The organism is Microcoleus sp. PH2017_08_TRC_O_A (assembly GCF_020738665.1).
Taxonomy (GTDB): Bacteria; Cyanobacteriota; Cyanobacteriia; order Cyanobacteriales; family Microcoleaceae; genus Microcoleus.
In genome coordinates this window covers 1-57,671 of record NZ_JAEQCE010000002.1, presented here as the reverse complement: position 1 = coordinate 57,671, position 57,671 = coordinate 1, and the positions used below count along the sequence as shown (strand labels likewise).

The following is a 57,671-nucleotide window of genomic DNA, read 5'->3' as shown; positions in this document are numbered from 1 at the left end:
TACGAAACTGTGAGGACGAGAAATATCTTGAAATCGACAAGAACCAAAGTCCCAAAAATAGCAAGGTATTTTAAATTCTAATGAAGCTTCTTCAAGTAATTGAAATGCAGAGGGTCGCTCTATCAAAGGAGCCACAAATTCTACTGCCCAACCGGCAGAAGCCATAATACCTGATAGCGCGTTTGCATGAGCCATAAATCATCCTCGTTATTTTACATTGCCCTAATTAGCGGGGGATTTATTCACCACAAAATCCTGATAGTTAAAGTTCTAATTGTGGCTTTTTTGACTGTTTAGAATTAGATTCGTAAGGTCGAGACTGAATCGGCTTCATTTTCATCAATTCAGGAAGAGCTTTTTCAAAACGCTCCAAATCTGCTTCGGTCATGCGGCTGCGGAAGTTTCCGCAACCATCGTCTATCAGCAAACAGCGGCGATTTGGATCGTCGATGCGGCACCGACCGTCTGGAGTGGCTTTCCAAATATAGTGTGTCCCTTTCACTTCAACAGGCGTACCGACTGAGGCTGAAAATTCAACTAAATGCTCCACTACATAACGCAATCTAGAATCGCTACCCCATGATTGAGGTTGAGATGATTGAGATGATTGAGGTGATTCAGATTGAGATGATTCAGATTGAAATGGTTGAAATTGAGATAATTTTGACTGAAATGGTTGAGATTGAGATTGAGACTGAGATGACTGAGATTGAGATTGAGACTGAGATGATTGCGATGGTTGAGACTGAAATGATTGAGATGCTTCCAGTATTGGTGCGAATGACGGCGAAGGTACTGACTTCTCTGGAGTAGCTACCGCACGACTTCTCCGTTTTACTGCGGATTGCTTCTCTTCGACAGAACCCCCGACAGCTTCCTTTACAGGTTCTACAACTACTTGCTTACCTCGATTCAGTTCTTCAATAATGCGCCTGGGTTCTTCGCTTAATGACGAATTGTCGCGAACTTTAAAAAAAGACGCAAAATAATTTGACTCAAAACCAGCACCTATAAACTTATTAACTAAAACAGTACCTTCGGCATCGGTTTGAAGTACAGGTTTGCCCGCAAAATCAATTCGCAAATCGGCGGCATGGGGCAATGCTGAGCCTTCAGAAACATTCTTAAGAGCATCTAAAGTTTTTGGCAAGCCTGGATTGTAAAATTTACCAGCCATACCGGAAAGAGTGTCTATTTTTGAACCGCCTGCATACCCAAAAAGTAGGGTATCTCCCATACTTATTTGCATCCCACTTTCTAAATTTCTTTTTCTTTCATCTGCTTCTAACTTTCGCCGCTGATCTTCCTCTTGTTGAGTCAATTCCCGCAACCGTCGCGCTGCTTGTTCTTCGGCTTCCTTGAAAGCTATTTCAGCACTGACAACAGCGGCAACTACGGCTCTCAAAAAAGATTCTTGAAATGAAACTATTTCTCCTGTACTCACAGATTGCATTTAACGTTACCTCACTTTCAAATACTTTATTAGGGTAAACAGAAAAAATCAGCACGACTGGTTAGGACAAAATCGGAACCTGGAACAAAATCAGCATCACTGATTAGAATAAAACTTGAACCTACAAAAAATCAGCATCACTAATTAGAATAAAACCGAAGGTTCCTTAGCACCCGACTCTGCTGGCTCTGGAAATAGCTCTTCAGCAAGATTTCTGCGCTCTTCAAATTGCTGCCGCCGTTCTTCATCGGAAATAGTGCGACTGTTTTGCTCCAACAAAGTGTTGCGTATTGCATCCCATTTTGACTCGGCCCAACTCATCTCTTTGATGTCGGCTTGCGGAACTTTTATGCTTTGAATGCTGGGAACGTAAGCCTCTTTAGAAGGCCCGCCCTCGGTATACCCCGGATTAATTACTACTGCCCTACCCACTCCTAACTTGAGAAATTGAGCGGGTTCTAGCAAGTATTTTTTATTGGTTTGTTCGCCGTAACTGGTAGAATTGCCGCTCTTACCCGTGCTGGTAGATTTAGAACGAAAGCTAATTTCTTCTTCTCCCAAATAGTCGGCAAATACCTTGGCGCTTTCCGGGTCTTGCGGGTTAAAGATAATCTTATGAGCCGTACCGCCAATTATAGCTCTCGCCAAGTCTTTGCCGTAAAACTTCTCTAGTTGCGCCATATTTTGGTAGCCCAAAATGCCCACAAAACCGTCTTCTCTATTTTCGTTCAACCAATTAACCAAAGCTGGCAAATAAAGCGTAGGTAGTTCGTCTAGGGCTACCACCAAACAATCCTTTCTGGGAACAGTGCGCGAAACGTTGCGGGTGACAACCATGTGCAGGATAGCTGCTAACAGTGGCCCGACAATATCTCGATTGTTCCTGTCCAAGCCGAATATAATCATCTGCTTGCCTTCTAAATCTAAAGGTAATGAAGTTTCACCGCAAAAAGCACCAATAAAATCTTTTTTCAGAAACCGCATAAACATCCGCTGAGCCGTACCGACAATACCGGAAACAGTTTTTTCGGAATCCTTGACGCTAATTAACTGAGAAAGCGGGCGTGTTGTCCAAACTTTTAATTTAGTTTTGGAAGCTTCATCCATTCTCCCGGCTAAATTAGAAAGGCTCAAAATCGCTTGTGCCATCATCAAATCACAGTATTCTTTTTTACCAGTTAAAGTCGCGACAGCCTTTGTTACTAACAACAAACCCTCAACTAAACTGTCTCCTGCTTCTTCAAAAAACTTATCTCCTGAGCCGCCTCCTGAGTTAAAATTTTTACCGATTACTTGTGCCAACTGACCCGCAGCAACGGCATCTTCTTCATCTCTAATTAAATCCAGGGGATTGCACGTTTCTGATTCAGGACGACCGGGAGCAAAAACTCTAACTGTATAGCCTCGCTTTATGGCGTAAGCTACGGCTATTTTGCACTGTGCGGGATACTTGAAATCGTACAAAAGTAGGGGAAATCCCTGATCCAAAGTCGATCTAATTAACGGGTCAATAACTGTAAAAGTTTTGCCGCAACCAGCAGCTCCAATTACGGAAACACCTCGCTGCACGTCTGGTAAATAAAACGATCGCTCTGTACTGCCAATTTTGCCGATCCATGCTGCTGTCCTGTGTATTTTGTTGGGTGGTTTATCGTGCAGCAAACCTGCATCCCTCCACATTGCTTTAAGTTTTTCATCCATAAACTCAGGCTGTCCTACGTACAAAGCAACGCTGTTTCGAGTAGGTTTAGCTATTTGCTTTTTGGCTTTGCGACCGGCCGACGATATTTCTGATTTGCCAGCCCACCGAGATGTGGCAATCTTGCCTTTTTTTCCCCCACCAAACATCTGCAAAATCAAAACAGCGGCCAAGCATCCCAATAAAGTCATGCCGTTTTGAGATTTGGCAAAGGTCATCGCATTGCTCAAAGCGGCCTGGAACCCGTCGCTGGAACTTGCGGCGGATGAGGAACCTACCAATGATGAGGAAGTTGCTGATGACAATAAACCTAATGATGAAGAAGTTGCTGATGACAAGGAACCTACTGATGACAAGGAACCTACTGGGAGCATCCCGATTTTGCAAGTTGTCTCAAAATACAACGGCAGTATAGGGCTTTCAAGGGATATCAGCGATGATTTTGCAAAATCGGGATACTCCCAACCTACTGATGAGGAACCTACCAATGATGAGGAACCTACTAATGATGAGGAACCTACCAATGATGGGTAATTTACTGTTACAATCAAGTCGTTATCTCGATTCATTATTCTACCCTCAAAAAACTCGAACCAAACCAACAGTATTGACTTTCTACTTCACCGCTGTTATCAATACTCTTTTGTGCGATCGCTAAACACGGAATCCCTTTGTTGACCACCGACAAAAACTTAAATTTTGGCTCGGCCGATCGCAAAAGCGTGCTTAACACTTTTTGTCGATCGATGTAAATAGAATACAAGCAGCCTCCGACGCCGCATAAATTTTGAGAATTGAATCGAAAGACCTGAGCAGAGTCACGACCTGAGCTGGAAACAAAAGGCAACCGCAAAACTTCCATTTTTGATTTATCAAAAGTTTCGACACCAGCCGAATTAATGTAATTTTCTTGAACTACATTACTTAATAAGCTGGGTTCTATTTGTGATGCGTTACTCCAAGTAGATAAACCGGAATTCGTAACAGATAAATTCCGAAACACGGAAAAACCCAACAGCAACAGTACCGCCAGCGCTGCTATTGCCAAATACAACCGAAGCCTCAAATTCAACTTAAACCCACTTATCGCCTTCGCTAAATTGTTCATACAACCTCCTAGATGGAACATCAATTGTTATTTACGATTGCCCGCAGCATTCGTAATGATAAACATTCGTTCTTGAGACACAATTTTTAATCAATGAGACACAAGTTTTAATCAAGTCGTTTCTCCTTCCAACGTGCAAAAAAATACATATTTGACAGAAAGCAAAGTTGAAAATAGGGATACGGTATTATTTTCAAAGTTAAGATGGTTGAACTTTTCAATTCTTCAATCACAAATCACCAATCTCCAAATCGGTCAATTTTTCAATTGTTCAATTCTTCAATTGTTTGACTTCAACGCACTTTGCTGAAACTTTGATAAGATTCGGCTACCTTTTTGCCGTAACCAAACACCGAGTAATAACCGCGAATATCTGATGCCGGAGAATCCACTGGAATAGCTGGGCCTCCATATTGCATTTGCCCGATTCTTTCGATCGCCCGCTGACCAGAAAATGGTTGACTGGTCTGAGGATCTGTCTGAGATAGGGCAGAATCGATCGACCTTTTGGCGATCGCTTCAAACACTTCTTTCTGAGCTTCTGAAGGAAAAACTTCACTCAAGCGATCCGGAGTCACAGCTTCTCCTTTATCCAATTTCGATAACACCTCAGAACCCCCAGGGCGAGACGATATGGCGAACCGAACATCAGGCCTATAACTCATGAGTCCGTAAGCGCCCAAACCAGAGCCACAGTTGCCCGTTCCGTCGCAGGTGTGGGTTCCCACTGAATTGAAATTCCCCTCAATTCCCTGCATGGAACTGCCCAAAGCATCGAGAGAAATGCCTTGATACGGAGCTCCTACACCGCTGGAATTTGCGGGAGTATCTGAGTTGGATGCTCTGGATGTATCTGAATTGGATGCTCTGGATGTATCTGAATTGGATGCTCTGGATGTATCTGAATTGGATGTGCCGACTCTGGACGTATCTGATTTGGACGTGCCTGCGACCGACGTGTCCGATTTGGATGCACCTGCGACCGACGTGTCCGATTTGGATGCACCTGCGACCGACGTATCCGAGTTGCCAGAATCTGTACCGGTGCTGCTGCCATCCCGTTTTTGCGTCGAAGGAGACGCGGCATGAGTGGGAGTTGAGGCTCCTCCAGCACTGGGAGAAACTGCATCTACAGACCCCAAAAACACGTCGCTGAACTTCTCTTCGTAAGCCAGCCAAGGAATCGGGCCGAGGTAGTAGGGCGTACAGCCCAAATCCACAAATGCCGATCGCGAACAAAACCTCAAAAATAACGCCGTTGTGAATCGGCCCTGAGTCTCGGAAACATCCCACACCGCTACTTTGAACGCAGGCCCGAATGGCAACCTACCGGTCGGCTCTTTGCCGCCGTTGACTTTGCCAAGAATTCCGCGCCCTCCTTTAACAGTCTGGTATTTGCCGGAAACCCACTGCCGGCCGCGCACCAATTCCGAGCCGGAAAATTCAACGTGAGCGCATTCTTTCTGACAGGGAACTCCAAAACCCTCGACATCTGAACCGGACATGGTTCGAGCTCTGTTTTGTTCTTTGGTACCAAACACGATATCTACTGTGCCGACTGATGTACCGACGGGAGAAATACCGCCGGGAAGCTTGGATAGGGGTACATCCTTAAGACCCGGAACATCGCTAATCTTGGCTGCTTGCCATTTATCGAGAGTTCCCAAAGGCGTTTTTTCTAAATTGGGAATTGATTTGAGAGGGTAATTTTGCAGGGGCAAACTCGACATCGACAGGCTCCCCAAATGAGGAGATTCTTTGAGAAAAGAGCCTAAAGTTTGTTGGGGGTTAAACTGCTGCAATTGCTGAAAATTCAGGCTCGTCTTCAGCAAATCCAAGACTGGTTTTACTTGAGCGATCGGGAAATTAGCTAAATTGGGAACTGCTTTGACCAAAGAAGTCAAATTTTGCAAGCGAGACAAGCCAAAATCTGAGAGTTTTAAATTGAGCCAACTGACCCGATTTTTCTGATTTTATTGGCTACTGGCCGATTGGAGGTGCTGATTCAAGAGCGTCCTAAACCAGAGGATTTTGAGTTAGCGTTTGATCAGTGGGTGGGGCGGATTAACAAGACTTTGGCGAGTTACGAGCGAGTGGCGGTTGAGAAGCAAGAGTAGCAAATTGCTGAGGCTGTTAATTCTCTGGTGCGTCAGACGGAATTGACTCGGTAGAGAACATCGGCTCTTGCGTTGATACCGGCTGCGGGTATCCTGTAGGTGGCATTAAGTGCTGGTGCTGTGATGGGGTGGATGGATTTACTTTGGTCGCAAGGAGGGTTTGCGCCGGGGGAACCAGTTCATTTGACTCAAGAGCAGGCGGATGCTTTGCGGTGGGCGACTAGCGCTGAGGGGAAATTTGCTCGGAATTTGATAAGGTGGAATTCGGATAGCCTTTCTAGTTTAGAATGTAAAAACGATGTTCGGCGTTTGGGGGTGACTCTGGAGGTGAGAGGATGTCCGGCTAATTCGGGGTTCTGCACGATTTGGGTGGAACCTGTGGAGAAGCGTAGGTTTAAGGATTAAATGCTTGGAGTAATAAATTAGGACACAAGGAGTTAGAGAAATGAATAATATATCAAGTCGCCAGATTAGAGAAACATTCCTGAGTTTTTTTGAGAAAAAAGATCATCTCCTCATACGTAGTGCATCGTTGCTTCCACAGAATGATCCAACCCTTCTCTATATCAATTCGGGGATGGCACCCCTGAAAAAATATTTTCTAGGGTTAAGCCAGCCTCCTCATCCTAGGCTTTGTAATGTCCAGCTTTGTATCAGAACGGGTGATATCGAAGATGCAGGAGATCGGCATCATTTTACATCTTTTGAAATGTTAGGAAGTTGGTCGATCAATGATTACTATAGAGAAACTGCTATTGAATTGGCTTATGAGTTGCTCGTAGGAGAGTTTGGCTTTCCAGTTGATAAGCTGTATGCCACTGTATACAGTGGCGATCCTGCTCTGGGTCTCCCACCGGATGAAGAATCTATCAAGGCTTGGGAAAAAGTTGGGCTACCTAGAGATCACATTGTCATTTTAGGCGAAGATAATTTTTGGGGGCCTGCTGGAGATACAGGTCCTTGTGGTCCTTGTACAGAGGTTTTCTTTGATACAGGTGACGAGTTTGGTGAATCATACGAAACCAGTGGGATTTTTGATACCACCAATCGGTACATTGAGATATGGAACGCTGGTGTCTTTATGGAGCTAGATAAGAAGGTAGATGGGAGTTTTGAGCGGCTCCCCTTAAAGAGCGTAGACACAGGTTCTGGATTAGAACGCATGACGATGGTCATGAATAATTGCAATAGTCTCTATGAAACAGACTTGATTAAACCAATTATGACCTGTGTAGCACAGCAGCTTTCAGGGAAGAGTAGCTCTAATCTGGATTATAAGATTATTTCAGATCACTTGAAGACAGCGACATTTATTCTTGCCGAAGGGGTTTTGCCATCCAACGAAGGGCAGGGGTATATTCCTCGGAGACTAATTCGGAAATGCACTGCTCTTGTCACCCGTTCTGGCGCGCTCAATTTTGACTATGGTTCAGTAGTCAATCAAGTTGTTGACATTTACAAGGATTACTATCCAAATCTACGCATCAATCAATCTCAAACAATTGAAAATATTCAGCGAGAAGTTAAAGATTTTGAGCAAACTATCAAGAAAGGTCTTGAACGGCTTGATAGTTTATTGCCTAGTAACGAAGGTTCTGTTCTTTCAGGAAAAAACACCTTTGAATTAGTTACAACCTATGGTGTTCCATTCGAGTTGGTTCAATTATTTACCCAACAGCGAGGTGTAAGACTTGATAAAGATGACTACATGAATCATTTTCGTCGCCATCAAGAAATCTCTCGTCAAGGAGTTGGAGCAAAGGCTGGTTCAGATGGGAAAATCCTGTCTCAGGAAGAGTTGAAAGCCTTGGTAGAGGGAGTTACTCCAACACTATTTGAGGGCTACGAGACGCTAGAAACCCAGGGAGAGGTTCTTTTGCTTCTGAAAGATGGGATGAGAGTTTCAACCGTAGATGCTGGTGCTGATGTTCAGATCGTAACGCGCAATACCAGTTTTTATGCAGAAAGTGGTGGTCAAGTTGCAGATACAGGTGTCATTGTTTCTTCGCATGGTGAAGCCAATGTTCTAGACACCACAAAGATCAATGGGGTATTTATTCATTACGCTAACGTTACCGAGGGTAAGTTAAGTGTTAGCGATCAGGTTCAATTGAAAGTTGATGAACTCAGAAGAAAACAACTGAGAGCCAATCACTCTGCAACCCATCTGCTACATAGTGCGCTTCGCAGCATACTGGGTGAATCAGTTAATCAAAAGGGTTCACTAGTTGATCCAGATCGCCTACGATTCGATTTCCAATATTCTAGTGCTTTGACAGAGGAAGAAGTCGTTGAAGTCGAAAAGCTGGTCAACTCTTGGATCTGGCAGAACTTGAAAGCGAATATACAAACAATGGATTACAAAGACGCTATAGCACAAGGTAGTTTGGCTTTGTTCTCTGAGAAGTATAGCGATCGGGTTCGTGTCCTTGAACTAGGAGACGTATCAAAAGAACTTTGTGGTGGGACTCATGTCAGTGCAACTGGAGAGATTGGGGTCTTTCTAATTGTTTCTGAAGGAAGCATTGCTAAAGGAATTCGACGCATTGAAGCAGTGACAGGAGATACTGCTCTACAGTTAGTACAAAATAGAACTCGAATTTTGAAGGAAGCTTCCAAGCTATTAAAAACTAGTCAAAATAATTTTTTGGAGCGGCTTGAGAATCTGATTAATTCTGGGGCATCGGATAAGAAAAAGGACAAAAGTGTTGCAGTTCAACCCTTTGAAGTTAAAGGAGAGGTTGTCTCTCTTAAATCTGGAGTCACTGTTTTTACAGGAAGATTGGGTGATGCAACACCTGAAGTCTTGAAGGAAGAAGCTTCGGCTAAGATCAATCAAAAAAATGCTGATGTTGTCTGTTTAGCTGGAGAAGAGAATAACACTGTTCGGGTCGTTATTATGGTGGCTCCAAATTTATTGGATCGCTTAAATGCCAACCATTTACTAAAAGAGTTGTTGCATTTTATTGATGGTCAAGGAGGTGGTAAAGCCCAGTTTGCTCAGGGAGGGGGAAAGAACCCACAGGGCATAAATGCTTTATTTAAAGCTTTGGCAGATTTGGTTGAAAAACAACTATAGCTTTTGGGTTCTTCGCAAATTTTACCACTGGATATTTAAGGTCTACATAATTCATGAAAAAACAATTGCCTTCTAGAAGTTGGATGAACCTCCAAGAGCATTACATTAGTGCTATCAAGAATCCTTGGTATAACGCAGTATTCGAGATCCAAGATGTCATAAGTGTTTCAACAATGACATTCTTTCGAGAAAGGCAAATTAAAGCTGTGCATTTCCCAATCACAACTTCTTCTGTATCTAGCCCGATGGGACGTGGAAGCGATTCAAAACCTGTCAAAATAGAACTTTTCGGTGTTGAGACTTATTTAGCTGACTCAATGCAGTTCTTGCTCGAATATGGTTGTCGTTTTGTTAAGGATGGCTGTTATTACATTATGCCGTCATTTAGAGGTGAGCAAGAAGACGAAACACATCTCTCACAGTTCTATCACAGCGAGGCAGAAATTATTGGGTCTATTAACGACGTAATAAGATTGGTTGAAGATTATTTGAGGTATTTATGTCTAAGTATTTTAGCTAATTGCAGAAGCACTATAGAGGCGATGGCTGGTGATGTCAGCCATATTGAAAAGCTGACAAAAATGAATACTCCCCTCCCTCAAATCACTTTTGACGAAGCGATTAAATTACTTGATTGTGATAAACAGTACATTGACATTATAGAACCAGGACTAAAAGTTTTGAACCGTAGAGGTGAACAAGCGCTAATTGATCACTTCGGTGGTTTTGTTTGGATAACTGAATTTGATCATGAGGCTGTACCTTTTTATCAAGCATTTACAGATGGTGAACGTAAGTCCAAATCGGCTGATCTTTTGTTTGGATTAGGTGAGGTTATTGGGGCTGGAGAACGCCACAAGACAAGTGATGAAGTATTAAGAGCATTGGAGCTTCACCAAGTAGATCGTCAGCCATACGAATGGTACTGTCGCATGAAAGAGGAATTCCCTATACAAACTTCTGGATTTGGTCTTGGTACTGAGAGGTTTATCTGTTGGCTAATGAATCATAATGATGTTCGAGATTGTCAGATTATTCCACGCTTCAACGGTACATTGACGCTCCCATAGTGAGTATAAGAAAAGTAGGCTATCAAAATTTATGGCAATTATGGCTCAGAAACAATCCAAAGACCCCGACACTTTCAATACCGATATAGAAAGAATTAAGCAGTTTGAATATGCTAAGTGGCACGCCTATTTTGAAGAAGCAATTCTAGGGAAAGGGCAGGAACACGAGACAACATTGTGGTGGCAAGCTTCCGATCAAGACTCGATAGAAATTGTCAAATCTCTTTTTTCTTCGGAACAGTCGATTGATTTGTTAGAAGCAGCTTGTGGTTCTGGAGGAACCTCCTTTAAATTAGCTGAATATATGACACTTTCAAGCTTAACACTACTTGATTTAAGTACCAACGCGCTTAATTTTGCAAAAATCCTTGAGCCTGTTCACTTAAATGGGAAAGTAACCTATACCGAAGGCGATATCACACAACTCCCTTTCCCAGACAGAATTTTCCACTTAACTTGGAACGTTGGAGTTATTGAACATTATCCAAAACCAATATTGTTGCAAATTGTCAAAGAGATGCTGCGAGTAACAAAACGAGAAGGTTATGTACTTCTAGGAATACCAAACAGACGCTCTGTCGCGGTACTCAAAGCGTGGTTCTTGGGAACAGATTTCGGCAGAAAGTATTTACCTTTCGCTAAAGGTTATCGCTTTGATACTGAAATTCTATATGGTAATCATGAACTCAAGAATTTTCTTGAAGAAAATCTCAACCTCTCTGTAGATGTTGCTTATGCAGGAAACTGTTTATGGGTGGGTGCGCCTGATATGTTAGTGCGATTAACGCAAAAGTACTTTAAACAGTCTTCTTGTTCGTTCTTGACCTTCTTTGTACTCAAACTAAAATGAATATTCTTCAATTAAAGACACATTTTTTAAATTTCTCACAAGATCGAGGCTTTCGTAGTCTTCCGAGTTTTCCACTAGTCACAGATGATCCTAGCATACTTTTCATTAATGCTGGGATTACGCCATTTAAACCAATTATGTTACAGGGAAAGTTGTTACCTGATACTGCCATTGTGCAGCGATGTTTGAGAACAAGATGGAACGCTTCGGGACTTTTTAGATTTGAAATGTTGGCTATCTTAGGAATGGCTTCTCGCCTTCCTGATGCTGTAACACATTTTTTTGATTTCTTAACAAAAGAAATCGATCTGCCAATTTCTAATCTTCATTGTGTTGTTAACGAGCAAGATACTGACTTACTAAACTTGATATCTTTATATTTACCAGATCAAAAAATTCATCATTTAAATGCGAATAATCATAAGTATTGGGTTCGATGGGAGTTTGGCTATGGTGAAATTCTAACTGGACGTGGATTGACCTTGGTATGGGAATTTACGAATCGTAGTCCTTGCTGTACAACTTGTTGTATTCACTGTGAATGCAACAGGTTTTTACCATTGGGAAACATAGTTGATGTGTTACATACACCAACGGAATATCGTTATTTTGATATCGGTTTTGGAGTTGAAAGGCTTACTTCCTTATTCTATGATGGTGAACTATATGCTATTGATACTCTTCAAGCATCTATAGATAAGTTTTGTAAATTGGGTATGGATGTGGGAATAGCTCAGTCACTCACTAATTTATATTCGTCGATCACACTTCTGATTGAGGAAGGTATTTTGCCTAGCAACAAAAAGTCTGGATATGTTCTACGAAAAATGATTCGTTGTATTGTCGAATTACTTTATATCGAACCTTATGAACTAGTTGTTGAATCTGTGACAGCAGCAACCAACTGTTATTTGAGTTTGACAGATAATTGCCCAGATTCTAATATAAAGACATTCCTATCTGTTATTACAGATGAATGTGTCCTCTATATTAAAAGTATTGATCGCGGAAAGCAAATGGCGAAAAAGTTCTTAATGGAAAAGGAAGAGATTTCAGTAGAGAACTTATATAGCGAGATCAGAAATACTTTTGGTCTGCCGCGAATCGTTATCAATAATCTCTTGCACATTTCGGATTAAATGACCTTGCTTTAATCATGAATACTTACAAATCACATACAAAAACATCAGCCATGAATGAAGACGAAATAGAAGATCTAAGTGCTTATCTATATGATTATGTTTTTGAGTCTAGAAATGATATATTCTTCTATTTAGATATGGCAAATCGTTTCGGAGGACCAATCTTAGAAGCTGGATGTGGAACGGGGCGAATTTTGTTACCTTTAGCGCGTGCTGGTTTTGAGATCGTCGGCTTTGACATCAATACTTCACGATTGGCAATCTGTGAAACCATTTTGGCTGAAGAATCTGATGAGATTAGGGCAAGAGCATCAGTGGTATTTGGTGATATGCGTAATTTTACACTTAATAGAGAATTTGCCTTACTCCTAACACCATTCCGCAGTTTTCAGCATCTTCTTACACCAGAAGACCAGCGCACGGCTCTCTTGACTATGAAACGACACTTGCAACCTAATGGAAGCCTTGTCCTAGACATTTTTAACCCGTCTATCCCATTCCTTGCGGATTCTCGATATTTAAAAGAGTTTGGTGATAGTCCACCTATCATCTTGCCTGACGGGCGACAAATCCTACAACGGGATCGTGTCATTTCTCGGAATTATTTCAATCAGACTCAAGAAGCAGAAGAAATATATTATGTTCGCCACCCAAATGGAGTAGAGGATCGCATAGTCAAATCTTACAGTTCAAGATATACCTTTCCTTACGAGCTAGAACATTTACTTACTAGCGTTGGTTTCTCAATTACAACTATCTTTGGGGATTACGATAAATCCACTTTTGGTGATAAGTACCCAGGTGAGTTAATCGTTGTTGCCCGTAAAGCCGAATGATTATGTTATTTATGACAAACTGAATTTTACGATCAGCAGATGAATCAGGTAAATATACATGAAAGATCATAATTCTAAGAATGTAACGCTAGACAATATCACTTCAAGTCAGGTGGAGAAAATGGCGTATGTCGATTTTATCAGCTTAATTAGAGAGACTAATCGTTGCCCTGGAGGAAAAAAAACAATCCGAAAAATATTGCAAAATACATTTGTCAATTCAGAATCAAAGGTTTTAGAAGTTGGGTCTAATACAGGTTTTACTTCTTTAGAAATTGCTCGTACAGCCAAATGCCATGTTGTTGGAATTGATGTCGTTGAGAGTGCTGTCATTGAATCTTGTCGTGAGCTTTCCAATGATGTGCCAGATATTCAAAAGTTAGTCAAATTTGAAACTGGTTCAGCTTTAAGTATTCCCTATCCAGATAACACATTTGATTTAGTAGTAGTTGGAGGAGCTACTTCTTTTATAGAGAATAAGCAAAAGGCATTAAAAGAATACTATCGAGTTGTAGTACCTTGGGGATTCCTTTCAGTGACTAACCTTTGTTACCATGAGATACCTCCTGAGAAAGTTGTTCAAGATGTATCAGCTATTATCGGGGTAAAAATTGAGCCTTGGACTGCCGAACAATGGCTTGATCTATTTAATAGAAACACCTTGTTTGAAACTTATTTATTTGAGAAGCATGAACTTAACCCGCAATCTCCAGAACGAATTTCAGAGTATGTTGAGTATTTCCTCAAAAAAGATCATTTATGTAACTTACCTACTGATGTGAAAGATGCCATCAGAAGGCGATGGAGACAAACGCTTGATGTATTTAACGAGAACCATAAGTATCTTGGATTTATACTAACTCTCTTTAGAAAACGAACTTTACCAGAAGAACCTGAACTTTTTTGAAAGAAAACAAATATATGAGCATCCTTCTACGTCCACCCTCTTTGAAAATAGGTAGTAATCTTGCAGTATTCTCCCCTTCATCACCTGGAACTGCGCTGTTTCCCCATAGATTAAAACGTGGAGTGACAGCTCTCGAAAATTTGGGATTTCAGGTGCAAGTACCAGAATCTGCATTTAAACAATATGGTTATACTGCTGGCACTGCGGAAGATCGGGCTAGTGAATTAATACGTCTTTTTGAGGATGATACTGTTGATGCAATTATTTGTAGCATAGGGGGGTTCAATTCTAGCGATATACTTCCTCTGCTCGACTACTCGATTATCTCAAACCATCCAAAAATATTCGCTGGCTACAGCGATGTTACTGCCTTATTGCTGGGTATATATGCGCGAACAAATCTTGTTACCTTCCATGCACCTGCTATCTTGTCAGAGTGGGGAGATTATCCAGAACCGTTTGCCTACACAGTTCAATCTTTTCGTGATTTAACTGAAACTAGATCAAGTTTGGTTAACTATCAACCATCCAATGAATGGACTAGCGAATTTCTAGATTGGGGCAAGGGAGAAGACAATCGCTCCAAGAATATGTATCAAAATCAAGCTTGGAAGGTTCTTAAAGAAGGTATAACGATAGGCTGTTTAATTGGGGGAAATATTGAAACGCTCAACCTTCTTATTGGTACTCCATATTGTCCTGATTTTTCTGGAGCCGTCCTTTTTCTAGAAGCGACTGATGCTGAAGCTTACCTCCCACGTTTACACAGGGCATTAACTCATCTTTATCTCTGCGGAGTTTTCGGGCAGATCAAAGGATTACTCGTGGGAAAGTGTCCCGATACTCATCCTGTCTCAGGTGTCGATCTAGAAACTGTTATCTTGATGGTGACAAAGCATTTTAATATTCCTGTTGCGTTAGGTGTTGATCTAGGGCATACCGATCCGATGCTAACTTTACCCATTGGAGTTCAAGTGAAGTTGAGTTGTATCGGTACAAATGTCAGCTTTGAGTTGCTTGAGTCTGCTGTCAGCTAATATCATTAAACTGATTGACAAAGCAGCCCAAAACTTTTTTATGTACCTAGAATAAAAAATATGTCTAACTTTCCAAAGCTTCTCTTAATTGAACATGGAGATCAAACAAAAGAATTTATATTTCAAAAAATTAGAGACAAACCTATTGAACTTTATATTGCCTGTTCTCAGGTTCCAATTTGGCTGCAAAAGTATATTTCTCCTGACAAAATTATTAAGACCGATACTTACAACTCAGTCATACTTATCTCTGATGTCTCTGCCTTTATGGTTTCTCAGGACATATCATTTACGGCAGTTGGAACATTTTGGGAACACACCGTCACCCAAACTGCGGATTTAGTCGCTGCTTTAGATTTAGTAGGGATTGCTCCCGGTGCAGCGCGACGCAGTTCAGCCAATAAAGTACTAATGCGGGAATATTGCAAAAAAGCAGGAATCCGCACTCCAAAGATTAGTGTCTTGAAAGATATTAAAGAACTACCCAATGCGCTTGAACAAGTCGGATTACCTGCTGTCCTCAAGCCTATTTTCGGTAATAATAGTTACGGTGTTATCAAAATTGATCGTACTGTTGATATTGAAAGTCTAGTTCAGCTATCTCAGAAAACATGGTCATTAGCACAAGAGGAAGCGTTTAAGAATTTCAGTGGAATATATTTACTTGAAAAATATGCTGCGGGATCTGTAGTAACTGTTGATGGGATTATACAAAATAAACAAATCTGTATTGCAGGTATGGTAGAAGTGGAGATGGGGCCAGAACCCTGGTTCACTCAACAAGCTAACTATTTGCCCCCTAAGTTGGATTCTGAGATTGTTGAATTGTGTTATGAAATGACAAAAACTGTAATTCGGACATTGGGCTTCAACAATTGTGGATTTCACTGTGAACTACGAATTACACGAGAGGGTCCAGTGATGATAGAGATTGCTGCCCGTTTACCTGGAGGATGGATATTACCTGCCTACGAGAGAGCTTATGGTATTGATTTAGTCTCGAAGATGCTAGATGTTTGGCAGGGTATAGACATCGAGATCAACGTTGCATTCACGCGACATATTTTGCAGAAAGGCATCTTTCCAACAAAGCCCGGACAACTCAAGGCAGTACGAGGTTATGAAGACGTTAGAAACATGAAAGGCTTATGGCATTTTGTTGAAGTGACAAAAGTTGGACAGGACGTAGTGACCTACCCAGAAGTACCACAGCCTATATATTTTTATGCGATCGAGGCAGAATGTCGCCAGGAACTTGAGTACTTATCCAAGGAACTTGAGGCAAAGATTGAAATTGAGATTGACTAAATAAGTAGGTAGGCACGAAAAAATCAAACTATATCTGGAATCGCTGAAAACTAGCGAACAAAAATTCAAAACTGCGGAAACTGCGGGAAAATTGGCGGAAATGTCGATTGTTCTCCCAAGCATGGGCGAAGCGCGAAATATCTCAACTGCAAAGCGAGCCTACTAAAAAACAACTGAAAGCCATCAAATCTCAACAAGATGCTTGGCATAATTTACTGTTACAATCCCTGCCTTTAGACACGTACAGCAAGCTCGCAGGAGAAGACTATGACGGAGACTCTAAATGCTTCGCGAAGGCTTCAGATTGGCCTTATACGGCTCTAAATCTTATAGAATCTCAAACTCCGCAAAACGCTCACCCACCTACTCCCAAATTACCAAAAGTTTCCTTTGACGTACCGGGTAAACCCAATAAAACACTGCCTGAAATTGCCCTATTTATGGCAAATAAATGGACAGAGATTGCCAATTCTGCTGTCAAATGTACTGCATCTGTTGAATCAGAAGTAGTAGCAGTGCAGAGTACATTCAGCGCCCAGCAGAAAGAAGATTACATTCGCGATGTTTCTAATCAATTTAAACAAAAGCTAAACAATAATTACACGGCTAAACCCGAAAAAAACATACCGGACACGCTTATATCAACTGTCAGAGAGCTAGCCAACATACACAGTTCCTCAACCCATCCGACAATGGCTTCTTTAATCTCAGCCGACGCTAGTCAAATCGAGCGGGATGTCCTAGACTGCAAGCTATGCTGCGAAGATAAACTTCTGTTTCGCATTCCGCCGGAACAAGTTAAAACTGGCCTTGAAACCTATAGAAAATTTCTGCGGTTTCAGATAACGCCACAACTGTTACTGCAAAATCAAATAGCTGTAGATTCTAAAAAAAGTGCTACTCCAGCCGACGAAATTACGATCGGCCAGTACAGAAATCTGTGCCACCGAAATCCCAATTACTTGCAAGATAAAAAATTGCCCGACATATACTTAGAAGGAAAAGTCATAGAACCCAATGGCTACAGCTTAAAAGAATCGATAATACAATCTCTCAACCCTTTATTACAAGCATCGGAACTCGAAGCGCGACCATTTTACCAATTTCGCAACCTATTTCCAGAAGCAGAACCAGGAGAGAAATACTATTACACACCAGAACAGTATAATACTTGCAGGGAAACAAAAGCTGCTTTTGACTCTCTTTTCAACTCTGCCGTTGCAGCTAAACTACGGTTGCAGACTGAAAAGGGCCCTTATTTAACTGCACAAACAGAAACTGGGATTAGTGTAGAAATTACCAATGTTGCCTTAAGCAAATACCCGGAACGTTTCAAAAACCGATCGTCGTTGGAAATCCTGCTAGTTACCAATGAAAACTACGGTGGATCTACTTCAAACAGCCACAAAACTTGTGTTTTAGGAAAAACAAAAGACTCAGAAGGCTCTGATAAATGGGTTAAACTCGGCACGCTCAGCGAAAGCAGCAGAAAGCTACTCGATATCCCCGGAAAAATTGAAGGAACGAAGTATTTTCGACTGCAAAATGTCAAAGTAGTACAAGCTTTAACTGAAACTGACTGTAATTTAATTTTCAAACAAGCAGCGGAAATACCAGATAGTTTTCAAAGTGAGTGCAGTTTGAAAGGTGAAACTAATGCTATGGCTGCTGCTACTTGGCACTTGTGTTGTGCACCAGAACTCAACCATGATAGCAGAAAAAAAACGCAAAATTTTGTTTTTGCTACTTGGACTTCTCAAATTGTCGATCGACTCAACGAACTTCAATTTAAGGAACTAACTATCGGCGAGTTAAATAGTGCAGACATCAAAATAAATAACTGCATCGAAAATGCTGAAATCAGAATTGATGCTGCCCAAACCGAAAATGGCGAAAACTCCCAAATTCACAATCGTAAAAATGCTGAAATTAGAACGGACGCGACAACAACCGACGAGCGCGAAAACTACCCAACTCACAATCTTAAAAATGCTGAAATTAAAACGGACGCGACAACAATCAACGAGGGTAATAACTCCCCAACTCACAATCGTAAAAATGCTGAAATTAGAACGGACGCGACAACAATCAACGAGCGCAACAATTCCCAAACTCACCATCGTAAAAATACTGAAATTAAAACGGACGCGACAGCAGCCGACGAGCGTGAAAACTACACAACTCAGGGTAAAAAAACCTTGCAAATAATGAAAGACGGTAGGTACATCACAGCGGGTACTGTCTCTGAAAATTCGGCGCAGTTACCAGTTGGAACTACTGCCCGCGCTAAGCTAATTCCTGCGATCGCAAAAACGGCTGAACTGCACGTAACTGGTTTGGACGATCGAATTAAAGTCGGTAAGGTTGCAGAATGCGAATTTGGCGGACAAAGTTCTCTATTAGACCGAGAATACACTATTACAATCCAAGCGCTCAATAAACCTAAATATTTACTTGAAACATCTGGTAAAGTTATCGGCGAACTCGACGAAACCTCAATAGAATCGCTCAGTAAAAATAATTGCCTGCACAACAATTTTTCTTTCACCGCCGAACTGACTACTTACGGAATAAGTAACGGCACGTATACAGTGGCAAAAAGCAGAACAGGTAATATTCTATGTGCTAGAAAACAAAATCTTATTGGCTATTATAAAGATTTGCGCTTTCAAGGAACAATGGCGGAAGTTTCAGTAAATATTCAACAAAAGCCTGAAATTTGTGCCGCAGTTACTACTGAATGCGGATTAAAAGTCTTGGGGGTGTTTACACCCAACCAGAAAGAATCTAAAATAGCCCTAATGAAAGCCTTCTACAACCAACAGCAAGGGAAAAGCGACGAAATGTTGAAAAAAGAATTCGACGCAGGGAAACTAACAGGACTTTCTTTTAAGGCATACATAAAATTTAATTCTACTACTCTTATAGCTTCTATAGATCCAAATTCTATACAGTATCCTATTAGATGGTTAAAAGAAAAAGAAGTTAATAATGAAATAGTTAACAACACAGTCAATAGTCAAGCAGTCAATAATCAGGCAGTCAATAATCAAACAGTCAATAATCAAACAGTCAATAATCAGGCAGTCAATAATCAAACAGTCAATAATCAAACAGTCAATAATCAGGCAGTCAATAATCAAACAGTCAATAATCAGGCAGTCAATAATCAAACAGTCAATAATCAAGCAGTCAATAGTCAAACAGTCAATAATCAAACAGTCAATAATCAGGCAGTCAATAGTCAAACAGTCAATAATCAGGCAGTCAATAGTCAAATACCAAACTATCAAACACTGAATAATGCAGAAAGACTCGCCGTGGCACAGCAAATAATACAAAACATGAACTCACCTCCTACTTTATTTTATGAATTCAAAAAACCAACTTTGATCAATGGAAAAATAACAGAGCAATCTGTGCTAGGGATTGCTGTTAGCTTGAGAAAATCCGAAACGGCACGCAAGTTTTTTAAAGATTACAAAATACAGCATTCCGAGATAAATCCGTTAGATGCGTCTGTTACAGAAGAAACTCGCCGGGGGTATGCAGTTTTTCATCTAAACCCCGAAAATCTACTGCCTCAAATAATGTCATCTCTATCTAAGCAATTTGGTTCGCCAATTGCCAAAGATTTATCTACCGATAGTCCGTATTTCCAAAAGCTCAGAGAATCTCCACCACTTCCGAATAGGGCATCTTTACTGCTATACAAATTCTATGGTATTAAAGACACTGAAAATGATCTCGCTACTTCAGAGCCTCAAAAAATGCTACAACAAAGTACAGACAATTCACCGCTCATACCTGCTTGGGAAAAAAACCTAATTGCTGCGGCCGTGCAAGCTGCAACCGACAACAATTATAGCCCCAGAACTCCCTTTATCCAAAATACTTTATTAGCTACTTACTGCAAAGAAACTGAAAGTCTTACCGTAATTCGAGCTAGAGATAATTCTACAATCTATTCGCGGGAATTGGGAAAAAATGCAGCAATAATTAACTTGTCAGAAGAGCAGAAGCAATTCCTCGAATCCTACAAAATTACGGCTAAAAAGGAAATACAACTTTAGCAGACTGTCAAGAATCACCACACTTTAAGCCCACATTTCGCGCCCCTTGGGGGTGCGGAATGTGGGCTTAAAGTGTTGCTGTGAATGAGCGAAAGATTTGACGCAATTCGCAAATGAATGGCGCAAAATGAATGGCGCAATTAGTCAATACGCCTCTAAAAATAGAGTCAGTTTTAGATATGCCCTACAAACGAAGACGGATAACAATTACCATGAACCAGTTTGTTCGAGGTGAGGCGACAATTCTGGGAGTGACCACCGTAAAGGTAAACTTCCGTCAACTCGATAACCTTCCTCTAAACGGAAGCGAAATAGACGCTCTGCTCCTTCATAGGTGAGAATTTCATCCCCTTCCCAAATCACTTCAGCAGTACCTGTGAGATATAGCAAGTTGCCCTGCTCAAAGTCTATGAACAACATCCCAGCCCGTGGATTTAACTCCAAATTACCAAAAGTATTGAAGTGACAATTGCCAGAAAAATCGGGAACAGTCAAGGTATGGTCATCATCGATTCTTACAAAACCAGGTTTACCTCCCCGATGGGAGACATCGACCCCACTAGCGCCTCCTGCTGAAGCATCCTGATAGGCAGTGGCAATGAAGAAGGTGTCTGCTGCCGCGATCGTGATTTGTTCCGGTTGTGACAATGCTGTTAGCTTGTGTACTGGTTTGGGGGCTGTTAGATCAAACCCCTGTAGTAAACACATTCGAGCTTGAATATATTGAGGACAGTTGCCAAAGCTTTGTCCCACACGCACTTCAAAGCCATTGGCATGGGTTGCAGTCACAACACCGTTCATACGGTTGCGGCGACGAGTATGTAGTTCAATACCTAACAAGCCGATGTCGATGCCGTCTGCAAGAGTAGTTGCTAAGGGATCACCAAATAAAGGTTTGGTAGCCACTCGTAAGGTGCGATCGTCGGGGGAGGAAAGAAAACCTGGTTCGCCTACCAAAATGGATGCCCAAGGATTGCCTGCGGCATCCACGGTTCCCACAAGTACATAGGTCAACTGAGTAAAGAACTGACGGTGCTGTTCTAAGAGAAATTCTCGAATTACCCGTCGTCCCATCTTATCCATCTGTTCCTGTGCTCCCAATCGAGCTTGAATCGCCCTTTCACCGACATGAAAGGGCGATTCGCTGCGACTCCAACCTGGAATTGCCATAATTTCTTTGCTCCTTAATCATCCTGTGCTTGACTGGTTCTGTATTGTGAAATGAGAGTTGTCGGGTGATTGCACGGATTTTCAACAAATCATTAGGAGACTGGAGCAATCAACTCCATGCGAATGCCACCAGGGATGTAGAACATCATATGATGGATAAGACCTTCACCGAGAGGCTCAGGGGGAAACTCGATTTGCACTCCTTCTGCTGTTGCCAGTGTTTGGTAGAGGAAATTTAGTGTTTCTAGATTTTGTACTTTCAGGGCGAAGTGGTGCAGCCCAATGTTGTTCTTGCGATCGAACGGAGTCGCAATGTTAGGGTCGGCTGCTTGCCAGAGCGTTAGCAGCGTAGTACCGTCCGAGAGGAACAAAGCTGGATAGGATAGAACTTCACCCACTTGCTTGAATTCTAAAACATCAACAAAGAAATCACGGGTTGCCGTTATGTTTGGAACGGTGAGCCCAATGTGGTGAGCGCCTTGAGTCATAGCCATCAGTTAATTTCCTGTAATGAATTGGTCGAATTAAGGTTTGATGATGTCCTCCGTGGAGAGTGTAGGAGGTCATTTTAGTAACCCGTTAGCGCAAAATCATTAGTTCAGCCATTTCTGAAATCAGTGTTTCTGGAGGAGTAAAAACAGCCGCAATTCAGTCTTCGGTGACGTGAGGAACTGGCGTTTGTCTTAAATCACGATAGGTAATCACATCATCAGGATGCAGGTCTTGCCACTCAGCCATAGACTCTTTGGCCAACTTGCGAGATTTAGAGCGATCGCCGCGTGGACTTGAATCAACGTGCAGAATGCTTGCATGGTGCCTCAACCAGAAATTTCAATTTCATCTAGACAGTAAGCTACCGCTTATGCAAAACTCACTGAACAATTGCAGTAACGCGGATTTCAATGCGCATCGTTGGCAGTCCAAGAGCTGCGACTCCTACCTGTGTCCAAATTGGGGCGTGGTTGGGCATGTAATGGCGATATAGCCTGACCATTACCTCGTTAACCTCCGGGGGAAACCCACCAACATGGTAAGAATTAACGTGGACAACATGCTCCCAACCCGCACCGGCAGCCGCCAAGGTTCGCTCTACGTTCCGAAACGCCTGGGCAATCTCGTCCGCGAGCGATTCGGGAATTTGCAGATCGTCATCCCAGCCGCCTTGGCCTGATGTTTCCACTCGATCGCCAATTTTTACCGCTTGCGAGTAATGCAATTCATTCAGCATGTATTCCCCATAGCCGGGGGTAATAAAAAACTCGGGCTTTTTCATGGTATTTCTTTATTCAGTAAGTTTGACTCTATCTCGCGCTGCTTGAGACAGCTTGCAAGATCTAATTGACTTGAGGAGGTGCCAGGTCAGCCTATGCTGGTAAGCACTACGAGCAGAAACGAGGGCAGGTTGAAAACGACGTGGACGACGAGACCGGGCCAGATCGATCCACTGCGGCGGAAGATCTCGGCGGTGGCGAGACCCGCCACCACGGCTACGGGAAGGTGTAGTTGATCCCATGCATGAGAAAAGGGAAGGGGAAAGGTTAGGGTTTAGGGTAGAGCCAGTGCTTAAATAGCTGGGTTAGGCGGGGCATAATCAGGTAGGTGAGCAGGGCGACTACGAGTCCAGTGGTGATCAGTTGATTGAGTAGAATTGGTAGGCTAGATAGAATCGGAGTGAGCAATCGACTGACGATAGCCAGAGTAACGAAGACTCCTAACCAGGTCACGATCGCCATTTTGTACTTCGGTGGAGGGGCTTTGAGGGATTTATTCGGTAGGCTAAACCAGGTTTCCAATCCGGTTAAGGTTTGAATCGACTCTGGTTTTTCAATTAATGGCTGCAATCGCTCAATCCATTCGCGCCGGACATCCGACTCTAGCCAGGTTTTGAGGTTGTCGTAGCGATCGAACTTGAGGATCACGACATACTCAGGATGGGCGTGATCGGGAGGGCGAATCGTGCTAACCCCAAGATGTCCCTTAATTTTTCGGGCATCGGCGGCAATGCCATGAAACCACTCTTCGTAGCCTTGTTCGCGTCCGGGTCGCACGACATGAGAGATAATTGCCGTGACTTGAGAGTCTTCATCTGTGCCAATGGTTAAAGATTCTTCCAACATCGAATTTGTCCCTCCAGTTGATTGGAATTACACCAGCCTGAACCATACGGCGAACAGCCATGTCATGAGCTTCCGCAGTAACACCGTCCGAAGCATCAGTAACGATGAATACTTCATAACCCTCACCAAGCGCCTGGATTGCTGGCATTGCGAGACAGATCTCGGTGTAAAGCGCTACTACCGTGATCTGAATTATCAGGGAGCGGAATGAATTCAGTTTCACCGGGAACCGCCGGGAAGCGACGGTCTTGCCAATCTCGTTTTGCCTGGTCGATACGCGCTGAGCGGCTCGACACAAAGTTCCAGTACTTTGTGCGATCGCCCACTGGTGCCCCGCCGATAATCATTGCTTTTGCCTCAGCCTCCGCCCGAATATCTACTGATTCATCCGGCGCTAAAACGGCTAGACGATATGGCTCTAAAGGCTTTCCATTTACGAATAGGCCGGATGTGACGCTATAAACTGCCCTTTCAAAACCTTCTATTGGGGCTAGCTGAAATTGACTACCCTCCGTGAAAACGAGCGCTAGGTAAAGAGTCGCAGAGTAGGTTTTAACTGGTGATTGGTGAGACTGGTAGCTACCGGCGATCAAGGTCGCGCTGGTGCCTGTTTGAATCCACCTCGGTAAATCAGTCGCCGGATAATGTGAAAAGCTGGGTTCAACTTCTTCGGCGATTTCGGGGAGGGCAATCCAGGTCTGAATGCCGTGAAGAGTAGATTCTTTCTCTCTAAAGCTCTCGGGCGATCGCTCAGAATGAACAATACCTTTGCCCGCTGTCATCCAGTTCACCTCGCCCGGAAAAATCTCTTGTACTGTACCTAGACTATCTCTATGCAGAAGGCTTCCTTCAAACAAATAGGTAACCGTCGCTAAATTGATGTGTGGATGGGGTCTAACATCGACGCCTTTTCCCGCCGGGAAAGTAGCTGGGCCTAAGTGATCAAAGAAGATGAAAGGTCCAACCATTTTTAAGGTTTCACTCGGCAAGATGCGCTGTACGCTAAACTCACCTAAGTCGTGCTTTTCAGGCGTGATTAATTGCTGAATACTCATTTTTGTACGATCCATTCTTAGTTGGCGTTGTGGACGAAGATACAATCTTAGTTTTGTTTATTTACTTTGCAGACACGCCCTAGCGTGTGAGCTTGACTCAACAGGGTGAATCACAGAGTTTTTCACAAGTCAGAAATGCGGCAGGTTAGCGATTATTTCTGCTGAAGAAAGTCCAGCAACACGGGATTGACCTGATCGGCATGAGTCCAATTGATGGCGTGCGGTCCGCCAGGGATGACAACAAGTTGACTGTTTTTAATCAGCTTCGGAAGTCTTGCTGCGGTGGACTCAAGCGGCAAAATGCGATCGCTATCTCCATGAATAATTAGGGTTGGTACATCAATGCGAGGCAGATCATCGCGGAAATCGGTGAGCCAGGACGGTACACAATCCAACGTTCCCTTGGCAGACGCACCTACGGCAACATTCCAACTGGCTTGAATGGCATCGTTGCTGATGCGATCGCCCAGCAACACATCCACATTGAAGAACGCTTTGAAAAATTCAGAAAAGTAAGCTGGACGGTCTTCAACGATCGCTTTCATAATGCCATCGAAAACGCTTCGATCGACACCTTCAGGATTATCATCGGTCTTCAGTAGGAAGGGCGGCACGGTCGCCATCAGCACGGCTTTCTGCACACGCTCTGAGCCATATTTGCCAAGATAGCGCGTGACTTCACCTGTTCCCATTGAGAAGCCGACTAACACAGCGTCATGCAAGTCAAGCTTGGTCATCAGCACGTTCAAATCTGCGGCAAAGGTATCGTAGTCATAGCCAAATGAGGGTTGACTAGAAGCACCAAATCCTCTGCGATCGTAGGTAATCACCCGATATCCTTCGTTCAGCAGAACCAAGACCTGCTTCTCCCAGGAATGTCCGTTCAATGGAAATCCATGAATCAGTACAATGGGTTGACCTGTTCCCAGATCTTCGTAATAGATATCAATGTTTACAGAGTTTTCTTGACCAACGGTAATGTAAGACATGAGAGTTTCTCCTGTGTAAATCGATGGTGTGTTTTTGTCTGTGTGAAAGCGTTGCTTGGCAGTACGGCTCCTGTGCTTAGATCGATTGTTCCGAAGGTTCATCCTGAGAGAACCTCCCAGAGTGAGGACAACGCGCCGTCCGCACAGATCAAACAGAGCGAAGCAACTTCAGTAACTCTTCCGCTGCGGGTCCCGAAGATGCCGGATTCTGGCCGATCACGAGCCTCCCGTCCACTTGGACATAGGGAACCCAGTTGGCGGTTTTGCTGTAGATGCTACCTCGTTCCTTTAGCCGGTCTTCCAACAAGAAAGGCACGATCGCACTCAAGCCCACCGCTTCTTCTTCTGCATTCGTGAACCCAGTCACGCGCTTGCCTTTGACCAGATACTCGCCGTCCTTTCCGCGCACATTGACCAACGCGACTGGCGCGTGACACACTGCACCGACTGGCTTGTCGGACTTCACAAAGGCTTCGATCAGTGCGATCGATGTCGCGTTGTCGGGCATGTCCCACATCGGGCCATGTCCGCCGGGGTAGAAAACTGCATCGAAATCGTCTGCGGACACGTCGGCTAGCTTTTTCGTGTTGGCAAGTTCAGCCTGCGCTGCGGTGTCTGTGCGGAAGCGCTGCGTTAATTCGGTCTGGAACTCGGGTACCTCGCTTTTCGGATCGAGCGGCGGCAGACCGCCCTCCGGTGAGGCCACCGCGATCTCTGCTCCTGCATCCTTCAGCACGTAATAGGGAGCAGCAAACTCTTCCAGCCAGAAACCAGTTTTCTTTCCGGTATCGCCAAGTTGGTCATGAGACGTGAGAACAATGAGAATCTTCATAGCAAACCTCCTTTTTAAGAACTCAAACACGGTCTTTCTCGCTGCATCACACCTGATTCGCCTTCAGTGTTAGTGTGAGAACATATCGGGTTCGATCGCTACTCGATCGCAACGTGTCGCACTGCCGATCGACTACTGCGCTACATACCCACCATCTACCATCAACGTTTCACCTGTTATGAACGATGCCAGGTCAGATGATAAAAACAGGACTGCATTTGCAACTTCAAGCGGTGTTCCAACTCGTCCGATCGGGTGAAGTCCTGCCAAGTAAGCTTTGGCTTCATCTGTAGCGGCTTCAAACATATCTGTTTGGATTGACCCTGGTGCAACGCCATTGATGCGAATACCCGCTTTGGCATATTGGAGTGCAGCAGCTTTTGTCAAACCTACGACCGCATGCTTACTCGCGGTGTAGAGGAGTATGTTAGGAAGTGCAACGACTCCAACCGCAGATGCCGTATTGACGATTGCACCACTTCCCTGTTTCAACATCTGAGCGATTTCATATTTCATCGACAACCAAACGCCTTTGACATTGACGTTCATAATGTGATCGTATTCAGATTCTGTGTTGTAACTTAATTCACTCAACGGTGTTCGAGCTATTTTTCTACTTCTCAAAGAACGGCAACTCGTTTGTTTTATGATGAAACCATCATGTTGCTAGTCGCGCCCTGCCACAATAATCTTTTCTGCTAAACCGATCGGGTTAGAAAACATTACCTCATGGCTACCAGGCATTTGCACGAGCCGAAATAGCCCCAAGCGGCTAGACATTCTCGGATGCCAACCCCACTGTTCGCCTTGAGGGAGGACATTATCTTCTGTACAGTAGAGGTAACTTTTGAGAATGGGCAGCGAGTAAAACTGCTTCAAGTCCAACTTGTCAATTAACGGTTGATACGGTTCAGGTAATAATTGTGCGTAACTGGATTTAGCCAATTCTAGGTCAGCGTCGTTGAGAAACGCTTCTCGCCAAACCTCAAAAGGCATCATTATCGTACGATTGTCCGATTCTCTCGCTAGATTGTCGAATAACGCTTGAGAGTCGGGCGGGATGTTATTTCTAAGGCTCTCCCCATCCTTGAGGACAAAGGCATTGAAGAAGATGAGCCGTCGAATACGATGAGGAATTGCTTCGGCAACTTTCGCAATAATTGTCCCGCCGAAACTATGTCCTAATAGGACAATATCGGTTAAGTCTTTATCAAGGATGTAATCGACGATCGATTGTGTACATTGAGCATGGTTAACGTTTTTGTTCGCGCCTTTCCCGTGTCCAGCGATCGTAGGAGCAAAAGCTAGATGTCCTTTAGCTTCTAGCTGGTCAATGACTGGTTTCCAAGCAGAACCATCATGCCAGGAGCCATGAACTAAGACAAAAATTGACATTGGATAACTCCTATTATTTAGTCGCGATCGCCAGCACGATCGATCAGTGCGTTTGAGGGCAAGCTCGGATTGAGTAGCTTGCGCGCACTGTCAACCCCGACAACGGGAAGTGTACCCGGATCGAGCAAGCCGAGCTGAACCAATACACTTGCCTGATCCCAGTAGAGGTGTTCGTGGGCTAACTTGCCGTCGCGGAACTGGACAATCCCTACCACAGCCACTTCAACCAGTTTCCCTGTTGGCGCAATGCCGGGTAGCATCCAGTCCATCTGGACGGTATGAGTGAACTTAGCCAGCATTTCATCAACAAGCTGGTCGGTTCCGATCGTACGTGAGATCGGAATTAGCTCGATGTCCGGCGGCATCTGTGGAATGAAGTATTTGGAATAAAACTCGCGCAGTGCTGGTTTCCCGACTCCCCCAGTCATTATCGGGATGTGGTTAACGTAAGCATCTTCAACCATCGTAGCGAGGGCATCTTCATTACTGTGAGTGCCAAACTCGTACCCCAAATGCTCTTCCCAGAGTTCTTGCAAAAACTCCTGGGCTGGTGTCAAGTTGGTGCTTGCCTTTCTATTTGCTTGTTCGTCTACAGTTTGTTTGTTGACCATGTTATATTCTCCTGGTTCTATGTATCTAGAGTTTATTCAGTTCCAATGCTTAACTTCTTTCAGATTCTTACGATGATTTGTCAGATTCTTATCTAAATATTTCCGCTTTATACTGTTTCCGATTTGAGCGATCGCAGGTCACTGATTATTCCTGCTGAAGAAAGTCCAGTAACACGGGATTGACCCGATCGGCGTGAGTCCAGTTAATGGCGTGCGGTCCGCCAGGGATGACAACAAGTTGACTGTAATTGAAAATTAACTCGCTGTATATCCGCCATCGTTGGCGTAGCCTCTCCGACAGGAGAATCGCCAAAGACTGACCTGTGATGTAGCTCGCAGCATCAGAATAGAGAAAAATTGCAGCGCGTTTTTATCACTCAGTCAATTGCAGGACAATCTTGCCTCGCATTCTTCCCTTTTCTAAACGTTGATGAGCTTGAACGATGTCACTCCAAGGCAGAACTGAATCAATGACGGGTCGAATCTGGTCGCGTTCAATCAGGTTTCTCAGTGCGTCCAATTTGTCTCTATATTGAGGACTGAAAACGAAGTGAATCGTCAAATTCTTACCCCAGGCATCAAGAAGTGTTTGAGGCGTTGCAATATCGACGATTGTGACAAGTTTGCCAAATGGACGAATCACTTCTGAGCTATGTCCAATCGTATCGCCGCCAATCGTGTCTAAAACCAAATCAACGCCGCGATCCTTCGTTTTTCGCCCAATCACTTCAATATAATTTTCATGCTTGTAGTCGATGGGATAATCTGCACCCAGTTTCTTAACAAAGTCGAAGTTTTCGGCACTACATGTTGTAAATACATAAGCACCCATTGCTTTCGCTAGTTGAATTGCGATCGAACCGACTCCACCCGCTCCAGCATGAATTAGAACTGTTTCACCGACTTGTAAATTCCCTCTGGTTATAAGGCAATCCCAGGCGGTTCCTCCTGCCAACGGCAAGCAAGCTGCCTCAACATGGGTCAAATTAATCGGCTTAACTGCAACAATGCTTTCTTCTGCAACGTGGTATTGAGCATAACTACCAAACTCGCCAAAAATCTGGGGTGAGTAGTAAACTTCATCTCCAACCTGCAAATGAGTGACTGCCTCTCCAATAGCTTCAATCACGCCCGAAACGTCAACTCCGATAATTGCAGGGAGACGAACTAAATCTTTGTAGTCACCCCGACGAGTTTGATAATCAATGGGGTTGATCGAGGTCGCATATACTCGTACCAGAACTTGGGTCGCTTTTGGAACTGGCTTAGGGATGTTTTGAAATTCAAACACCTCAGCTCCACCAAAAGCGGTCAGTATCGCAGCTTGCATGTACTCCATATCAGCCTCCTTGCGTCTAAAAATTAAGTCCAGTTGTTCTCTCTTGAAATGGATCGATTCACTGTGAGTCCACCATCAAAAATCAAAAATTAACTCGCTGTATATCCGCCATCAATCACTAAAGACTGACCTGTGATGTAACTAGCAGCATCAGAACACAAGAACACAACGGTTGAGGCAATTTCTTCAGGTTTACCCATTCGACCCATCGGCACGATCGACGCAAGTTGCTGCTCTAGAGCAGTATCTTTATTGCTAAAGCGATCGATCATCTCTGTGGCAGTCAGACCAGGATTGACAGCATTAATCCGAATGCCTTGCTGGGCATAGTCGAGTGCAGCGGCCGCGTCAACCCCATCACGGCATGCTTACTGGCAACATAAGGACTTGTCCCGGCAAACGCCACTAACCCGCTGGTTGAAGAATTATTGATAATGACTCCCGTTCCTTGGGTTAGCATCTGTTGAATCTCATATTTCATGCACAGAAACAGTCCCCGCACGTTAATCGCCATCAGTTTATCGAATTGTTCAAGTGAATGTTCATGTAGGGGCTTCATCGGTGATTCGATTCCGGCATTATTGAAGGCACAATCGAGTCGTCCATAGGTTTCGACTGTCTTTTGCACTAATGCTTTGATGTCTTCCTCATTCGAGGCATCTGAATGAACGTATAAGCATTCAGCGCCTTTTTCGCGAATCAGTTTGGCGGTTTTTTCACCTTCTGCATCGCGTCTACCGGAGAACACGACTTTTGCTCCAGCAGCACCAAAGGCGATCGCTGTTGCTCTGCCAATTCCCGATGTACCACCAGTGACTAACGCCACTTTATCTTGCAGTATCATCCTGTTTCTCCTGTTTCAATCAATATTGACCTTCAAAAATCAAACTCCGATCCGTTTAGCAATTACCAACGCCGTGAAGCTTGTCTAATTTTCTGTAAATTCCAGCACAATTTTCCCTTGTGTCCCCCCTCGCTCTAGACGCTGATGTGCTTGAATTATCTGATTCCAAGACAGCGTTGAATCAATGACGGGACGAAGCTGAGTGCGCTCGATTAGTTTTGTTAAAGCATCTAATTTTGCTCGGTATTGTGGCGTGAAAACAAAATGGATAGTCAGATTCTTGCCCCATGCTTCGATGAGTGATTGCGGCGTTTCAGTGTCTACAATACTCACAAGCCTGCCAAATGGGCGAATAATTTCTGGGCTACGCTGGATTGTTTGCCCACCGATCGTATCCAAAACTAAATCAACACCTAGCTTATCTGTTTCTTGATAAATAACTTTCGCGTAATCTTCGTTCTTGTAATCAATGGCTCGATCTGCACCAAGTTTTTTGACAAAATCGAGATTTTTAGAACTGCATGTTGTAAAAACATAGGCTCCCATCGCTTTTGCAAGTTGAATCGCAATTGAACCAACGCCACCAGCACCCGCATGAATTAGAACTGATTCCCCAACTTGAAGATTGCCTCTCGTCACTAGACAATCCCAAGCCGTTCCTCCTGCAAGAGGAAAACACGCTGCTTCAATGTGCGACAAGTTAGAAGGCTTAAGCGCAACAATCCCTGCATCAGCAACATGATATTGAGCATAGCTGCCAGATTTTCCAAAAATCTGTGGCGAGTAATAAACTTCGTCTCCTACCTCAAAGTCTATCACTGATTCTCCAACTGTCTCAATAACCCCTGAAATGTCAACTCCGATAATTGCTGGTAATCGAACCAAGTCTTTGTAGTCACCACGGCGAGTCTTATAGTCAACTGGATTGATCGATGTCGCACACACCCTTACTAGAACCTGATTAGGTTTTGGTATTGGCTTAGGCACAGTTTGAATCTCAAACTTCTCAGCATCACCAAACGCAGTTAATACGGCTGCTTTCATAGATTCCATCTATGCCAACTCTTTTTGATTCTGAAGTATCATTTTATTTCTCCTAGTATTAATTTCGTTGCAATTGACTTGCAGCAATAATCGCTGCCATCAACTCCGTCATGTTCCAGTGCCCGATATATCGATTTCCATTGATAAAAAGGGCTGGAGCAGTTGTCACTCCACTCTGTATTCCACCTTCGATATCTTCATTGATGCGATCGACATGCACTTGTTTAGCCAACTCTTTGAGAAATTGAGGAATGTCAAGTCCTAAATCATTGGCGTACTCAACTAGATAACCATTCTCCAACCTTTGTTGATGGGCAAATAAAGTGTCGTGCATTAACCAAAACTGTCCTTGGACAGCGGCGGCAACGGCTGCTTGGGCTGCCCGTTGAGCGTGAGGGTGAATCTGTGTTTGCGGAAAATGACGGAAGATAAAGCATAAATAATCCTCTCCAAAAGAAGTACTAAGCTCTCGTTTGATCACTTTAATCAGCTTGTAAACGTCCGCACTTCTGGAGTCTTGATAATCTCCATACATCACCAGCACGACCTTGGCACTCAGCACACCTTGCATCCAATCTTGGGTTGAAGGTGGGATAAGTAAGGAACTCTGGCTACGATCGTCGTTCATCTTTCTAGATCTGCATCAAGACCTTGCAATTTACTTGCTCAATCTGTTGATTACATGACTGTTTGCTATAAATTCAATATAGGCGATCGCCTTCAAGCTGTCGTCTATATCAAGTTGAAATTTTTACAGTACAAATTGATAGAGTAACCATTCCATCGCGGAGTAGAAGGTTGGCTATAACTTAAGTTAGAATCGGGTGCACTGATTTGTTTGAGAGTACATTGGTTTGTAGTGGCTATCAGAGTAGGTAGTATCATCAGTCAAACATTTCTCTCCCAATAGGGCGGATTCCCAAATCGTTGAATCAGGAAATCAATAAATATCTGAACACGTCGCGAATGCTTACGATTCGGTAAATACAATGCATAAAAGCAGTTCGTCTAGATTAAATTCAATCTAGACGAACTGCTCAATTTATAGTTAAATTTTAGTCGCTAGCAGTGTGACCAAATCAGCATGAGCTAACACCACATCGGGGCTGCGTTGAAACGCCGCATCATACTTCACAGCAAAGTCATTTCCAGCTTCATCAGGTTTGATACTCCCCACCGATGAATCGGGGGGATTCTTGATGTATTCCACAAAGGGACTTTCAAAGGCGTTATCAATCCACCTCTACCCACTTAGATTGGACAAATCCAACCCTTGCGTATACTTTTACCTTTTTATGCTTTCAGAGTCCATCACAAAGCCAGATAGGTACGCTCAATAATTCACTGTTGCTTGTTTGATCAGGCTACGGTCAAGCCGAGACGAACCAACTCAGGAGTTACACCTTATGAAATTATTTCAACACGTAGATGGTTGTTCTTAATCGCTGCACCTATTATATCATTGAAACTCAAGCCGCTGCACTCATTTTTAGGCGACTAAATAAGTCGCAGCCACGTTCCTCCCCATGTCTAAAGCCAGGGGCTTCCCGCTCGTTTTTCGGTGATCACGGCGCGACCTCAGAACTTTGCGCCGCTCATGGCTGCCATGAACGCCATCGGGTTCCAGTACTCGCGGTAGGTGACGATTAGCCCGTTCTTGAACGTGACAAACGTGGCGTAGCTCATTTCATAGGGGTTGCCGTTACTGATCACCCGGCCTGAGACGCTCCACTCGGCAATGGCCATGTTGGGGTCATCGGTAGCGATGATCTTCAGCGTGGGAGTCCGCTGCACGTCAATGACGCTGGGATAGTTCTTCAAATACTCGTAGATAGCCGCTCGGCCCACCAGCTTTCTGGACGCCACGTCGGGCGCGAAGGGGAATTCGACGATCACGTTTTCGTCGCAGAGTTCAGCCCAGCCCTTAATATCTTTGGCTAGGAAAGTGTCCAGACTGCGCTTCAGCAATTGCGCTGCGGTCAGACCCTTGCCAGCCTCTTGCGTGTGTGCGGGTGCGGCGGTGGCAAGCGTGACGTCGCTTGTGAGATGATCTTGTTTCATGTGATTGTGTCCAAGTTGGGGTTGATGATGTTGACTTGCCCCTGCGGCAAATCTCAGAGCTATCGCCCTTTCGGGCGGGGTTGCTTTCACTGATTGCGTACTTCTCTTAGGCCATCCGGGCAGCGATGCTTTCGGCCAGCATCATGGTCGGGAAACCCGTTGCGACGGAGGGCACGTCAGGCCAGATCGAGGCATCGACGACTCGCAGGCTTTTGACGCCACGAACGTGCCCGTCAATATCCACCACGGCCCCGGCATCGCGCGGTCCGCCCATGGGAACCGTGGAGGTCGGATGCCCATAGCTCTGCACAGCGGCGGCCAGTGTGGCGTTGATCGATGCGCGGTCACTCTTAGCCGCGCCCGGCGATAGTTCTTCACCCACCATGCTGGCAAAGGGCTGCTGCCGCGCGATGTTCCGGATGACTTCGATACCATCGACCAAGCGATCGCGATCGCCGCTGTCCGTCAGGAAGCCGAGATCGATGATGGGAGCGGCATGGGGATCACGGCTGGCGATGGTCAGCGTTCCCACGGAACGTGGTCTCACAAGCGCAGCAAAGAGCAGGAACATCACACCGTCCGAGGTTTGCCCACCGTCGGGCATTGGCGCGGTGCTGATGTTCAGATCCGCCTCGCCGCTCGTCGCGTCACGCGATGCCGTCCACAGCATTGCGCCAATGGGAGGATACGCAAGCCCGACGGCTTCCTTACGAATGGACCAGACGGTCGGGACCAGCGGATGGTCTTGCAGACGACGACCGACCGGCAGTTCGGACACGACCGGGATATCGAGGCCGCGAAGCACCTCGGAGGGGCCTATGCCGGATCGCATCAGGATCGCCGGACTGACATACGTGCCAGCCGACAGGATGACTTCACCGGCCAGGATGATCGCGCCGCCAGCCAGTCGGACGCCTTGGGCTTTGCCTTGCTCCACCAACACGGCATCGACCAGCGTCTCGTCGCAGATGGTCAGATTGGACCGGGTGCGCACCGCATCACCCAACAGGGTCATTCCCGTGTTGAGCCGCACACCCATGCGGGTGTTCATCACATACGGACCAACGCCCAGCGGCTGCTCGGTCGTGAAACCCGCTGTGCGCTCGTAGCCCGCCGCCAGCGCCGACGCGATGAAGTCGCGATGCTGGTCGGAGACTTCCTCATCGCCAAGCTGGTGGATGGGGACGGGGCCGTCACGGCCCTCGCCGCCAGAGCCGGAGCTGCGCTCCAGCGATTGATAGAATGCCTGCGAGCTTTGCCAGTTCAAGGCGTCGAGGTCATGCGCATTGGCCCAGCGATCGTGGTCGTATTTTGGCAGCCGCATCGTCACTGCGCCGTTGACGGCTGAACAGCCACCCAGTACTTTGCCACGGTAAAGCTGAAGCCTTCTGCCCAGCAATCCAGGCTCGCTGTAAAAGCCCCAGTCATGCTGCGAATCGCCACCTAATAGGTCCTGGCGGCGGACTGGGTCGGGGTAGGCGTTTGGGGGATATGCCTTGCCCGCTTCGAGCAGCAAGACACGGCGAGATGGATCGGCACTCAGTCGGTTGGCCAGCACTGCGCCAGCGGACCCACCGCCGACGATAATGATGTCAAACTCTGCTCGGCCAGCGCGCCCAGCAAAGTCTCGGCGGCTCTGTTCTGTTGCGTTGATTGTTTGATTGCCTTTCATTTCATTACTCCTGTAAGGTCTTCTCCGCACGGCACATGCCGCGCATTTGGGATAATTTTAGTGATCAATCCAAGATCCTGCGTTGCATGCTTTGCGGTGACGATGCCAATCTTGCGGTTCGATGTGATGGCAATCGCTCTTATTTTGCGCGTGCGCGTTGTAATTAGGTGCTTTTACACAGATGCCATTTGCCGATCGAGCTTGGTCTCCTGTCCATCTCGTTGCACGGATTGAGCTTTGTCATAGCTCTCCATCAGGGCGCGGTAAATCGGCATGAGGTCAACCATGACAGTGGCAAACTCCATTGCGTCCGGACGGTTCCATGTGTTCATGAGTTCGCCGATTACTGCGTAAGTGTCGATGGGCATGGCTCCCGCCTGGACGACGCGGGCCAGAGTGAGCTCGGTCGCCATCTGGCTCCAGTTGCCGGAAGCGTCAATGATCGTGAAGACCTTGTAACCAGCGGCCAGTGCGCTCAGCGTCGGAAACGCCATGCAGACGCTGGTGAGAGTTCCGGCGATGAGGAGAGTCTTTCGCCCAGTCTTCTCGATCGCGTCTACCCAAGCTGGGTTGTCCCAGGCGTTAATCTGTCCTGTGCGCGGAATGTAAACCGCGTTAGGATTGTGCTGGTGGATTTCGGGAATCAGGGGACCATTGGGACCATCGGGCACCGAAGCAGTCGTGAAGGTCGGAATCTTGGCGAGTCGGGAAGTCTTGGCGAGCGCCGTGACATTGGAGCGGAGGACTGGGAGTTCGATGTCACGCACAAGTTGGAAGAGTCCGCTCTGATGATCGATCAGCAGCAGAATGGCGTCGTTGGGATCGATCATTGTGTCGATGGTGTTGCTCATGGGTTTATCTCTTTTTTCATTCAAATTTCAGAATAAGTTCAATATAGGAGATCGCTTTCAAGCCGTCTTCTACAGCAAGTTAAAACTTTTACAGTACAAATTGATAGAGTAACCCTGCGATCGCAAAGTAGAAGGCTGGCTCTAACTAAAGTTAGAATCCGAACTCGATCGAAAGTACATCGGGTATGACAATGATTCGTGCAAAACTTTATCACGACAGGCTTAAAACCTTTGTATAGCTACTTTTAAAGATCGATGTTTCCAAGAGTCATGAATCGTTTTACGGCAGTGAAATTTCCGGTTCAATATCGTGGATTACTTGCAGATCGTAATCGACCGCCTTGGTGGCGCGCTTCGCGATCGGCGGTGGAGAACGATTGCCGAAGGCAGGCTACGCCAACGAGATTAAGATCGTAGACCCCAAGACGTTGCACCCGTTTCTCTGACTCAGTTCGGCGTTTTCAATCGCGATCGTCGATAAATTTACCCCTCGATTATATTCGATGTTCCCACAAAAACTAGATCGCTGTTTCCAGCGTCACTTCAAGGTGTGCGGATTCACGATCTGTGCCATACCTTTGCCACCGAGCGGGTTGGGTTAATGGGGATTGAAGAGTTACGAGCACTGATGGGGCACGAAAATATTCAAACTACTTTACGCTATCAAAAGGTTACTTCTGAGCGAGCAGAGGCAGCAGCGCAGAATGCGTTTATGATGCTATCGATGCAATTGTTTTAGAGGTCAGTCTTTGAGAAACAATAGCAGATCGGCATTGAGGAGATCTTTATGCGTGTCAGCCAGTCCGTGAGGTGCTCCGGGATATATTTTCAGGGTGGCATTTTTTACCAATTTTGCAGCAGCGATCGCCGCAGCACCAATCGGTACGATCTGGTCATCATCGCCATGAACTATCAGTGTTGGCACGTCAAACTTTTTGAGATCTTCAGTGAAATCCGTTTCAGAGAAAGCTTTGATACAGTCAAATGCATTCTTGTGACCCGCCTGCATTCCCTGGAACCAGAACCAGTCAATCGCGCCCTGTGAGACTTTGGCACCCGAACGGTTGAAGCCGAAGAATGGGCCGCTGGCGAGATCTTGGTAGAGTTGCGATCGATCGGCTAAGGAACCAGCACGGAGTCCGTCAAATACCTCGATCGGCAGTCCATCGGGATTTTGTTCGGTCTTGAGCATCAGTGGTGGTACAGCAGAGATCAGCGCAGCTTTAGCAAGTCGGGCTGTGCCGTGGCGACCGATATAACGGGCGACTTCGCCGCCTGTGGAGAAGCCGATTAAGGTAGCCGCGTTGAGATCGAGCGTTTCCATCAACGCGGCGAGATCGTCAGCATAGGTATCCATCTCGTTGCCGTTCCAGGGTTGACTCGATCGTCCATGTCCCCGTCGATCGTGGGCGATACAGCGAAAGCCACGCTCTGCCAAAAACAACATCTGCGCTTCCCAGCTATCGGCATTTAAAGGCCAGCCGTGACTAAAAACAACGGGCTGTCCTGCGCCCCAATCCTTGTAGTAAATCTGCGTACCGTCTTTGGTGGCGATCGTGCTCATCTTTTGTGTCTCCTGTTTTTGATTAGGGAGGATCTGGAATGTCGTTGCCCTCATCGATCGATAATCGATCGCACAATGATGTGAGGGGGAAAGGATCGATGGCACGCCGCTGTTCCTTCACCCCTCTTTCCCCACTTGACTAGGGATTTTGGCTTGGGTGTAAGATCTGAGCATACGAACTCCGTTCTGCCGATCGAAGATGCTTAGATCGCATCCAGTCCAAGCTGTATTCAGCTATTTCTCGCCAGCCGCGATCGAGTACCAGGGAGTGCCCGCGATCGGCGAACTCCTTGAACTCGGTTACAGCCTTCGATTTCCTGTGATACAGATTGAGCGCACTCTTGACCATCACTGACGGAGCTGTGTTGTCTTCTGCGCCTGATATCAGCAGCAACGGGCCGCGAGTCGCGTTCGCCACATTGACCTTCGTTGCTGCATTTGGGTTGAGGGTTGCTGTGGCAGCCTCGAAAAATGGTCGCCCAGGGGCTGGCATTGCGTACTTGGCGTACAGTTCCTTAGCTTCCTGCTCTGAAACGGCGTTGGTAAAGCCGAAGCGGAACTGTTGCTCGGTCAGGGACACCGCACGCCAGAAGTTTAAGGGATTGCTCAGAACCGGAAACGCGGATTTCAGTGCCGAGAGTGGCAGTTCGGGTACGCCCTTGGGCGGCGCAGAATCGATCGCGATCGCAGCGGCAGCAAGGTCACGACCAAGTAGGTTCTGTACTAGGATTCCGCCAAAGGAATGTCCAATGAGGATTGGCTTGCGATCGAGCTTTTTGATCTGCTTGGCAATGTGGTCAGCGATCTCGGTCACGCCATAGCCTGCGACAGCATCAGCGTTCTGGCGCGTTGCCTCGGTGGTTGCCCCATCGCCCGGCCAGCTTGCGGCGATCGCGTCATAACCATGCTCGTGGAAGAACTCGATCCAAGGATTCCAGGATTCTGCATGAAGCCAGAGTCCATGAACAAAGACAATCGGCATCTTGGTGGTATTTTCGGGTGACATCACAGTACTCCTTATAGTGTTTCGCAACTTTGGTGTATCTAAAAGACATCTCTTAAAAAGCCTATCAAGAACAGGCAGGATGCCTGTTCCACAAGAATTATGGGAGATATCTAAACAACTTGTCTGCAATGATGCCGACTACCTAAGACCACCCGTGACGTATAGCGTTTCACCAGTGATCCAGGCTGAATCGGAGGATGCGAGGAAAACAGCCGCAGTTGCAATATCCTGTGGCTGTCCAATGCGACCCAGTGGGGTTTGCGCTTCAGTCTGTTGGCGACCTTCGCCCTCGGTCATTCCCGCTGTGTGAGAACCCTCCGTCTCCACCATGCCAGGATTAATGGCGTTGACGCGGATGTGGCGTGGTCCTAGTTCTTTCGCGATCGACTTTGTGATAGCATCAACAGCCGCTTTACTGGCGCTATAGATCGAGCCATTTGCAGGCGCAAGGGTGCTCACGATCGAACTAATGTTGATAATGCTGCCGCCCTCTGGTCCGAAGTGCTTTACTCCTTCCTGCAAGGTGAGGATCAATCCCAGCACATTCAGATCGAAATGCTTGTGGAAGTGCGCTTCCGTGATGTATTCAAGTGGGGCAAATTCATAAATGCCAGCATTGTTGACTAGGATATCGAGCCTGCCAAAGACCTGCTGCGTCTGTGCAAACAGATGTTCGATCTCTGCTTTTTTGGACACATTTGCCTGAACTGCGATCGCCTTCCCACCAGCGCTAGAAATCTCATCAACCACGCGATCGGCTCCTTCTTTGCTAGAGGCGTAGTTGACGACTACGGCTGCACCTTCGGCTGCCAAATGTTTGGCGATCGAGGCTCCGATGCCTTTAGATGCACCCGTCACGACTGCAATTTTTCCTTCTAGTTTTTTCATGGTGAGTCCTATAGTTGTGGAGTTGGAAAGAGTTATCTAAAACAGGTTGCGAGAACACAAGAAGATACCTTTCGGATATGCAACATGGGTCTTACATCAGCAGATCAGAGTCACTCCTTGAGAAACGACAGAAGGTCTGAATTAAGCTGATCTTTATGCGTGTCAGTTAGTCCGTGAGGTGCGCCTGGATAGATTTTTAGGGTGGCATTTTTCACCAATTTTGCGCCAGCGATCGCAGCAGCCCCAATCGGCACAATCTGGTCATCATCGCCATGAACGATCAGGGTTGGAACATCAAACTTTTTCAGATCTTCCGTGAAATCTGTCTCTGAGAAAGCCTTGATGCAGTCGAACGTGTTCTTATGCCCCGCCAGCATTCCCTGTAACCAGAACCAGTCGATCGCACCTGGTGAGACTTTGGCATTCGGACGGTTGAAGCCAAAGAATGGTCCACTAGCGATATCTTTGTAGAGTTGCGATCGATCGGCGAGAGAACCAGCACGCAGCCCGTCAAAAACCTCGATGGGAAGTCCGTCAGGGTTATTCTCTGTCTTCAGCATCAACGGTGGTACGGCAGAGATTAGCGCAGCTTTAGCGACTCGTGCAGTGCCGTGACGACCGATATAGCGGGCTACTTCTCCGCCACCAGTGGAGAAGCCAATTAAGGTAATACCTTTCAGATCTAGGGTTTCAATCAACTCGGCGAGATCGTCAGCATAGGTGTCCATCTCATTACCGTGCCAAGGTTGGCTCGATCGCCCATGTCCGCGTCGGTCATGAGCAATGCAGCGAAATCCGTGGTCAGCGAGAAATAGCATTTGAGCTTCCCAACTATCAGAATTTAGGGGCCAGCCATGACTGAAAACAACAGGCTGTCCAGCACCCCAATCTTTGTAGTAAATCTGTGTACCATCTTTGGTCGTGATTGTGCTCATTTTTCTGTCTCCTTTTTCATTTCATAGAGGTCATCAGAAATATTATTATTCTCACCAATCTTGGAAACAGTATTTTTAATTGCCCTGTAAATGTGCTTCCAAAAACCATAAATATTTATCCACCGTGCGCGATATTTCGGTGAAAAGATCGGCAGTATCCGCATCTTCTAAATCGTTAGTTAGATTGATTGTTTCTCGCATGATTTTGGCATAGGGAGCAAGGCGATTGGCGATCGCTATCACATGATCTTTGCCATCGATGATATCGTCAGGATATTCGGGGAGAGTAGATGTGCTGGCAGCGATGCGGACGGTGCCCATTGCAGTGCCGCCGAGGGTGGTAACTCGTTCGGCGATCGTGTCAACATATTCATCAAGCTCAGTGGCGATCTGGTCGAACAGTTGGTGCAATTGGTAAAAATTCATGCCTTTGACATTCCAATGTGCGTGCTTAACCTGTGTTTTTAGGTCGAGAGTCAGAGCCAAAGCAAAATTGAGCAGGGCAATAATTTGAGTGCGATTTTCAGTGGGTAGATCGATGCGACTGGAATAGAGCTTTGTAGCTTTTGCTTGAATATCTAAATGATCGATCGAAACGGTATGAAATGTGGTCATGAGATTACCTCTTATGAGTTTGTGGTGGTTTTACAGCTTAACGAGCTGCATTTATCCTCAGTGATATGTTGTTTGGTTCTAAGAATCAACAAATTTAGGGACTTGCCGTGACGATAGCTGTAATCAATTGCTCAATGTTCCAGCGATCGCGATATCGAGTTCCATTAATAAACAGTGCTGGCGCAGTTGTTACTCCACTTTGCAAGCCACTTTCGATATCTTTGTTGATGCGATCGACATACACTTGTCGAGTCATCTCTTGTAAAAACTGGGGAATATTGAGTCCCAGGCGATCGGCATACTCCACCAAATAGCCGTTGCCTAAAGCTTGTTGATGGTTGAACAGCATGTCGTGCATCTGCCAAAACTGACCCTGTGCCCCTGCTGCTAGCGCCGCCGCTGCCGCCTTTTGAGCTTGAGGATAGATTTGAGGTTGTGGGAACTGTCGAAACACAAAACAGAGATAATTTTCCTCTGGAAATGTTCCATTAAGCTGCCCATAAATGGTCTCAATTAAGACGTAAAGTTCTCCACATTGAGGACATTGATAATCTCCATACTCAACTAGGACAACTCTGGCATTGAGCGATCCTTGTCGATGGTCTCGCGCAGAGGGTGATTCAACTAACTGGTTGCGATCGCCCGATGCTTCAGAAATATCGTGACTCATGCTAAACCTCTGAAGGAAAGAGCGTTCATCGTACAAGCTGTACTGTGAAATTTCTTTTCCTCAACCCTACAATTGTTTGTATGTCCTTAATTTAGGGGACTAACTCAAATCTGTCATCAATTCAGGGGCTATATTTGAATCAACAAAAAGATCAATTATTAGGCAATCTGAGGTATTAGGTTTATATCAAACTTAAGTTCAGGTTCATAGCAAACTTAAGTTCCTATGACATTCTTATAGGCTAGCAATCCCTCGTTTTAAGGCAATAATGGTTGCCTGAGTGCGATCTTTGGCTCCCAACTTGCTTAAAATGCGGTTGATATTCGATTTGACGGTGCTTTCAGTAACACTTAAGGCAGCACCGATTTCCAGATTGCTCATACCCTGTGCCACTAATCGCAACACATCTAATTCGCGATCGGTCAACTCTGGATTGGTCATTCGCTGCGCCAACTTAGCGCCAACATGAGGTGGGATATACTGCTGCCCATTGTGAACGACGCGAATAGCAGTTCGCAGTTCGTTAGGCTTACAGTCTTTGAGCAGATAACCCTTTGAACCTGCCCGTAACCCTCGATAAATATCTTCATCTCCGTCGTATGTCGTCACCACAATGATGCGAGCCATTTTAAATTCAGTACAAATCGTAGTAATGGCTTCCACTCCTCCCATTTGGGGCATCCGTAAGTCCATTAATGTCACATCTGGTTGCGTTTGACGGAACAACTGGATGGCTTCAATACCATCTTTGGCAAGACCAATCACACTCATATCTTCTTCTTCATTGATGATGGCTTCTAATCCTTGTTGGACGATGACATGATCGTCCACAATCAGAATCCGAATGACCGCTGGTTGGCTCATAACTGTCTACTCCCGATTCACGATTACAATAACCTCTGTACCCCGATCGGGCTGACTGTGGATGATTAATTCACCACCAATCTGCTCAACCCGTTCACTCATCCCCAGTAAACCAAATCCCTTCGTTGGATATACTTGTTCAACTTCAAATCCCTGTCCATCGTCTTTAATCTTTAAAAGACACTGCATCTCCTCATAGATTAATTCAACTTGAATTAAGGTCGCGTGGGCATATCTAATGGCATTGGTTAATGCTTCTTGGCCAATGCGTAAGAGGTTATTTTCAACATCTGGTGATAAAGCATAGACAACACCGATGATTTCACAGGTGATGTGAGTGTTTGTGGAAGATTTCATTTGAACGGTTAGATGGGTGAGGGCACGATATAAGTCTCCCTCCTCTAACAGTTTTGGTCGGAGGGTGGTAACTGATCGCCGAGCTTCAGCCAGTCCAGTTCGGGCTAATTCATCGATTGTTTCCATGTGAGCCTGAGCCCTCTCTGGATTTTTTGTAATCTGCTCCGTCGCCGCTCCAATATGCAGCAGAATGCCAGTAAACGCTTGCGCTAGTGTATCGTGGATTTCTCGCGCCATGCGGTTGCGTTCTTCTAAAATTGAGGCTTCCTCAGCGCGTTTGCGATCGCTAATGTCTGTAATCAAACCATAGTATCCTCTCACTTGAGCATTGCGATCGAAATCAGGGATATAGACTGCACTGATATGCTTTTTACCAGACGAATAGGAAAGTTCTGATTCATAGGTCGTGATTTGTCCTCCCAACACCTGCTTAACATACGGTTCAACAGCTTGATAAGCCACCTCACCCAAGATCTCACGGTTCAGCTTACCAAGAATTTGATCTCGATTACGCCCAAACCAAGCTTCACAGGTCTGATTAACAAAGCAATAGCGCTGATTAGCATCTGTATAAAAGATACAAACGGGCAGAGCGTCGGTGATCAGACGTAATTCTTGTTCGCGTAGGCGCAGTTCGTCGTAGACATCGCGCAGTGCAGCTTCGCTTTTCTGTAGATCTGCTGTTCGTTCTGACACCTGTTTCTCAAGAGTCTGATTGTAATTCTCTAAAAGCTTCTCACTTTGCGACAGAGCTTCATTTAATGTCTTCATTTCATCAAATGAAGCTTGTAATTCATGAGTCATTGTATTAAATGACTTTGCCAATTCCCCTAACTCGTCGGAGCGTTCTGTATTAGCAGTTTGTTGCCAATTTCCCTTCGCTAGCGCCTTCGCTGACTGATTTAAGCTTAGAATTGGTTGGGTAATCCATCGAATTGTTTGGATGCAGATTAACATCGCTACTACCAAGGCAACGACACATAGTAAAACAGTAGTGAGAGTGTTGCTATGAATTTGCTTGACAAACTCATCTTCAGGTACAACAACTATAATTAACCAATCGATCCCTCGTTCATCTTTTAGAGAACTTATTTGTAAAAAGTGGCGCTTCCCATCAATCGTAAAATCAATTTGTTGACTTCCATTAATTTTGTCAAAATCCCCAAAACGATCGCTTAGATATTTAGCTGTCTCTCGGACTAAAGGAACTGTGCTTTCGATTGCCTTAAGTCGTTGAGCATTCTGCTGATTCTGGTTTAAAACATATAGCTTCTCTGAAGTGGAAGATGCTACCATCAAACCCGATCGCTCAATTACAAACATTGCTCCCGAATCGCTGATTCTTAATCCTTGCAAAAAAGTACTAATCTGTGAGATTGCCAAATCAGTTGTTAAAATTCCTGCCAATTTTCCTGTTGAGTCAAAGAAAGGAACGCCAGAGGTAAGGCCTACATTGTTATCCGTATAAGTAGTAATCTTGCTCCATGCGGGTCTCCCTGCTTGAGCGAGCGTGATGTACCAAGGTCTAGTTCGGGTATCATAGTTTGGATTCAGACTCAACAGATTCTTCCGATTTCCATTGCTATCTGAGGTGTAAATAGCGAAATCACCTTTAACAAAATTTCCCGTACTACCGACTGTCAAATTGGTTTTGTGGCGACTCGCTCCAATGATTCCACCTTGCTCATTTGACACGCTAATGTAACTCACTGATTTAAACACTTGAAGCTGTCGAGCAAAGTACCGTTCTAATAATTTAGTGTCTTTCACATTAAACACATCTAAATGCCCCGATTTGATCGCTTCAACATTCACTTGATTGACGAGGTGGGGAGTTTCCAAATAGCTTTCTATATAAGATTGAATATGAGCACTGGTTTCCTGGCGTATTTGGGTTGAAAGCTCGTTAACTGCTTGTTCTCCATTCTTAAATGAAAGATATCCAACAAACCCCACGATGCCTAGAATTTGCAGTACCAGTGGCACAATAAGAACAGTTCGCAACGAAAGCTTACTGGGAATCTTGGTAACGCTGCTCAGTAATGATTTAACAGCCATATCAAGCTCCTATTTTCTCGTGATGTGCTGTCAACAATCTACACTTGTTGACAACACGCGACCGCCTTGCTGCGCGCTTGCGCATTCGGCTGAAACCCGCTTTGTTTGGTGGATTAGAGACTTAACGTGAAAAGTCAGCTCTGGATAAGTATGAGGTAGCAGATCTTAAACTATACTCTAGCTTTACCAGAAGAATCGGTATAAAGCCTTTCCCTTCAGAGGTGAATTAGACAGGGATTATTCATTATTTCAATCCTCTTTAAAATATGAATCTCTGAAAGTACTGCTATATAATGGTTTTGAGCCTGTCATGATACAGCTTTATACGAATCGTTGTCATACCCGTACATCCTATAAGCTAACAATGCCGCGCTTAACAGCAACAATCACCGCTTGAGTGCGATCGCTCACATCTAACTTATTCAAAATCCGATTGACATGAGATTTAACCGTGCCTTCACCGATACTCAAAGCTGCCGCAATATCAGCATTACTCATCCCCTGCGCCAGTGAGCGGAGTACCTCTAGTTCTCTTTCACTCAGTTCTGGATTGCTGAGGCGCTGAACCAATTTTGCTCCCACATCGGGCGGAATATACTTCTGACCCCGATGAACGGTACGAATAGCATTCAGAAGCTCGTCAGGTTCAGTTTCTTTCAACAGGTATCCTTTTGCGCCTGCCTGCAATCCCCGATAGATATCTTCGTCACTATCATACGTGGTCAGGACAATAATTCGAGCAGATTTAGCGATCGCACAAATTGCCCTGATGGCGGCAACTCCCTCCACTTCAGGCATTCGCAGATCCATGAGCGTGACATTCGGTTGGTGTTCCTCAAATAGTGCGATCGCTTGTTCTCCATTTTCAGCTTGGGCAATCACCTGCATCTCTGGATCGCGATTAATAATCGTAGCTAATCCTTGCCGAAAAATAGCATGATCGTCTGCAATTAAAATCCGAATGGTCGTGGCTTGGCTCATCGTAATGCTACTCCCGATTGACGGTGACAATAATTTCTGTTCCTTGCCCAGGTTGACTGCTAATCGTGAGTTGTGCGCCGATGCGCTCTACTCGTTCGCTCATGCCGAGTAAGCCAAAACCCTCAGAGGATGGAATACTTCCAACTCCAAAGCCCTGCCCATTATCTTGCACGCGCAAGCAAAACCGATCGCGATCGTAGACTAGCTCCACTCGAATCTCGTCAGCATGGGCGTGTCTAATCGCATTGGTTAATGCTTCCTGTCCAATCCGCAGTAGGTTATTCTCGACTTCAGTGGGTAGAGCATACACTGTACCCTCGACCTCATAATACAAAGTTGTATCCATTGCGGCAGTTCTGGTCTGAGTCACCAGACGATGGAGAGCGCTCTGTAAACTGCCCTCCTCCAAAAGCTGAGGACGGAGCGCAACGACCGATCGCCGTGCTTCAATCAGTCCAGTTCGCGCCAATTCTTTGATTAGGTCTAGGTGTGCCTGAGTTGCTTCTAAATCATCCGTTAGCACCTGTTTTGCAGCTCCTACCTGAGCCAGAATGCCAGTAAACGCCTGAGCGAGTGTATCGTGAATTTCGCGTGCCATGCGGTTACGCTCTTCTAAAATTGAAGCTGCTTCAGCCCGTTTGCGATCGTCGATATCCGTAACAACTCCCAACGCTCGGATGGGTTCACCAGATTCATTCCAGGCAACAACGTTGCCAACAGCAAGAATCCATTTCCACTGACCATCCTGGGTACGATGGCGATACTCTGCTTGATAGTTGGGGACTTCTCCAGTAATACAAGCATGGTAAGTTGCAACTACTGATTCTCTGTCGTCAGGATGCAAACTCTCAATCCACTCAGATTTGGTCACGTGAAATGTTGCTGGATCGTAGCCCAGCATTAAAGCGTATTCTGGGTTAACCACAACTTCTTCAGTTTCGATGTTGAGATCGTAGAGTCCTTGATTTGAAGCGGTTAAGGCTAAGCGCAGTTGTTCTTCACTCGTTTGTAGAGCGGCTTCTGCCTGTTTGCGATCGCTAATATCCGCAATCACCCCTTCGATGTAGCCATCGTCTGCATTCAGATAAAGAGAGAAAAGCCCCCAAAACAATGTCCCATCTCGTTTTCGCATTTGGGCTTCAAAGCTTCGCACTTCCCGATCCCGCTTCAGCAACTCAATGAGGTGTTGGTGATCGCTGGGATCTGCATAATAGCCTATGACGTGTTCAAGCCCAATGATCTCCTCTGGTGAATCAAAGCCAAACAGATTAGCATGGCGTTGATTGGCATCGAGAAGTAATCCATCCGAGAGGCGGACTCGGTAGATGCCAACCTGCGAGTTTTCAAAGATATTGCGGAACTTGGTTTCACTGCGTTGCAATGCGGCTTCGGTTTGTTGACGTTCAGCCATCTCCTGCTGCAAGGCTTGAGTTCGCTCTTCTACTTTCCTTTCCAGGGTTTCGGCATAGTCTGCTAACTGTTCATATAACCGAGCATTCTCCAGTGAAATTGCTGCCTGAGCAATCAACAGTTTGAGGACTTGCAAGCGATCGCGGGTAAACACTGCGGTACTGAGCTTGTTCTCCAAATAAAGGATGCCGACAAGCTGATTTTGCTTGAGAATTGGCATAGAGAGGAGCGATCGCGTCTGTTGGTGTTGAATGTAAGGATCAGTTGAAAAAGACGATTCGCTGACGGCATCATCAAGAACTAAAGTTTCTTGAGTGCGTTCTACCAAGTGAATAACGGAGACAGGAATCGTTACACAGTCAGCAACAGCAAGCTTTTCCAGATCGCACTGTCTACTCCCACTGCATTGAGCCACCACAGTGAGCTGATCGTCTTCCAAGAGAATCAGAGCGCCAGTTTCGGCTCCTGCATTTTGTATCACTGCCTGCATCAACTTGGCAATTAATTGATCGAGATGGATAATTTCTGAGAGGGCTTGAGCCGCTTTCATCACCGCAGCCAAATCGATCGCCGCAGTCGAATGACTGATCGTTCCCTCGGTCAAAGTTGAATTTGATTGCCGAATTAAGTTGAAATTAAGTAGTTGTGGATAGCGTTTTTCTAAGTCTTTAACTTTAGCTTTTGCGCCCCAGCGATCGTAGCAATAGTGCGCTTCTTTCATGTAGGTTTGAGCAATTTTTGACCGACCTCGCGCCAGATAATGTTTAGCCGCTAATTCATAAGCTAATGCTTCTTCCTGGACATACTCATTTTCAGCAGTACCTGCAATCGCCCGTTCATAAAACTCCTCAGCCTCAAGAAATTGCCCTAAGACTCGCGCTTTCTCTGCCTCGACTAGATAAAATTTATGTAGATAATTCATTGGGGCATGTTCTGCCCATTTCTGCATCTTTTCTTGGTTGGTGTTAACACAGTTTAGCCAAGCTACTTTTTCAGAGTTTGAAGCATCGAGCGATAGGCTCAAAAGCGCCAAAGAATGGTAGAAACAGAATAAAGGTAAAATCCTGATTGCTGTCGCCTCTTCAAAATATTGCCCTGCTAAAACAGCAGTTTGTGCAGCTTGGCGATCTTCTTCAAATAGACAACACAACATAACTTTGTGTAAATAAAACATTTGAATTGCAATTCCATCTTTAACTGCAATAGCATATGGCAACCCCTGCTCTTCATCACATACCCTACCCATTAAGCGGCTGGGATTCTCAGACCTATCTAACAAATTAAGAATGGTCTGCCACACTATTGCAATCCAAGTCGAGGGGCTTTCCCGTCTGATTCGATCAACCACTTTGCTGTAGGTTGCCGTTTTCTGTTCCAGTTGGGTGAGTTCCTCACCGACGAAAAACGAGTTGTAGCACACGTCATATGCAGCATAACCAGCGGTTTCAAAGTCTCCGGTTTCCACTCCTTCCTGATAAGCCTCAACCAGCAGTGGTATCGTCTCCTTAAGATGTACTTTCCATTGCATAACATGGTCACTAAATAACTGTAATGCTTTAGCATTGCCTTTTTTGGTATTCAATCGTTCTGCCAAGCGAAGAGCCAATTGACCAAATTTATAGCCGAGTTCAATGTCTTGAACGGCTCCACATAAAATAAATCCGTAGCCAACATAACTCAGTGGTGACCAGGCAGCATTACCGTAGTCGAGCGATAAATTTACCATTCTGCACGCAATAAGAATCTGTAGTGCGGGTGACACGATAAATGCAACCGCCCCAATATTCGCCAGGATATAAATTGCTGCTAGCGGTTCTGGTGCAGTCATCTCTGGTAGATCAATTAAGTCTTCGATTTCTCGTCTAGCTAACAGTGCAGCCGTTTCCTCCAATCCTCTCTGAACATCTACCTGACTTGGATTTTCCGGTAAGACTACTTCCAGGAGCTTCAACACTTCCAGTCCAATTTTAAGTGCTTCTTCTAGATTGCCCTGTGACAAAAACGCTTGAATTCTGCTATCGTAAACCTGCACTTTATCGATCGCGGTCTTCGCATTGTTGAGTACTCCTTCTACGAACTGTTCCATCTCATCAAAGCGACCGTGAAGATATGCTGCTCCTGCTGCTTCTGAGTACAGCGCTAAGGTGAGGTCATACTCACTCTGCCAACTCTCTGGATTGAGGAGGCTCAGTCCTGTAGTGAAATACTTAAAAGCTGCTTCATAAGCCGCTGCTGCCTTTGCTTTCTGACCTGCGATTAAATTCAATCGAGCAATCTCATTACGTTGGGCTTGATCGGAGACAAGTTCAATTCCATGATTGAGATGATCGACAATCTCAAACAACCGCTCTGATAGCTGTTCTGGCAAAGTTTTTTCGAGTAGATTGCGACCAATTTGGAGATGAACCACTTGTTTCTGCGACTCATCAATTAAGGCGTAGGCTGCTTGCTGTACGCGATCGTGCAAAAACTTATACTCCTGAACTAACAAGTTCTCATCTAATTCAGAGAGAGGCTGAATCAATTCAGCTTGAATCGCTGCTAGTAAATCCAATGAAATCGTCTGAGGAGACTGCTCACAAACGATCGCCAACGTCTCTAAATCAAATTCAGCCCCGACACAAGCAGCTAAGCGGAGCATTTGCTGGGTGCCTTCTGGTAGTTTCTGTAACTTGAGCAGTAGCAACTTCACCACATTATCAGTGATTTTCTGGGCTTGAATCTGAGCCAGATTCCACTGCCAGCTTAGGTTTTCTGCATCAAAGCTCAACAGATTCTCGCTATACAGCAATCTTAAAAATTCACTGACAAAGAAAGGATTACCCTCAGTTTTACGCAGCACTAGCTCCGCTAAGGAACGAACAGTGTCAGTATTCTGATGTAGCGTCTCGGCAATCAACTGACTCAAAGGCTCAAGCATTAAGGGTGACAATACAATCTCTTGCAGCACTGCCCCTTGTTTTCGCAGTTCTGAGAGCGTTAAGCTCAGTGGATGAGTGGGAGTCACTTCATTATCTCGATAGGCTCCAATCAAAAAGAGGGATTGAGCTTGCTCATCCAGTAGCATCAGTTCAATTAACTTGAGCGTGGCGGAGTCAATCCACTGCAAATCATCCAAGAAAATTACCAGCGGATGTTCCTCTGAACACAACACCCGCACAAAGTTCTGAAAGAGTCGATTGAATCGATTTTGAGCTTCCGTTGAGCCAACTTCAGGTATGGGCGGTTGCCTGCCAATAATCAGTCCTAATTCAGGAATCACATCAATAATGAGTTGCCCGTTGCTTTCCAGTGCTTTTAGAAGTCGCGATCGCCACTGCTCCAATTGCTCATCTGGTTCACTCAATAACTGCTGCACCAATTTTCGCAGAGCATCAACGATCGCACTGTAGGGAATATTGCGCTGAAATTGATCGAATTTACCAGAGATAAAATAGCCGCGTTTTTCAGTGATTGGTTTATAGAGTTCCTGCACTAACGCTGATTTGCCAATTCCAGAATAGCCAGATACCAACATCATTTCGACTTTAAATCTTGGCTCTGAATTGTTCTGGAAACCAGCGATGCGATCGTTCTCTAAAGACGCTACGCGATCAAACGCTGCTAGTAAAAGTGCAATTTCCTTGTCTCGTCCATACAGTTTTTGGGGAATTTGAAAGCGATCGCAAACATCCTGAAGTGCCAGTTGAATGCGATCAATTCGACCCATTTCTGCGAATTGGCGATCGCAAAGTTCTAAATCTGCCTTAATCCCCCAAGCACTCTGATAGCGATCTTCTGCATTTTTTGCCATTAGTTTCAGAATGATATCTGAAATGGGTTTAGGAATCGCTGCATTCATCTCGTGAGGGGGAACAGGCTGCTTGGCAATATGACAATGAACCAGCTCCAGCATATTCGTTGCGGGAAACGGGAGGTGTCCAGTTAGCAGTTCGTAGAAAGTTACACCCAGCGAGTAAAAATCGGTGCGGTAATCGAGCATCCGGTTCATTCGCCCGGTTTGCTCTGGCGACAGGTATGCGGGGGTTCCTTCTAGAAGATGGAGGCTTTTGAATGTGGGATTGGTGCGACTGAAGCGAGTGGCAATGCCAAAATCAATGATTTTGACAACGCCAGTCTTCGGATTAAAGACAATGTTGCTAAGATTAATATCTTTATGAATGACATGAGCCGCATGAATTTTGCCTAAAGTATCAGTAATGGCGATCGCCACATTTAAAAAAACCGACAACGGCATGGGACAGAAGTCTAATTGCTGCCGCATCCAGTATTCTAAAGACTCTCCACCAAAGTCTTCCAAAAGAATAACCAGCGTGCGCTGGTAGTCTTGCTGGCTGTATGCCTTGACTACGCCTTCAATGTTGAGAGAGCGAGTAATTTCATACTCCTGCCGATAGCGAGTTAATTCCTGAGGAGAGGGATAATCCTGCTGGAGAACTTTGGCAATCACTGCACAATTATCTTGCTCTCTGATGCCCCGATACACCAAAGAAGCTAAGCTCTCATAGATTTTGCTGTGGATAGTAACTCCAGGCAGGGTAATCATTGAATGCTCACCGACGAAGGACTGTCATCCGTTTCCCAAAGTATATCACTTGCCAAACTCCAGAAAATTAAGCTTCTTGGTGGATTTTTGCTGACGGGGCGACAGGTCGCCTGAAAATCAGAGTGCGAACGATCGGGTCAGAAATAGCACCGCAAAGGCGATCGGCTACAATTGTTGCTGCTCTTTGAACTTCACTATCAGTCGGTTGCTGTCCGCTTTCTAGCCAAGGAAAAATATCTTTGTCGAGCAGTCGTGCAATAATTTGACTAATTTTTGTTAGTTCAGCATCCAGAGTTGCAATGTCTGCGCGGGGCGGAATTCGTTGTTTCTCTTCCATATTTTTGACCAGGTTGGGCGACACTCCTGCTAAACCGATCAGGCGATCGCGCGCAATTGGCGGCGCTGCCACCATGCGTAAAATAGGCAAAACCTCTGGATGCTGTCGCAGCAGGGCGGACGTGATGTTGGTCAGATTAGCTGTCTCTGCTAAGGCGGATTCAACTTGTTGGTTGGGTCGAGGGAGACTATTAAGTCCCGCCCCTCCCACTTAGATCCGTACTTGCTGGTTTCCCCGCATACGGCTCCCGATGTTTTAGGCTTTCGCCTTGCTCATGTGTTGGTAATCATGGCAACTCTCGTGAATGGCTTCTAGATTTTCCTTTTTCCAGTTTTGATGATTCTCATCTCTGTGGTGGAGGTTTACCCGTTCGTCATCTACAAATTTGAGTCCACATGATGCACATTTATGGTTTTGTCGTTTTAAGACTTTAGAGGTGTACCCATCATAGAGTTTACTGTTTCGTTCGCTCCAGTAGGCGGTATCGCCATCGTATGGACTTTTAGTTCCTTTAACGTTGACGTGTTTATTTTCGGAGTAAGGAACCGTGGGGAATGCTTGGTCTAACAATTTCTTGCTGGAGTAGCGATTCTGTCTGGTTTCCTTGTTAAACACTGCGTATGCTTTCTTCTGGATATGGTAGAGGGAGTTCCTAGACCCGTCCATCTTGCAGTAGCGATGATAATTTCTCCAGCCTCTAACCACTGCTGAGAGCTTTTCGGCTTTAACAGCGGAGCCATAGTTACTGTTGTTGACGATGTTTTTAACTTTTTGACGGAAGGTTTTATGGTTATCCGCTGAGGGAGTGCTTCTAAACTTTCCGTTATTGCTCTGGACGGCAAAGTGCCATCCAAGAAAATCAAATCCATCTGTCGCTGCGGTTAGCCTGGTCTTCCGTTCGCTGACGTTCATTCCTCTTTGGGCTAGGAAGTGGCGAATTTTATCAAGTATGGTTTCTGAATCGTCTTGGGGTTTGAGAATAAACACCATGTCATCCGCATACCGGACACTTTGATGGATATCTTCAATCCCATTTAAGGCGATGTTGGCTAGTAGCGGACTCACGACTCCACCTTGTGGCGTTCCTTGGTCTGGAAACCCGATATTTGTACCTGCTTTTAAGCAGAGGAATATTCCTTGCTTTAAGCTTTTTGGCGCAATCAGGCTATCCATAATGGAAGTGTGTGAAATCCGGTCGAAGCATTTTTCGATATCGAGCTCTATTACTCGTTTATCTTTTCCATTACTCTGTGAGCGTAGGTTATTGAATAGGAACTTCTGGGCATCATGTGCCGAGCGTCCGGTTCTGAATCCATAACTTCGAGCGTGGAATGTTGCTTCGTGGGCGGGTTCCAAGGCATATTTTGCTAGGCATTGCCAAGCTCTATCTGCTATGGTGGGCACTTTGAGCATTCGAGTAGTTCCATCCTTTTTGGGGATGGGTATTTCTCTGAGCTTTTGATGTTTCCAAGTGGTGGTTTTTGCCTTTAGATTTTCCTCTAGGGCGAAGCGTTCTTCAAAATCAAGGGACGCTTTGCCATCCACACCCGCTGTTTTCTTACCAGCATTAAGCTGTGTTACCTGACGGATTGCCAGTAATCTAGCTGCTGAAGACTTTAGAATCAGTTTTTGGAGTGACCGAGCTTGACGCAGGTCGCCATTAGCAACTGCTTTAAACACACGACATTGTAGGCGGAATAAATTACGTCGGAATTTCTTCCAGGGTAACGACTTCCAGGATTCACTGGTTTTTATACCGTGTCTAATCATGCTCTTCTTTGTACTGTGTATTTTCTAAACACCTCAGACCAATTATGGTCTGTCCTACCCACTGTTAAGGGATTAATGCTCTCGTCTGCTCTACCACGGGTTCGACCTACCGTAGACCTTAACACTGTTTTTATTCGTTCCTTCGATAGTATTGTTCGTCCATTTAGGTGTAGCCAATCCAACTGTCCAATCCCCATATCCTTGCTGTTAATCAACCCATGTTACAGCGGGGAACTATTCTTGGACGACCTCGGACTCTCTTTTAGTAGTGCATCCGTGTTTGCCTGAGTTGTTTTTATAGGCTCTATTTCACCTTGTGGACTCCCCGTTAGCGGCAGTGTGGCTTGCGACCTCTGATTCCGCCCTGTTCCCAGCTTCGCTCTCTAGAATTCCGAGTCTAGTCGGCGTGGGCAGATAGGGATTCACGCTTGGATTTAGCGGGTAGGGCTTGCACCTACATACTGTTGAAAGTTCAGACCTTGGATTGCTTCATGTCTGGAAGCCAGTCTGGTTGCTTTATTTACGGATTGATTACCGTGATTCAGCAACAACGAATCGCACGAGTTGTAGCAATGCGAGTGTCGCGCTAGGCTTTTGGAGCGAACTGCATGAACCAATTGTTGTAAAAGTCTACCGACAGGGCAATATCGGGTTTCCACAAGTGTGGTTTTTCGGCATTAACTGGCACTGCATTTCCTTTAATCGCGACCCTCGCCTAAATAGCTTAGATTGCTGGAACGTCTCTGTTGTATTATCCACCACACGGTTGCTTTTGAGGCAGACCTAGTTAACAGGACTTAAACAGATTTTCAACGCATATAAATCCTAAACTGGCTTTATATGCAGCAAATATGTCCATATTTTATTAGGAAATTGTACCATGCTTAGCACTAATTTTTTATCGAAATTACATGATTAATAAAAGTTAACGGTATTTAATTAAAATAAATTGATTAATAAGAGCGCTACGCGCAAAATCTACAACAATTAAAAAGGAATTTGCATGAACATAATTATGCTTGTAGGTCGCCTCGGTCGAGATCCAGAAATTACCTACTTTCAATCTGGATCGTCTGTGACAAAATCTTCTCTTGCCATCAAGAGAAAAATGTCTGATGAAACTGACTGGTTTTCCATTGAAGCTTGGGGGAAAACAGGTGAGGTACTTACAAATTACACCAGAAAAGGCAGTCTCATCGGTATCGAAGGTCAAGTAACGGTCGAAAGCTGGACGGGAAACAACGGCGAATTTCATTCAAAACTGGTTGTGAAAATCCAGCGCGTAACTCTCCTAGAGAAATGCGATCGAGAAACACAAACTGCAACTCTTCCCAAAGTAAACTCTTTTGGAAAGATTGCGTACAACCACAACGGCAAAACTCCTGTTTCAGCAAAGGTATTTTAACATCTATCTTTGCAGAAAAGAACTAATCATACCAATTTACAGCATATTCCATGTATTTGTGTACGCGCAATTTTGTCAATCTACGTAGTTAGTTAGTCGATCGAGACTTTTGCTACTGTACTTCATGAACCTGGAATATGCTGTATTATGGGGTGCTATTTCTGGAATCTGACTAGGAAAAAATGAAACTGCGAATGCCTCCGGCACGCTATCCGAACGCATATTGGGATAGCATAGTTCAACAGTTATTAGGAGGATTATGAGAGACTGGAATGCTTTAAAAGAACGCTATTTGCAAGACGAACTACCGATTCGCTTGGGAAATTTAGCGTCAAATCTGGCACGAATTAAGTCTCGCTGTCAAAATGTAGCTAATGGCGAAATAATTGAAGGTTTGCTGCAAGAAAGTAAGCTGTTTATTGAATGGACGGCTCAAGATGCAGAAATAGAAATAGCTGCTGAGTTAGTTGAGTTGCAAATTCAGTTAGCTTGCTGGCAGTATTCTTGGGCTGGGATTTGGGAGAATGCGGAACAACGAAAGAGAGTTGGAGAAGAGGGAAGGATTTGGTCAGAAAAAGTGCTGAATATGTCGGGTTTGTTGGCTGTGAATTAGATAAGGGCGATCGATCTTTATGCGTGATAAGCAATCCTCTCCGTAAGAGCGATCGCACTGGAATGGTCAACTACCCACCACTAAATTAAATATTCGAGTGGGGGCTTGAAAATCAAGTCTATAGTTGACCATTCTAACTCTTTACTGACTACGTTATCAAGCATGAAGCTGCATAGAACATAGACAAGCTGAAAAAAAACCAGGTTTCGATTTTGTTATCCTGGAATTCTATGCAACTTTATGTAAATTTGGTATCGCGGCATCGAATATTAGCAATCAACCACATAAACACAGGAGAAACTCTCATGATGCAAACTTGCACGCTATCTCTGATAGTCATAAAAGATGACGAGTATGACTTCAGACAACAAGGCGAGAATAGCCTTGTTACAGGCACTGGAATTTTTGAGTTTCGCGGTCGGGAAGACATGGAATTTGCTAGCATTCCATTCTCTGTCAAAAATCTGTCTGCCCAACTCATTGAGTCTCAAAATACTGACAAAATTTTGTGTACCTGTAAAGGATACATCACATTTGAAGAAAATATTCCTGTCTTCAATATAGAAGACGCGGAAATAGCGGAAATTCAGACTGAACCACAGCCAGAAACTCAAGTCAAACCGGAAATTGCATCAAAAGTAACTGCAAAAAGCCAGGGTAAAATGAAACCGGAATTTCAACCGCAGTCCAAATCAAAACCTGTTTCTAAACAGCAATCGGAAGCAGAACTGACTTCGTTTGAGAGTAGCTTTCAAACTGAGATGGAACTAGACGAGAGTGAATATACTCACATTCCATTTTAGATGAGCTTAGGAAAAATTCCCATTTGGGGATTTTTTTTTCAATACTCTCCGAGTTTATAACTTATACATATTAAATAAGTTGTTAGATAAGTTAGGAATGAAAATTTAATAACTTTAGCGTCTGTTAAATAGTCGGCACTGCACGATAATTCCATTTTGGCAGATATTCATCAAAAATAATTTTCATTGT

Annotated in this window: 49 protein-coding genes and 3 pseudogenes (1 of these 52 running past the window's edge); 14 read left to right on the top strand and 38 right to left on the bottom strand. The window is 45.0% G+C overall.

From position 1 onward, the window contains the following. The 3 genes from JGK22_RS01115 to JGK22_RS01105 all read right to left on the bottom strand — a co-directional run. Positions 1–195: the beginning of an AAA family ATPase gene (locus JGK22_RS01115; RefSeq protein ID WP_293204172.1), read on the bottom strand. 1,554 nt of this gene lie to the left of the window's left edge; the window shows 195 of its 1,749 coding nt (coding positions 1–195); its start codon is at positions 193–195; the stop codon falls past the left edge of the window. 67 nt (positions 196–262) lie between these two features. Continuing rightward, a complete protein-coding gene (locus tag JGK22_RS01110; RefSeq protein WP_293204174.1) occupies positions 263–1,453 on the bottom strand; it encodes a hypothetical protein in 1,191 nt (396 codons plus the stop codon). 144 nt (positions 1,454–1,597) lie between these two features. Then, the gene (locus tag JGK22_RS01105; protein WP_293204176.1) at positions 1,598–3,370 is read right to left on the bottom strand and encodes a type IV secretion system DNA-binding domain-containing protein; all 1,773 of its coding nucleotides are present in this window, start codon (positions 3,368–3,370) and stop codon (positions 1,598–1,600) included. Here JGK22_RS01105 and JGK22_RS01100 point away from each other — a divergent pair. Beyond that, on the top strand, positions 3,357–3,686 hold the full coding sequence (locus JGK22_RS01100; protein ID WP_293204178.1) for a hypothetical protein: 330 nt from the start codon (positions 3,357–3,359) through the stop codon (positions 3,684–3,686). The genes JGK22_RS01105 and JGK22_RS01100 overlap by 14 nt on opposite strands. Positions 3,687–3,720: 34 nt before the next feature. On the opposite strand, the gene JGK22_RS01095 is transcribed toward JGK22_RS01100, so the two are convergent. Continuing rightward, entirely contained in the window at positions 3,721–4,260 is a 540-nt protein-coding gene (locus JGK22_RS01095; protein WP_293196100.1) for a hypothetical protein, read from the bottom strand. A gap of 293 nt (positions 4,261–4,553) precedes the next feature. Continuing rightward, a complete protein-coding gene (locus tag JGK22_RS01090) occupies positions 4,554–6,182 on the bottom strand; it encodes a hypothetical protein (RefSeq protein WP_293204180.1) in 1,629 nt (542 codons plus the stop codon). Between the two features lie 21 nt (positions 6,183–6,203). Between JGK22_RS01090 and JGK22_RS33180 the strand changes: the two are divergent. From JGK22_RS33180 to JGK22_RS01035, 10 genes and pseudogenes are all read left to right on the top strand, one after another. Next, a pseudogene (locus tag JGK22_RS33180) lies at positions 6,204–6,782 on the top strand (DUF6753 family protein). A gap of 40 nt (positions 6,783–6,822) precedes the next feature. Then, positions 6,823–9,456, top strand: coding sequence for an alanine--tRNA ligase (gene alaS / locus JGK22_RS01075; RefSeq protein WP_293196092.1), 2,634 nt, complete (start codon positions 6,823–6,825; stop codon positions 9,454–9,456). A 53-nt stretch (positions 9,457–9,509) separates the two neighbouring features. After that, positions 9,510–10,526 carry an asparagine synthetase A gene (locus JGK22_RS01070; protein ID WP_293196090.1) on the top strand — a complete coding sequence of 339 codons (1,017 nt, stop codon included), beginning with the start codon at positions 9,510–9,512 and terminating at the stop codon, positions 10,524–10,526. A gap of 31 nt (positions 10,527–10,557) precedes the next feature. Then, entirely contained in the window at positions 10,558–11,376 is an 819-nt protein-coding gene (locus JGK22_RS01065; protein ID WP_293196088.1) for a class I SAM-dependent methyltransferase, read from the top strand. Then, the gene (locus tag JGK22_RS01060) at positions 11,373–12,515 is read left to right on the top strand and encodes an alanine--tRNA ligase-related protein (RefSeq protein WP_293196086.1); all 1,143 of its coding nucleotides are present in this window, start codon (positions 11,373–11,375) and stop codon (positions 12,513–12,515) included. The genes JGK22_RS01065 and JGK22_RS01060 overlap by 4 nt, the downstream gene beginning before the upstream one ends. Positions 12,516–12,568: 53 nt before the next feature. After that, on the top strand, positions 12,569–13,354 hold the full coding sequence (locus JGK22_RS01055; RefSeq protein ID WP_293196084.1) for a class I SAM-dependent methyltransferase: 786 nt from the start codon (positions 12,569–12,571) through the stop codon (positions 13,352–13,354). Between the two features lie 58 nt (positions 13,355–13,412). Next, positions 13,413–14,261: a class I SAM-dependent methyltransferase gene (locus JGK22_RS01050; protein ID WP_293196082.1), complete on the top strand. Its 849-nt coding sequence runs from the start codon at positions 13,413–13,415 to the stop codon at positions 14,259–14,261. Beyond that, the gene (locus JGK22_RS01045) at positions 14,258–15,298 is read left to right on the top strand and encodes a S66 peptidase family protein (RefSeq protein ID WP_293200757.1); all 1,041 of its coding nucleotides are present in this window, start codon (positions 14,258–14,260) and stop codon (positions 15,296–15,298) included. Before JGK22_RS01050 ends, JGK22_RS01045 begins: the two co-directional genes overlap by 4 nt. 60 nt (positions 15,299–15,358) lie before the next feature. After that, complete coding sequence (locus JGK22_RS01040; protein ID WP_293196078.1) at positions 15,359–16,606, top strand: ATP-grasp domain-containing protein; 1,248 nt, start codon at positions 15,359–15,361, stop codon at positions 16,604–16,606. Between the two features lie 107 nt (positions 16,607–16,713). Beyond that, a complete protein-coding gene (locus JGK22_RS01035) occupies positions 16,714–20,679 on the top strand; it encodes a hypothetical protein (RefSeq protein ID WP_293204182.1) in 3,966 nt (1,321 codons plus the stop codon). 207 nt (positions 20,680–20,886) lie between these two features. Here JGK22_RS01035 and JGK22_RS01030 read toward each other — a convergent pair whose 3' ends face one another. From JGK22_RS01030 to JGK22_RS00875, 33 genes and pseudogenes are all read right to left on the bottom strand, one after another. Then, positions 20,887–21,849, bottom strand: a complete 963-nt coding sequence (locus JGK22_RS01030) for a pyridoxamine 5'-phosphate oxidase family protein (protein WP_293204184.1) — start codon at positions 21,847–21,849, stop codon at positions 20,887–20,889. Positions 21,850–21,941: 92 nt separating this feature from the next. After that, entirely contained in the window at positions 21,942–22,343 is a 402-nt protein-coding gene (locus tag JGK22_RS01025; RefSeq protein WP_293204186.1) for a VOC family protein, read from the bottom strand. 154 nt (positions 22,344–22,497) lie between these two features. Continuing rightward, positions 22,498–22,671 (bottom strand): NAD(P)H-dependent oxidoreductase, encoded by a 174-nt coding sequence (locus tag JGK22_RS01020; protein WP_293204188.1) that lies wholly within the window; start codon positions 22,669–22,671, stop codon positions 22,498–22,500. Positions 22,672–22,720: 49 nt separating this feature from the next. Beyond that, on the bottom strand, positions 22,721–23,122 hold the full coding sequence (locus JGK22_RS01015; protein ID WP_293204190.1) for a RidA family protein: 402 nt from the start codon (positions 23,120–23,122) through the stop codon (positions 22,721–22,723). 86 nt (positions 23,123–23,208) lie between these two features. Next, a pseudogene (locus JGK22_RS33175) lies at positions 23,209–23,343 on the bottom strand (CPBP family glutamic-type intramembrane protease); the annotation flags it as partial. A 44-nt stretch (positions 23,344–23,387) separates the two neighbouring features. Continuing rightward, the gene (locus JGK22_RS01010; RefSeq protein ID WP_293204192.1) at positions 23,388–23,966 is read right to left on the bottom strand and encodes an antibiotic biosynthesis monooxygenase; all 579 of its coding nucleotides are present in this window, start codon (positions 23,964–23,966) and stop codon (positions 23,388–23,390) included. Then, positions 23,932–24,114 carry an isochorismatase family protein gene (locus JGK22_RS01005; protein ID WP_293204194.1) on the bottom strand — a complete coding sequence of 61 codons (183 nt, stop codon included), beginning with the start codon at positions 24,112–24,114 and terminating at the stop codon, positions 23,932–23,934. Before JGK22_RS01005 ends, JGK22_RS01010 begins: the two co-directional genes overlap by 35 nt. After that, entirely contained in the window at positions 24,089–25,036 is a 948-nt protein-coding gene (locus JGK22_RS01000) for a pirin family protein (RefSeq protein ID WP_293204196.1), read from the bottom strand. The genes JGK22_RS01005 and JGK22_RS01000 overlap by 26 nt, the downstream gene beginning before the upstream one ends. A gap of 137 nt (positions 25,037–25,173) precedes the next feature. After that, entirely contained in the window at positions 25,174–26,010 is an 837-nt protein-coding gene (locus JGK22_RS00995) for an alpha/beta hydrolase (RefSeq protein WP_293204198.1), read from the bottom strand. Positions 26,011–26,158: 148 nt separating this feature from the next. Further along, complete coding sequence (locus JGK22_RS00990) at positions 26,159–26,842, bottom strand: type 1 glutamine amidotransferase domain-containing protein (protein ID WP_293312173.1); 684 nt, start codon at positions 26,840–26,842, stop codon at positions 26,159–26,161. 132 nt (positions 26,843–26,974) lie between these two features. Then, positions 26,975–27,436, bottom strand: coding sequence for an SDR family oxidoreductase (locus tag JGK22_RS00985; protein ID WP_293204201.1), 462 nt, complete (start codon positions 27,434–27,436; stop codon positions 26,975–26,977). 72 nt (positions 27,437–27,508) lie between these two features. Then, positions 27,509–28,237, bottom strand: a complete 729-nt coding sequence (locus JGK22_RS00980) for an alpha/beta hydrolase (protein WP_293204203.1) — start codon at positions 28,235–28,237, stop codon at positions 27,509–27,511. Between the two features lie 17 nt (positions 28,238–28,254). Then, the gene (locus tag JGK22_RS00975) at positions 28,255–28,848 is read right to left on the bottom strand and encodes an ester cyclase (RefSeq protein ID WP_293204205.1); all 594 of its coding nucleotides are present in this window, start codon (positions 28,846–28,848) and stop codon (positions 28,255–28,257) included. A gap of 373 nt (positions 28,849–29,221) precedes the next feature. Then, positions 29,222–30,187 (bottom strand): zinc-dependent alcohol dehydrogenase family protein, encoded by a 966-nt coding sequence (locus JGK22_RS00970; RefSeq protein WP_293204207.1) that lies wholly within the window; start codon positions 30,185–30,187, stop codon positions 29,222–29,224. An 89-nt stretch (positions 30,188–30,276) separates the two neighbouring features. Then, positions 30,277–31,031: pseudogene (locus tag JGK22_RS00965) on the bottom strand (SDR family oxidoreductase). 84 nt (positions 31,032–31,115) lie between these two features. Beyond that, positions 31,116–32,075, bottom strand: a complete 960-nt coding sequence (locus JGK22_RS00960; protein ID WP_293204209.1) for a zinc-dependent alcohol dehydrogenase family protein — start codon at positions 32,073–32,075, stop codon at positions 31,116–31,118. A gap of 58 nt (positions 32,076–32,133) precedes the next feature. Beyond that, positions 32,134–32,703, bottom strand: a complete 570-nt coding sequence (locus tag JGK22_RS00955) for a DsbA family protein (RefSeq protein WP_293204211.1) — start codon at positions 32,701–32,703, stop codon at positions 32,134–32,136. A 420-nt stretch (positions 32,704–33,123) separates the two neighbouring features. Beyond that, on the bottom strand, positions 33,124–33,285 hold the full coding sequence (locus JGK22_RS00950) for a hypothetical protein (RefSeq protein ID WP_293204213.1): 162 nt from the start codon (positions 33,283–33,285) through the stop codon (positions 33,124–33,126). A gap of 368 nt (positions 33,286–33,653) precedes the next feature. Beyond that, a complete protein-coding gene (locus tag JGK22_RS00945) occupies positions 33,654–34,136 on the bottom strand; it encodes a nuclear transport factor 2 family protein (RefSeq protein WP_293204215.1) in 483 nt (160 codons plus the stop codon). Positions 34,137–34,242: 106 nt separating this feature from the next. After that, entirely contained in the window at positions 34,243–35,808 is a 1,566-nt protein-coding gene (locus JGK22_RS00940) for a GMC oxidoreductase (protein WP_293204217.1), read from the bottom strand. 173 nt (positions 35,809–35,981) lie between these two features. Beyond that, the gene (locus tag JGK22_RS00935; RefSeq protein WP_293204219.1) at positions 35,982–36,659 is read right to left on the bottom strand and encodes an isochorismatase family protein; all 678 of its coding nucleotides are present in this window, start codon (positions 36,657–36,659) and stop codon (positions 35,982–35,984) included. Positions 36,660–37,401: 742 nt separating this feature from the next. Further along, positions 37,402–38,328 (bottom strand): alpha/beta hydrolase, encoded by a 927-nt coding sequence (locus JGK22_RS00930; RefSeq protein ID WP_293204221.1) that lies wholly within the window; start codon positions 38,326–38,328, stop codon positions 37,402–37,404. A gap of 34 nt (positions 38,329–38,362) precedes the next feature. Further along, positions 38,363–39,229: an alpha/beta fold hydrolase gene (locus JGK22_RS00925; RefSeq protein ID WP_293204223.1), complete on the bottom strand. Its 867-nt coding sequence runs from the start codon at positions 39,227–39,229 to the stop codon at positions 38,363–38,365. A 138-nt stretch (positions 39,230–39,367) separates the two neighbouring features. Further along, positions 39,368–40,117 (bottom strand): glucose 1-dehydrogenase, encoded by a 750-nt coding sequence (locus JGK22_RS00920; protein ID WP_293204225.1) that lies wholly within the window; start codon positions 40,115–40,117, stop codon positions 39,368–39,370. Positions 40,118–40,227: 110 nt separating this feature from the next. Next, positions 40,228–41,052 (bottom strand): alpha/beta hydrolase, encoded by an 825-nt coding sequence (locus tag JGK22_RS00915; protein WP_293204227.1) that lies wholly within the window; start codon positions 41,050–41,052, stop codon positions 40,228–40,230. A gap of 75 nt (positions 41,053–41,127) precedes the next feature. Beyond that, entirely contained in the window at positions 41,128–41,667 is a 540-nt protein-coding gene (dps, locus tag JGK22_RS00910) for a DNA starvation/stationary phase protection protein Dps (protein ID WP_293204229.1), read from the bottom strand. 94 nt (positions 41,668–41,761) lie between these two features. Further along, positions 41,762–42,337, bottom strand: a complete 576-nt coding sequence (locus JGK22_RS00905; protein WP_293204231.1) for a DsbA family protein — start codon at positions 42,335–42,337, stop codon at positions 41,762–41,764. Positions 42,338–42,571: 234 nt separating this feature from the next. Continuing rightward, the gene (locus tag JGK22_RS00900; protein WP_293204233.1) at positions 42,572–43,201 is read right to left on the bottom strand and encodes a response regulator transcription factor; all 630 of its coding nucleotides are present in this window, start codon (positions 43,199–43,201) and stop codon (positions 42,572–42,574) included. A gap of 6 nt (positions 43,202–43,207) precedes the next feature. Next, positions 43,208–45,616 (bottom strand): histidine kinase, encoded by a 2,409-nt coding sequence (locus JGK22_RS00895; protein WP_293204235.1) that lies wholly within the window; start codon positions 45,614–45,616, stop codon positions 43,208–43,210. Positions 45,617–45,967: 351 nt separating this feature from the next. Beyond that, entirely contained in the window at positions 45,968–46,597 is a 630-nt protein-coding gene (locus JGK22_RS00890) for a response regulator transcription factor (RefSeq protein WP_293204237.1), read from the bottom strand. Positions 46,598–46,604: 7 nt separating this feature from the next. Next, positions 46,605–52,553: an AAA family ATPase gene (locus JGK22_RS00885; RefSeq protein ID WP_293204239.1), complete on the bottom strand. Its 5,949-nt coding sequence runs from the start codon at positions 52,551–52,553 to the stop codon at positions 46,605–46,607. Positions 52,554–52,620: 67 nt separating this feature from the next. Next, positions 52,621–53,100, bottom strand: a complete 480-nt coding sequence (locus JGK22_RS00880; RefSeq protein WP_293204241.1) for a XamI family restriction endonuclease — start codon at positions 53,098–53,100, stop codon at positions 52,621–52,623. A 45-nt stretch (positions 53,101–53,145) separates the two neighbouring features. Beyond that, positions 53,146–54,570: a reverse transcriptase domain-containing protein gene (locus tag JGK22_RS00875; RefSeq protein ID WP_340517088.1), complete on the bottom strand. Its 1,425-nt coding sequence runs from the start codon at positions 54,568–54,570 to the stop codon at positions 53,146–53,148. Positions 54,571–55,663: 1,093 nt separating this feature from the next. Between JGK22_RS00875 and ssb the strand changes: the two genes are divergently transcribed. The 3 genes from ssb to JGK22_RS00860 all read left to right on the top strand — a co-directional run bounded on the left by ssb (position 55,664) and on the right by JGK22_RS00860 (position 57,481). Continuing rightward, the gene (ssb, locus tag JGK22_RS00870) at positions 55,664–56,065 is read left to right on the top strand and encodes a single-stranded DNA-binding protein (RefSeq protein WP_293204249.1); all 402 of its coding nucleotides are present in this window, start codon (positions 55,664–55,666) and stop codon (positions 56,063–56,065) included. Between the two features lie 259 nt (positions 56,066–56,324). Continuing rightward, complete coding sequence (locus tag JGK22_RS00865; protein ID WP_293204251.1) at positions 56,325–56,678, top strand: hypothetical protein; 354 nt, start codon at positions 56,325–56,327, stop codon at positions 56,676–56,678. 305 nt (positions 56,679–56,983) lie between these two features. After that, entirely contained in the window at positions 56,984–57,481 is a 498-nt protein-coding gene (locus tag JGK22_RS00860; RefSeq protein WP_293204253.1) for a hypothetical protein, read from the top strand. The last annotated feature ends 190 nt before the right edge of the window (positions 57,482–57,671 follow it).

What these genes read in the sequence shown, in the direction of transcription:
- JGK22_RS01110 (WP_293204174.1), bottom strand. Translation starts at nt 1,453, where the DNA reads ATGCAATCTGTGAGTACAGGAGAAATAGTTTCATTTCAAGAATCTTTT.
- JGK22_RS01105 (WP_293204176.1), bottom strand. Translation starts at nt 3,370, where the DNA reads ATGACCTTTGCCAAATCTCAAAACGGCATGACTTTATTGGGATGCTTG.
- JGK22_RS01095 (WP_293196100.1), bottom strand. Translation starts at nt 4,260, where the DNA reads ATGAACAATTTAGCGAAGGCGATAAGTGGGTTTAAGTTGAATTTGAGG.
- alaS (WP_293196092.1), top strand. Translation starts at nt 6,823, where the DNA reads ATGAATAATATATCAAGTCGCCAGATTAGAGAAACATTCCTGAGTTTT.
- JGK22_RS01070 (WP_293196090.1), top strand. Translation starts at nt 9,510, where the DNA reads ATGAAAAAACAATTGCCTTCTAGAAGTTGGATGAACCTCCAAGAGCAT.
- JGK22_RS01065 (WP_293196088.1), top strand. Translation starts at nt 10,558, where the DNA reads ATGGCAATTATGGCTCAGAAACAATCCAAAGACCCCGACACTTTCAAT.
- JGK22_RS01060 (WP_293196086.1), top strand. Translation starts at nt 11,373, where the DNA reads ATGAATATTCTTCAATTAAAGACACATTTTTTAAATTTCTCACAAGAT.
- JGK22_RS01055 (WP_293196084.1), top strand. Translation starts at nt 12,569, where the DNA reads ATGAATGAAGACGAAATAGAAGATCTAAGTGCTTATCTATATGATTAT.
- JGK22_RS01050 (WP_293196082.1), top strand. Translation starts at nt 13,413, where the DNA reads ATGAAAGATCATAATTCTAAGAATGTAACGCTAGACAATATCACTTCA.
- JGK22_RS01040 (WP_293196078.1), top strand. Translation starts at nt 15,359, where the DNA reads ATGTCTAACTTTCCAAAGCTTCTCTTAATTGAACATGGAGATCAAACA.
- JGK22_RS01030 (WP_293204184.1), bottom strand. Translation starts at nt 21,849, where the DNA reads ATGGCAATTCCAGGTTGGAGTCGCAGCGAATCGCCCTTTCATGTCGGT.
- JGK22_RS01025 (WP_293204186.1), bottom strand. Translation starts at nt 22,343, where the DNA reads ATGGCTATGACTCAAGGCGCTCACCACATTGGGCTCACCGTTCCAAAC.
- JGK22_RS01015 (WP_293204190.1), bottom strand. Translation starts at nt 23,122, where the DNA reads ATGAAAAAGCCCGAGTTTTTTATTACCCCCGGCTATGGGGAATACATG.
- JGK22_RS01010 (WP_293204192.1), bottom strand. Translation starts at nt 23,966, where the DNA reads ATGTTGGAAGAATCTTTAACCATTGGCACAGATGAAGACTCTCAAGTC.
- JGK22_RS01005 (WP_293204194.1), bottom strand. Translation starts at nt 24,114, where the DNA reads ATGCCAGCAATCCAGGCGCTTGGTGAGGGTTATGAAGTATTCATCGTT.
- JGK22_RS01000 (WP_293204196.1), bottom strand. Translation starts at nt 25,036, where the DNA reads ATGGATCGTACAAAAATGAGTATTCAGCAATTAATCACGCCTGAAAAG.
- JGK22_RS00995 (WP_293204198.1), bottom strand. Translation starts at nt 26,010, where the DNA reads ATGTCTTACATTACCGTTGGTCAAGAAAACTCTGTAAACATTGATATC.
- JGK22_RS00990 (WP_293312173.1), bottom strand. Translation starts at nt 26,842, where the DNA reads ATGAAGATTCTCATTGTTCTCACGTCTCATGACCAACTTGGCGATACC.
- JGK22_RS00980 (WP_293204203.1), bottom strand. Translation starts at nt 28,237, where the DNA reads ATGTCAATTTTTGTCTTAGTTCATGGCTCCTGGCATGATGGTTCTGCT.
- JGK22_RS00975 (WP_293204205.1), bottom strand. Translation starts at nt 28,848, where the DNA reads ATGGTCAACAAACAAACTGTAGACGAACAAGCAAATAGAAAGGCAAGC.
- JGK22_RS00970 (WP_293204207.1), bottom strand. Translation starts at nt 30,187, where the DNA reads ATGGAGTACATGCAAGCTGCGATACTGACCGCTTTTGGTGGAGCTGAG.
- JGK22_RS00960 (WP_293204209.1), bottom strand. Translation starts at nt 32,075, where the DNA reads ATGAAAGCAGCCGTATTAACTGCGTTTGGTGATGCTGAGAAGTTTGAG.
- JGK22_RS00955 (WP_293204211.1), bottom strand. Translation starts at nt 32,703, where the DNA reads ATGAACGACGATCGTAGCCAGAGTTCCTTACTTATCCCACCTTCAACC.
- JGK22_RS00945 (WP_293204215.1), bottom strand. Translation starts at nt 34,136, where the DNA reads ATGAAACAAGATCATCTCACAAGCGACGTCACGCTTGCCACCGCCGCA.
- JGK22_RS00940 (WP_293204217.1), bottom strand. Translation starts at nt 35,808, where the DNA reads ATGAAAGGCAATCAAACAATCAACGCAACAGAACAGAGCCGCCGAGAC.
- JGK22_RS00935 (WP_293204219.1), bottom strand. Translation starts at nt 36,659, where the DNA reads ATGAGCAACACCATCGACACAATGATCGATCCCAACGACGCCATTCTG.
- JGK22_RS00925 (WP_293204223.1), bottom strand. Translation starts at nt 39,229, where the DNA reads ATGTCACCCGAAAATACCACCAAGATGCCGATTGTCTTTGTTCATGGA.
- JGK22_RS00920 (WP_293204225.1), bottom strand. Translation starts at nt 40,117, where the DNA reads ATGAAAAAACTAGAAGGAAAAATTGCAGTCGTGACGGGTGCATCTAAA.
- JGK22_RS00915 (WP_293204227.1), bottom strand. Translation starts at nt 41,052, where the DNA reads ATGAGCACAATCACGACCAAAGATGGTACACAGATTTACTACAAAGAT.
- dps (WP_293204229.1), bottom strand. Translation starts at nt 41,667, where the DNA reads ATGACCACATTTCATACCGTTTCGATCGATCATTTAGATATTCAAGCA.
- JGK22_RS00905 (WP_293204231.1), bottom strand. Translation starts at nt 42,337, where the DNA reads ATGAGTCACGATATTTCTGAAGCATCGGGCGATCGCAACCAGTTAGTT.
- JGK22_RS00900 (WP_293204233.1), bottom strand. Translation starts at nt 43,201, where the DNA reads ATGAGCCAACCAGCGGTCATTCGGATTCTGATTGTGGACGATCATGTC.
- JGK22_RS00895 (WP_293204235.1), bottom strand. Translation starts at nt 45,616, where the DNA reads ATGGCTGTTAAATCATTACTGAGCAGCGTTACCAAGATTCCCAGTAAG.
- JGK22_RS00890 (WP_293204237.1), bottom strand. Translation starts at nt 46,597, where the DNA reads ATGAGCCAAGCCACGACCATTCGGATTTTAATTGCAGACGATCATGCT.
- JGK22_RS00885 (WP_293204239.1), bottom strand. Translation starts at nt 52,553, where the DNA reads ATGATTACCCTGCCTGGAGTTACTATCCACAGCAAAATCTATGAGAGC.
- ssb (WP_293204249.1), top strand. Translation starts at nt 55,664, where the DNA reads ATGAACATAATTATGCTTGTAGGTCGCCTCGGTCGAGATCCAGAAATT.
- JGK22_RS00865 (WP_293204251.1), top strand. Translation starts at nt 56,325, where the DNA reads ATGAGAGACTGGAATGCTTTAAAAGAACGCTATTTGCAAGACGAACTA.
- JGK22_RS00860 (WP_293204253.1), top strand. Translation starts at nt 56,984, where the DNA reads ATGATGCAAACTTGCACGCTATCTCTGATAGTCATAAAAGATGACGAG.